Origin of the sequence: Rhodococcus erythropolis NBRC 15567 (assembly GCF_001552595.1) — a bacterium.
In the GTDB taxonomy this organism is placed as follows: Bacteria; Actinomycetota; Actinomycetes; order Mycobacteriales; family Mycobacteriaceae; genus Rhodococcus_F; species Rhodococcus_F erythropolis.
Genome location: NZ_BCRM01000024.1, coordinates 57385 through 114662, shown reverse-complemented (window position 1 = coordinate 114662; position 57278 = coordinate 57385). Strand labels below are relative to the sequence as shown.

At 63.4% G+C, this 57278-nt stretch carries 56 protein-coding genes and 1 tRNA gene (2 of these 57 only partly in view); 32 read left to right on the top strand and 25 right to left on the bottom strand.

Annotation, left to right across the window (positions count from 1 at the left end):
• The 3 genes in view from efeB to efeU are tightly spaced (at most 14 nt apart) and all read right to left on the bottom strand, a layout consistent with a single transcriptional unit that may run on beyond the window.
• Positions 1–3, bottom strand: the beginning of a protein-coding gene (gene efeB, locus RE4_RS24665) for an iron uptake transporter deferrochelatase/peroxidase subunit (protein WP_060939526.1). Its footprint begins 1278 nt before the window's first position; only the first 3 of its 1281 coding nucleotides appear in the window; its start codon is at positions 1–3; its stop codon lies beyond the left edge, outside the window.
• Positions 4–1134 carry an iron uptake system protein EfeO gene (gene efeO / locus RE4_RS24660; protein ID WP_019744631.1) on the bottom strand — a complete coding sequence of 377 codons (1131 nt, stop codon included), beginning with the start codon at positions 1132–1134 and terminating at the stop codon, positions 4–6.
• Between the two features lie 14 nt (positions 1135–1148).
• Positions 1149–2051: an iron uptake transporter permease EfeU gene (gene efeU, locus RE4_RS24655; RefSeq protein WP_021345071.1), complete on the bottom strand. Its 903-nt coding sequence runs from the start codon at positions 2049–2051 to the stop codon at positions 1149–1151.
• Positions 2052–2191: 140 nt separating this feature from the next.
• Here efeU and RE4_RS24650 point away from each other — a divergent pair, with 140 nt between their 5' ends.
• The 6 genes from RE4_RS24650 to RE4_RS24625 all read left to right on the top strand — a co-directional run bounded on the left by RE4_RS24650 (position 2192) and on the right by RE4_RS24625 (position 6869).
• Positions 2192–3004 (top strand): lytic transglycosylase domain-containing protein, encoded by an 813-nt coding sequence (locus RE4_RS24650; RefSeq protein ID WP_020908544.1) that lies wholly within the window; start codon positions 2192–2194, stop codon positions 3002–3004.
• Between the two features lie 214 nt (positions 3005–3218).
• Positions 3219–4505, top strand: a complete 1287-nt coding sequence (gene eno / locus RE4_RS24645) for a phosphopyruvate hydratase (protein ID WP_019744628.1) — start codon at positions 3219–3221, stop codon at positions 4503–4505.
• 20 nt (positions 4506–4525) lie between these two features.
• The gene (locus RE4_RS24640; protein ID WP_020908543.1) at positions 4526–5257 is read left to right on the top strand and encodes an FtsB family cell division protein; all 732 of its coding nucleotides are present in this window, start codon (positions 4526–4528) and stop codon (positions 5255–5257) included.
• Positions 5254–5799, top strand: coding sequence for a DUF501 domain-containing protein (locus tag RE4_RS24635; protein ID WP_020908542.1), 546 nt, complete (start codon positions 5254–5256; stop codon positions 5797–5799). The genes RE4_RS24640 and RE4_RS24635 overlap by 4 nt, the downstream gene beginning before the upstream one ends.
• Positions 5796–6761 (top strand): Ppx/GppA phosphatase family protein, encoded by a 966-nt coding sequence (locus RE4_RS24630; protein WP_060939525.1) that lies wholly within the window; start codon positions 5796–5798, stop codon positions 6759–6761. Before RE4_RS24635 ends, RE4_RS24630 begins: the two co-directional genes overlap by 4 nt.
• 34 nt (positions 6762–6795) lie before the next feature.
• Positions 6796–6869, top strand: a tRNA-Leu gene (locus tag RE4_RS24625).
• 97 nt (positions 6870–6966) lie between these two features.
• Here the strand turns inward: RE4_RS24625 and RE4_RS24620 are convergent.
• From RE4_RS24620 to RE4_RS24610, 3 genes are all read right to left on the bottom strand, one after another.
• Entirely contained in the window at positions 6967–7653 is a 687-nt protein-coding gene (locus RE4_RS24620; RefSeq protein ID WP_060939524.1) for a DUF8020 domain-containing protein, read from the bottom strand.
• Positions 7654–8201: 548 nt separating this feature from the next.
• Entirely contained in the window at positions 8202–8396 is a 195-nt protein-coding gene (locus RE4_RS24615) for a hypothetical protein (RefSeq protein ID WP_046378942.1), read from the bottom strand.
• Between the two features lie 290 nt (positions 8397–8686).
• A complete protein-coding gene (locus tag RE4_RS24610) occupies positions 8687–9364 on the bottom strand; it encodes a TerD family protein (RefSeq protein WP_007728823.1) in 678 nt (225 codons plus the stop codon).
• A 297-nt stretch (positions 9365–9661) separates the two neighbouring features.
• Here RE4_RS24610 and RE4_RS24605 point away from each other — a divergent pair, with 297 nt between their 5' ends.
• The 8 genes from RE4_RS24605 (at position 9662) to RE4_RS24570 (ending at position 20057) form a co-directional block, all read left to right on the top strand.
• Complete coding sequence (locus tag RE4_RS24605) at positions 9662–11965, top strand: putative bifunctional diguanylate cyclase/phosphodiesterase (RefSeq protein ID WP_238077110.1); 2304 nt, start codon at positions 9662–9664, stop codon at positions 11963–11965.
• On the top strand, positions 11958–14363 hold the full coding sequence (locus RE4_RS24600) for a putative bifunctional diguanylate cyclase/phosphodiesterase (RefSeq protein ID WP_127160007.1): 2406 nt from the start codon (positions 11958–11960) through the stop codon (positions 14361–14363). Before RE4_RS24605 ends, RE4_RS24600 begins: the two co-directional genes overlap by 8 nt.
• Before the next feature lie 46 nt (positions 14364–14409).
• Entirely contained in the window at positions 14410–15261 is an 852-nt protein-coding gene (locus tag RE4_RS24595) for an SDR family NAD(P)-dependent oxidoreductase (protein WP_020908536.1), read from the top strand.
• 3 nt (positions 15262–15264) lie between these two features.
• On the top strand, positions 15265–16170 hold the full coding sequence (locus tag RE4_RS24590; RefSeq protein ID WP_060939522.1) for a TIGR03619 family F420-dependent LLM class oxidoreductase: 906 nt from the start codon (positions 15265–15267) through the stop codon (positions 16168–16170).
• 68 nt (positions 16171–16238) lie between these two features.
• A complete protein-coding gene (locus RE4_RS24585; protein WP_020908534.1) occupies positions 16239–16925 on the top strand; it encodes a nitroreductase in 687 nt (228 codons plus the stop codon).
• Positions 16926–17015: 90 nt separating this feature from the next.
• Positions 17016–18152 (top strand): class I SAM-dependent methyltransferase, encoded by a 1137-nt coding sequence (locus tag RE4_RS24580; RefSeq protein ID WP_060939521.1) that lies wholly within the window; start codon positions 17016–17018, stop codon positions 18150–18152.
• A 177-nt stretch (positions 18153–18329) separates the two neighbouring features.
• Positions 18330–19181: a Bax inhibitor-1/YccA family protein gene (locus tag RE4_RS24575; RefSeq protein ID WP_174531785.1), complete on the top strand. Its 852-nt coding sequence runs from the start codon at positions 18330–18332 to the stop codon at positions 19179–19181.
• A gap of 120 nt (positions 19182–19301) precedes the next feature.
• Positions 19302–20057, top strand: a complete 756-nt coding sequence (locus RE4_RS24570) for an enoyl-CoA hydratase/isomerase family protein (protein ID WP_060939519.1) — start codon at positions 19302–19304, stop codon at positions 20055–20057.
• A 66-nt stretch (positions 20058–20123) separates the two neighbouring features.
• Here the strand turns inward: RE4_RS24570 and RE4_RS24565 are convergent, their stop codons facing one another.
• Entirely contained in the window at positions 20124–21341 is a 1218-nt protein-coding gene (locus tag RE4_RS24565) for an acetyl-CoA C-acetyltransferase (RefSeq protein WP_019744600.1), read from the bottom strand.
• 121 nt (positions 21342–21462) lie between these two features.
• Positions 21463–22434, bottom strand: coding sequence for an SGNH/GDSL hydrolase family protein (locus RE4_RS24560; protein ID WP_060939518.1), 972 nt, complete (start codon positions 22432–22434; stop codon positions 21463–21465).
• 71 nt (positions 22435–22505) lie between these two features.
• On the opposite strand from RE4_RS24560, the gene RE4_RS24555 reads away from it, so the two are divergent.
• The 3 genes from RE4_RS24555 to ilvA all read left to right on the top strand — a co-directional run bounded on the left by RE4_RS24555 (position 22506) and on the right by ilvA (position 26407).
• A complete protein-coding gene (locus RE4_RS24555) occupies positions 22506–23891 on the top strand; it encodes a cystathionine beta-synthase (protein WP_003943292.1) in 1386 nt (461 codons plus the stop codon).
• Positions 23892–23935: 44 nt separating this feature from the next.
• Positions 23936–25108, top strand: coding sequence for a cystathionine gamma-synthase (locus RE4_RS24550; protein WP_007728802.1), 1173 nt, complete (start codon positions 23936–23938; stop codon positions 25106–25108).
• Positions 25109–25243: 135 nt separating this feature from the next.
• Positions 25244–26407, top strand: coding sequence for a threonine ammonia-lyase (ilvA, locus tag RE4_RS24545; RefSeq protein ID WP_238077114.1), 1164 nt, complete (start codon positions 25244–25246; stop codon positions 26405–26407).
• Between the two features lie 6 nt (positions 26408–26413).
• Here the strand turns inward: ilvA and RE4_RS24540 are convergent, their stop codons facing one another.
• Positions 26414–27208 (bottom strand): FAD:protein FMN transferase, encoded by a 795-nt coding sequence (locus RE4_RS24540; protein WP_060939517.1) that lies wholly within the window; start codon positions 27206–27208, stop codon positions 26414–26416.
• Positions 27205–27450 carry a hypothetical protein gene (locus tag RE4_RS24535; protein WP_153211881.1) on the bottom strand — a complete coding sequence of 82 codons (246 nt, stop codon included), beginning with the start codon at positions 27448–27450 and terminating at the stop codon, positions 27205–27207. Before RE4_RS24535 ends, RE4_RS24540 begins: the two co-directional genes overlap by 4 nt.
• A 205-nt stretch (positions 27451–27655) precedes the next feature.
• Between RE4_RS24535 and RE4_RS24530 the strand changes: the two genes are divergently transcribed.
• Positions 27656–28756 carry a C40 family peptidase gene (locus RE4_RS24530; protein WP_019744596.1) on the top strand — a complete coding sequence of 367 codons (1101 nt, stop codon included), beginning with the start codon at positions 27656–27658 and terminating at the stop codon, positions 28754–28756.
• A gap of 86 nt (positions 28757–28842) precedes the next feature.
• On the opposite strand, the gene greA is transcribed toward RE4_RS24530, so the two are convergent.
• Positions 28843–29337: a transcription elongation factor GreA gene (gene greA / locus RE4_RS24525; RefSeq protein WP_007726385.1), complete on the bottom strand. Its 495-nt coding sequence runs from the start codon at positions 29335–29337 to the stop codon at positions 28843–28845.
• A gap of 227 nt (positions 29338–29564) precedes the next feature.
• Positions 29565–29990 carry a DUF4307 domain-containing protein gene (locus tag RE4_RS24520; RefSeq protein WP_020970262.1) on the bottom strand — a complete coding sequence of 142 codons (426 nt, stop codon included), beginning with the start codon at positions 29988–29990 and terminating at the stop codon, positions 29565–29567.
• Between the two features lie 303 nt (positions 29991–30293).
• Here RE4_RS24520 and mca point away from each other — a divergent pair, with 303 nt between their 5' ends.
• From mca to RE4_RS24505, 3 genes are read left to right on the top strand one after another with little or no spacing between them, the layout of a single operon-like run.
• A complete protein-coding gene (gene mca, locus RE4_RS24515; protein ID WP_020908526.1) occupies positions 30294–31172 on the top strand; it encodes a mycothiol conjugate amidase Mca in 879 nt (292 codons plus the stop codon).
• The gene (locus RE4_RS24510) at positions 31169–31483 is read left to right on the top strand and encodes a hypothetical protein (protein ID WP_007726381.1); all 315 of its coding nucleotides are present in this window, start codon (positions 31169–31171) and stop codon (positions 31481–31483) included. The genes mca and RE4_RS24510 overlap by 4 nt, the downstream gene beginning before the upstream one ends.
• Before the next feature lie 19 nt (positions 31484–31502).
• Positions 31503–33530: a thioredoxin domain-containing protein gene (locus RE4_RS24505; RefSeq protein ID WP_060939516.1), complete on the top strand. Its 2028-nt coding sequence runs from the start codon at positions 31503–31505 to the stop codon at positions 33528–33530.
• Here the strand turns inward: RE4_RS24505 and trhA are convergent.
• Positions 33497–34165 carry a PAQR family membrane homeostasis protein TrhA gene (gene trhA / locus RE4_RS24500; RefSeq protein ID WP_020970260.1) on the bottom strand — a complete coding sequence of 223 codons (669 nt, stop codon included), beginning with the start codon at positions 34163–34165 and terminating at the stop codon, positions 33497–33499. The genes RE4_RS24505 and trhA overlap by 34 nt on opposite strands.
• Positions 34166–34337: 172 nt before the next feature.
• On the opposite strand from trhA, the gene RE4_RS24495 reads away from it, so the two are divergent.
• Positions 34338–35105, top strand: coding sequence for an isoprenyl transferase (locus tag RE4_RS24495; protein WP_003945211.1), 768 nt, complete (start codon positions 34338–34340; stop codon positions 35103–35105).
• A gap of 6 nt (positions 35106–35111) precedes the next feature.
• Here RE4_RS24495 and coaA read toward each other — a convergent pair whose 3' ends face one another.
• Entirely contained in the window at positions 35112–36044 is a 933-nt protein-coding gene (gene coaA, locus RE4_RS24490; protein WP_060939515.1) for a type I pantothenate kinase, read from the bottom strand.
• A gap of 172 nt (positions 36045–36216) precedes the next feature.
• Between coaA and RE4_RS24485 the strand changes: the two genes are divergently transcribed.
• From RE4_RS24485 to phoH2, 5 genes are all read left to right on the top strand, one after another.
• Positions 36217–37413: a hypothetical protein gene (locus tag RE4_RS24485; protein ID WP_020970259.1), complete on the top strand. Its 1197-nt coding sequence runs from the start codon at positions 36217–36219 to the stop codon at positions 37411–37413.
• Between the two features lie 76 nt (positions 37414–37489).
• A complete protein-coding gene (gene glyA, locus RE4_RS24480) occupies positions 37490–38797 on the top strand; it encodes a serine hydroxymethyltransferase (protein ID WP_003945195.1) in 1308 nt (435 codons plus the stop codon).
• 152 nt (positions 38798–38949) lie between these two features.
• Positions 38950–40383, top strand: a complete 1434-nt coding sequence (locus tag RE4_RS24475) for an amidase (RefSeq protein ID WP_019744590.1) — start codon at positions 38950–38952, stop codon at positions 40381–40383.
• 26 nt (positions 40384–40409) lie between these two features.
• Complete coding sequence (locus tag RE4_RS24470) at positions 40410–41126, top strand: helix-turn-helix transcriptional regulator (RefSeq protein ID WP_081098424.1); 717 nt, start codon at positions 40410–40412, stop codon at positions 41124–41126.
• A 275-nt stretch (positions 41127–41401) separates the two neighbouring features.
• Positions 41402–42769, top strand: coding sequence for an RNA 5'-3' helicase PhoH2 (gene phoH2, locus RE4_RS24465; RefSeq protein WP_003945274.1), 1368 nt, complete (start codon positions 41402–41404; stop codon positions 42767–42769).
• Between the two features lie 60 nt (positions 42770–42829).
• Here phoH2 and RE4_RS24460 read toward each other — a convergent pair whose 3' ends face one another.
• The 5 genes from RE4_RS24460 to RE4_RS24440 all read right to left on the bottom strand — a co-directional run bounded on the left by RE4_RS24460 (position 42830) and on the right by RE4_RS24440 (position 47654).
• Entirely contained in the window at positions 42830–43234 is a 405-nt protein-coding gene (locus RE4_RS24460; protein WP_019744588.1) for a carboxymuconolactone decarboxylase family protein, read from the bottom strand.
• A 30-nt stretch (positions 43235–43264) separates the two neighbouring features.
• On the bottom strand, positions 43265–43690 hold the full coding sequence (locus RE4_RS24455; RefSeq protein WP_019744587.1) for a limonene-1,2-epoxide hydrolase family protein: 426 nt from the start codon (positions 43688–43690) through the stop codon (positions 43265–43267).
• A gap of 17 nt (positions 43691–43707) precedes the next feature.
• A complete protein-coding gene (locus RE4_RS24450; protein ID WP_060939513.1) occupies positions 43708–45321 on the bottom strand; it encodes a serine hydrolase domain-containing protein in 1614 nt (537 codons plus the stop codon).
• Positions 45322–45418: 97 nt separating this feature from the next.
• Positions 45419–46990 carry an MFS transporter gene (locus tag RE4_RS24445; RefSeq protein ID WP_060939512.1) on the bottom strand — a complete coding sequence of 524 codons (1572 nt, stop codon included), beginning with the start codon at positions 46988–46990 and terminating at the stop codon, positions 45419–45421.
• Positions 46991–47087: 97 nt separating this feature from the next.
• Entirely contained in the window at positions 47088–47654 is a 567-nt protein-coding gene (locus tag RE4_RS24440) for a TetR/AcrR family transcriptional regulator (protein WP_003945239.1), read from the bottom strand.
• 340 nt (positions 47655–47994) lie between these two features.
• Between RE4_RS24440 and RE4_RS24435 the strand changes: the two genes are divergently transcribed.
• Positions 47995–48450: a nitroreductase family deazaflavin-dependent oxidoreductase gene (locus RE4_RS24435; protein ID WP_020908518.1), complete on the top strand. Its 456-nt coding sequence runs from the start codon at positions 47995–47997 to the stop codon at positions 48448–48450.
• A 59-nt stretch (positions 48451–48509) separates the two neighbouring features.
• Positions 48510–49229 (top strand): NADPH-dependent F420 reductase, encoded by a 720-nt coding sequence (locus RE4_RS24430; RefSeq protein WP_081098423.1) that lies wholly within the window; start codon positions 48510–48512, stop codon positions 49227–49229.
• A gap of 49 nt (positions 49230–49278) precedes the next feature.
• Here the strand turns inward: RE4_RS24430 and RE4_RS24425 are convergent, their stop codons facing one another.
• Together RE4_RS24425 and glpX are read right to left on the bottom strand one after the other, a co-directional pair.
• On the bottom strand, positions 49279–50694 hold the full coding sequence (locus RE4_RS24425) for a class II fumarate hydratase (RefSeq protein WP_060939510.1): 1416 nt from the start codon (positions 50692–50694) through the stop codon (positions 49279–49281).
• Between the two features lie 101 nt (positions 50695–50795).
• A complete protein-coding gene (gene glpX, locus RE4_RS24420; RefSeq protein WP_019744581.1) occupies positions 50796–51830 on the bottom strand; it encodes a class II fructose-bisphosphatase in 1035 nt (344 codons plus the stop codon).
• A 180-nt stretch (positions 51831–52010) separates the two neighbouring features.
• On the opposite strand from glpX, the gene RE4_RS24415 reads away from it, so the two are divergent.
• On the top strand, positions 52011–52580 hold the full coding sequence (locus RE4_RS24415) for a DUF4245 domain-containing protein (protein ID WP_003945206.1): 570 nt from the start codon (positions 52011–52013) through the stop codon (positions 52578–52580).
• A gap of 21 nt (positions 52581–52601) precedes the next feature.
• On the opposite strand, the gene RE4_RS24410 is transcribed toward RE4_RS24415, so the two are convergent.
• The 3 genes from RE4_RS24410 to RE4_RS24400 are packed head-to-tail and all read right to left on the bottom strand — an operon-like array spanning position 52602 to position 54678.
• A complete protein-coding gene (locus tag RE4_RS24410) occupies positions 52602–52820 on the bottom strand; it encodes an exodeoxyribonuclease VII small subunit (protein ID WP_003945276.1) in 219 nt (72 codons plus the stop codon).
• Positions 52817–54082, bottom strand: coding sequence for an exodeoxyribonuclease VII large subunit (gene xseA, locus RE4_RS24405; protein ID WP_003945258.1), 1266 nt, complete (start codon positions 54080–54082; stop codon positions 52817–52819). Before xseA ends, RE4_RS24410 begins: the two co-directional genes overlap by 4 nt.
• Complete coding sequence (locus tag RE4_RS24400) at positions 54079–54678, bottom strand: lipid droplet-associated protein (protein ID WP_030244398.1); 600 nt, start codon at positions 54676–54678, stop codon at positions 54079–54081. The genes xseA and RE4_RS24400 overlap by 4 nt, the downstream gene beginning before the upstream one ends.
• Before the next feature lie 153 nt (positions 54679–54831).
• Between RE4_RS24400 and RE4_RS24395 the strand changes: the two genes are divergently transcribed.
• Positions 54832–55845 (top strand): 4-hydroxy-3-methylbut-2-enyl diphosphate reductase, encoded by a 1014-nt coding sequence (locus RE4_RS24395; RefSeq protein WP_003945273.1) that lies wholly within the window; start codon positions 54832–54834, stop codon positions 55843–55845.
• A 67-nt stretch (positions 55846–55912) separates the two neighbouring features.
• Here RE4_RS24395 and RE4_RS24390 read toward each other — a convergent pair whose 3' ends face one another.
• Positions 55913–56869, bottom strand: coding sequence for a DUF6542 domain-containing protein (locus tag RE4_RS24390; protein WP_020970252.1), 957 nt, complete (start codon positions 56867–56869; stop codon positions 55913–55915).
• 217 nt (positions 56870–57086) lie between these two features.
• On the opposite strand from RE4_RS24390, the gene RE4_RS24385 reads away from it, so the two are divergent.
• Positions 57087–57278, top strand: the 5' portion of a protein-coding gene (locus RE4_RS24385) for an exonuclease SbcCD subunit D (protein WP_060939533.1). Its footprint extends 984 nt past the window's final position; the window shows 192 of its 1176 coding nt (coding positions 1–192); the start codon lies at positions 57087–57089; its stop codon lies beyond the right edge, outside the window.

Sequence of the window (57278 nt, the reverse complement as noted above, 5' to 3'; positions counted from 1 at the left end):
CATCTACTGTCCCGCGACTACTTCCTGGACCTGGCTGACCTCGGCGGACAGAGCATCGATTTTACGCGAGAGTTCTTGACGCTGCGCTTCGGTGACGGTGTCGTAGTACACGAATCCGTCGCCGACGCGGAACTGCGCCAGAGCGGCGTCGAGGTCGGCGAAGCGGTCCGCGATGCGCTGGGCGAGCTCGGGATTACGTTCCTGCAGAATCGGGTTCAGTGCCGCGATCGCCGCTTGTGAGCCGTCGACGTTGGCCTGGAAGTCCCACAGGTCGGTGTGCGAGAAGATGTCTTCTTCTCCGGTGATCTTGGAGGTCGAGATCTCGTCGAGCAGTCCTTGGGCGTCGCCGGCGATCTTGGTTGGATCGATCGTGTAGTCCTCGGCGTTCACCTGATCGGCAAGATACTGAATGTCTTCGAGCAGTTGATCGGCGACTGCGTTGGTATCCGGCTGAAGTCCGGTAACCCACAAATCCTTCTCGAGGCGGTGGAATCCCGTCCAGACCTGACCGGGCTCCAGGTCCGCTTCGCGCAGGTCAAGCTTGGGATCGAGTTCGCCGAAGCTCTCGGCTTCGGGCTCGATGCGCTCGTAGTAGGTACGTGCGATCGGGAACAGTGCCTTCGCCTGGTCGACGTTGCCGGACTGGACGGCGGCGACGAACTGAGCTGCGGTGTCCTGCAGCGCGACGATCTGGCTGCGGATGTACCGCCGGTAGCCGTCGGCAGCTTCGGCGAGTTGTCCGCTCTCGTCGGTGGCCGCCTGCGAATCGCCCGTGACGACGAAGTCCTGGCGGATGCCGGTTCCGACCATGCCCGGCTTGCACGCGAGTTGATAGGTCGCAGCCTCGGGGAGAGAGACGATCAGCTGCCGGGTAAGGCCGGGGCCGATGTTCTCGACTTCGCCCATCGCTCGATCACCCTCGGCGAAGACGTAGAACTCGGTGACCTTCGAGCCGTTGTTCGTCACCTGGAACGTCGAACTGCCAGTGGTCCCGGTGGTGGCACTGACGTCACACGAATCGTCGGTGGCCGTGACGACGATGTCGCCGTCGCTCGCCGTCGTCTTCTCGGTGCACGCGGCGAGGGAGAAGGGAAGTACCGCAGCCGTGGCCAGTACGAGGGTGGATTTACGCATGTCGGCAATGCCTCTCAGGATTTTTCGGGAACGTGTGTGTCGTGCGCCGGCGGGGCCGTCGGCTCGGTTGGCTTCGACGGAAGGGGACGCAGGAAGAGCGCTAGGACGACTACGAGGTAGACGACCCACGCGACGGCTTGCAGGACCGTCGGATCCGGGCGGAAGTTGAAGATTCCGGCGAGGACGGTGCCGTACCAGGTCGACGGGTCGTAGCCGGGCGTCAGGTTGAACGCGAGATTCGAACCGCCCGGAAGCACATTTCCGGTCTGTAGAGCGCGAACACCGTACGAGAGGATTCCGGCGGCTACGACGATGAGGAAGATCGCCGTGTACCGGAAGAACGTCGTCAGGTTGAGCCGGAGGGCGCCGAAGTACATGGCGACGGTCAAGACGGCGGCCAGGAGAATTCCGAGGAGCAGTCCGACCAACGGCCAGGAGCTGCCTGCGGTGTTCTCGGCGTAACCGACCATGAGCAACGCTGTCTCGACGCCTTCACGACCGACCGCGAAGAACGACAGCGACAAGATGGCGACGGGGCCGGCGATCAACGCCTTCTCCATCCCCGCTTTCAGATCGCCGGAAATGTTCTTCGCAGCCGTGCGCATCCACAGGACCATGATCGTGACGATGACGACGGCGACCAGGGAGGCAACGCCCGCGATGATCTCTGCGGTCAGGCCGTCGACCGTCGACGTTCCGTAGTGGATCGCGAAAAAGATGATCGCCACCATTGCGACGGCGATCGCGACGCCGAGCCACACCCATTTGAGTGCATCCCTGCGCTGAGCTTTCACGAGGTAGGCAGCGAGAATCATCACCACGATGCCCGCTTCGAGGCCTTCGCGCAGACCGATCAGGCCACTGCCGAATAACTGGGTGGCAACTGATGGTGTGCTCGCGGCAGCGAGTACCGACACGGGCACGGGCGACTCCTGACTGAGTGAGTGCGACAGCTTCTGACGAACTTATGAGGCTAGGCCAGCCTTAACTCAGAAGAAGATACTCCACAATCGGTGGTGAACCACGCCCTGACCTGTACTTTTGCTGTTCTTTACCAATGGGTTCGGGAGTACTTCGCTCGCATGTGGATGATGGAAGGGTGTACCGAACTCCCGCAGCCCGCAGAAGTCCCCGGCGTCTCTCGAGAGTCGTAGCCGCAGTAGCTGCCGGAACAGCCTTGCTGGGCGCAGGCATCGTGGCGTGTGGATCGAACGAACCGAAAGTAGCCATTCCGGAGGGCATACCCCCAGGTACAGGCTCTCCGACGCCGCCGATCGACATCAATGCCCCCGGCCGCAGTGCTGATCAACTCGCCGACTGGGCCGCGGGATTGTCGGACGACATCGGGATCGGGACGACGGCACTCGAGGCATACGGGTACGCCGCTGCGGTCATGGCCGAGACGCTTCCCAGCTGCGGAATCGGGTGGACGACATTGGCCGGTATCGGCAGCGTCGAGAGCCGCCACGGGACCTACGACGGTTCGTCGGTCGATGCGTTCGGCCAGGTCGCCCCGGCCATTCGGGGAATCCCTCTGGACGGTGGCCCGGGAGTTGCCGAGATCCCCGACACCGACGGCGGGGCGATGGACGGCGATCCAGTGCACGACCGTGCGATGGGGCCTATGCAGTTCATCCCTGAGACGTGGCTCAAATGGGGAGTCGACGCCAACGGCGACGGCCGGGTGGACCCGGACAACATCGACGACGCTGCCCTCACCGCCGCTCGTTACCTGTGTGCACGCGGGGGAGACCTCACTGCCGCTGCCGGGTGGCAGCAGGCGCTCATGGCGTACAACCTCTCGGGCGACTATCTCGCGCTCGTTCGTGATCGTGCGTCGGCGTATTCAGTCGGGGTACGGCCGGACTGACGGCGATCGATCCGCAGGTCGGGACCGTGACCGCGCGTCGATAAAGAAGCCTTCGGCCCGTGCGGTTAGGCTGTGTGCTGGCACTACAGAGGTGCTGGCACTGCAGAGGCCCAGCCGCGATCGTGGTCCTCTTTCGACCGGAGGGGTCGGAGCCCAAGTGTCAAGCACGCAGAGCGTGCCCCAATGCGAAGCCCATTCGAAGGAGAACCACACAGTGGCCAGTATTGAGCAGGTCGGAGCTCGCGAGATCCTTGATTCACGTGGCAACCCCACGGTTGAGGTCGAGGTTCTGCTCGAAGACGGAAGTTTCGCCAGGGCTGCGGTGCCGTCCGGTGCTTCCACCGGTGAGCACGAAGCCGTCGAACTGCGCGACGGTGGCGCACGCTACGGCGGAAAGGGCGTCGAGAAGGCCGTGGAGGCTGTGCTCGGCGAGATCGCTCCGGCCATCATCGGCATCGACGCAACCGAGCAGCGCACGGTCGACCAGGCGCTGCTCGACGCAGACGGCACCCCGGACAAGTCGCGTCTGGGCGCAAACGCTCTGCTCGGTGCCTCGCTTGCCGTGGCTCGCGCCGCTGCCGAGTCCTCGGGCCTCGAGCTGTTCCGCTACGTCGGTGGCCCCAACGCTCACGTTCTCCCTGTCCCGATGATGAACATCCTCAACGGTGGCGCGCACGCAGACACCGGTGTCGACGTCCAGGAGTTCATGGTTGCTCCCATCGGCGCACCGAGCTTCAAGGAATCGCTGCGCTGGGGTGCCGAGGTCTACCACTCCCTGAAATCGGTCCTCAAGGAGAAGGGCCTCTCCACCGGTCTCGGTGACGAAGGCGGATTCGCTCCCGACGTCGCGGGTACCAAGGAAGCACTCGACCTCATCACGATCGCCGTGAACAAGACCGGCCTCAAGCTGGGCACCGACGTCGCGCTCGCTCTCGACGTCGCCGCCACCGAGTTCTACACCGACGGCACCGGCTACAAGTTCGAGGGCAAGAACCGCACCGCGGCCGAGATGGCGGCGTTCTACGCCGAGCTCATCGACGCCTACCCGCTCGTTTCCATCGAGGATCCGCTCGACGAAGACGACTGGGACGGCTGGGTCGCACTCACCGATCAGATCGGCAACAAGGTCCAGCTCGTCGGCGACGACCTCTTCGTCACCAACCCCGAGCGCCTCGAAGAAGGCATCGTCAAGGGTGCGGCAAACGCACTCCTGGTGAAGGTCAACCAGATCGGCACCCTGACCGAGACCCTCGACGCCGTCGATCTCGCTCACCGCAACGGCTACAAGACGATGATGAGCCACCGTTCCGGCGAGACCGAGGACACCACCATCGCCGACCTCGCAGTTGCCGTCGGCAGCGGTCAGATCAAGACCGGTGCTCCGGCCCGCAGCGAGCGCGTTGCCAAGTACAACCAGCTGCTGCGTATCGAGGAGAACCTCGGCGACGCAGCACGTTACGCCGGCGAGGTTGCGTTCCCGCGCTTCGCTTTCGAGGCCTGACGGAAATCTAAGATTCAGTAGTGTCTGCACAGCGCGGTAAGCCACGATCCCCCGGCGGAAGTCCGGGGGGTCGTGGTTCCCGTCGTGGGGACACACCGTCGCGTGCGCGTCGTGACAGCGCTCGACGCCCACGCGCGTCGGAACCGGCATCTTCGGTCGATCCGGCAGCAGTTGATTCCGCTGCGACAGACCCCGCGCAACCGGGGGTCTCCGCCGAGAAAGCGTCGGCGCGTGGGTCGAAGTCGGCCCGGGGGAAGAGCGGAACCAACAAGTTCTGGTCTCGGCTTCCGAAGTCGGACAACACCATTTTCGGCTTGTCCACCAGTCGGGCCGTTGTGCTCGCGATGGTTGTGCTCATGCTGGCGCTGACACTGGCAGTGCCGCTGCGTACGTACATCAGCCAGCGTTCGGATGCCGCGCAGGTGGCGGCCGAACGTCAGGTGCTCGAGGAAGAACTGCGAAAGCTGCAAGGCCAGAACGCGCGCTTCGACGACCCTGCGTACATCGAAGCTCTTGCACGAGAACGCCTTCGGTACGTCAAACCGGGCGAGACCCCGTTTCAGGTTCAGCTTCCCGGCGACTACAAGGAACCCGAGAAGAAGCAGGAAAAGGAAACACCGCTGACAGGTCCGTGGTATCGCGATCTGTGGCAAACGATTTCGGAACCGCCAGTGGTTCCCGAGACGACGACACCGGCCCCGATGCCGTTGGCGCCGATAGAGCCAGAAGAACAAGGAGTACCCACCGGGTGAGCAACACGTCCGAAAATTCCCCACAGGTTTCACAAGCGGATCTCGACGCCGTTGCCGCTCAATTGGGCCGTGAGCCACGCGGAGTGATCGAGATCGCGTACCGCAGCCCGGACGGTCAGCCCGGCGTCGTCAAGACTGCCCCCAAACTTCCGGACGGGACACCGTTCCCGACGTTGTACTACCTCACCGACCCGCGACTGACGGCCGAAGCGAGCCGTCAGGAATCCGCCGGCGTCATGCGTGAAATGACCGAACGCCTGACCCAGGATCCGGAACTTGCCGCGGCCTACCGACGGGCATACGAGTCGTACCTTGCCGAGCGGGACGCGATCGAATCTCTCGGAACCGACTTTGCCGGTGGCGGGATGCCGGATCGCGTCAAGTGCTTGCACGTGCTGATGGCGCATTCGCTTGCCAAGGGCCCCGGCGTCAATCCGCTCGGTGACGAGTCCGTTGCCTTGGCCGGCCACGGAAAGCTCCGCGGAACTGCAATTCCCGCGGACTGGCCTGGCATCGACGACGCCGACACCGCCGACCGGTGACTCGCCGTGTTGCCGCAGTCGATTGCGGTACCAACTCCATTCGACTGCTGATCGCCGACGTCGGCGCCGACGGTCGTCTGGTGGATGTCCGGCGCGAGATGCGCGTCGTGCGACTGGGTCAAGGTGTTGATGCGACAGGGACATTCGCGCCCGAGGCCATCGAGCGCACCCGGGTCGCGCTGGTCGAGTACGCGTCGATGATCGCCGATGCCGGAGCAACCGCCGTTCGAATGGTCGCGACGTCGGCTACTCGCGACGCTGCGAATCGGGAAGACTTCTTCACGATGACGCGGGACGTGCTCGGTGCGGTGATTCCCGGATCCGGAGCGGAGGTGATCACCGGCGACGAAGAGGCGCGACTCTCGTTCGGTGGTGCTGTGGGAGAACTTGATCCCTCCGAGGGCCCCTTCGTGGTAGTCGATCTCGGCGGCGGGTCCACCGAAGTTGTCCTCGGCGACGCGTCGGGCGTCCAGGCTGCGTACTCCACCGACATCGGCTGTGTGCGCGTCACTGAGCGATGCCTACCGTCGGATCCGCCTACGGCAGAGCAGGTTTCCGAGGCGACGGCTTTTGCGACCGCGAAATTGGCCGAGGCATTCGAGGCCGTGCCCGTCGAGAAGGCGCACACCTGGGTGGGTGTCGCTGGAACCATGACGACGCTGGCCGCGATTGCTCAGGAACTCCCGGAGTACGACGCCGAGAAGGTGCACCTGTCGAGGATTCCGTTCAAGCAACTTTTCGACGTGTGCGAGCGACTTACCGCCATGCCTCGGGTTGATCGCGCCGCCTTCGGACCGATGCATCCGGGGCGGGTGGACGTCATCGGCGGCGGAGCGATCATCACCACGGTGCTGGCTCAGACATTCGAAGCCAGAGCCGGGATCACCGAACTGGTTGTCAGCGAACACGACATCCTCGACGGCATCGCGATGTCGATAGCTCAGACCCACCCGATAGTCTGATTCCCGACGCACCCGACCAGTCGGGTGCGTCAAGGCCCCCATAGCCCAATTGGCAGAGGCAACGGACTTAAAATCCGTCAAGTGTCGGTTCGAGTCCGACTGGGGGCACCGCGTAGTCCAACATTCGGTGCGATATCGAAGAACCCCGCTCGTCCTCATACGGACGGGCGGGGTTTTCGTGGAGCAACGACTGCTCACCAAGTGGCTACTGGGCCCAGACGGTCGTTCCGGCAGGCGCATTCAGTGTGTTGACGAGATCGATGCCGGCTACGACAGCCGCGCCGCCGCCACCGAGGATGGTTCCGGCGACACCGCCGATTCCGGCTCCTGTTGCGAGGCCACCCAGGCACAGTGCCGCAGCGACGGGGAGTCCGACGATGGTCAAGCCCAGCGGAGCGCCGACAGCGCAACCGATTCCGGCGCCGACGATGGTGCCGAGCAGGCTGCCGACCTGAGTGCCGAGACCGAGTTGACTCTGGAAGTGCGCAATCGCCCGATCATTCTCCTCGGGCGAGGCTACCGGCGTCCATTCCTTTGCCGCAGGCGCACTCTCGGGTCGAGGTGTTGCCTTCGCCGAATCGGTGATCGGTGTCAGTGTGAGGGTCTTACCGTCTTCACTGATCGTGCGATCGAAGGGGAACTGCAGATCCCCGAGGTTGTATGCGAGAGGCAGCGAAACAAGGTCGGCTCCCTTGCTGTCCTGCAAGACGACGGAGTGGCCGTCGCCGGATACCTTGAACAGCCCGGCGTCGATAGTGGTGACGATCGACTTGTCGACGATCTTCGCTTCGTAGTTCACGTCGGTTGACGGATCAGCTGATGCGATCCCTGTTGATGCTCCGACTGCAGCGACCGCTAGAGCAGTCACAGCCGCCTTCTTGAAGAAACCCATAGTTCAACCCCGTGTTCGCCTGCGTGTGCTCGCAGAAACTCGACAACTTCGGACATTGGTAAACCCCCGACAAAGCCTTCGTATTAAAGCAGACCGAAGTGACAGAAGGGATGGTTGCGCTCGGGCTGACCGGAAGCGGCCGGTGCAATCGAATTTGCAGTGTGCAGTACCAAGGTATCGAACGTGTGTGCGAAAATGTGGAGATGCGGCTAACCGAGCGATCCCCGGACCGCTGCCCGAACGGACACCCGCTGACGGCCAATACGTGCCTCGTCGGCTGGGAGGTTTGCGGGTGTGCCTCGACCGAGAATGGCGGGCATCGGACCCATTACTGCAGGCGCTGCGGTGAAACTGTCCGGACGCCAGAGTGTGTCGGCGTGGATCCGCAGAAAAGTCGATGGAGTTGAAGGGGTGCCCTGCCTGCTTGGGTGGGGCAACCAGGCAGGGCAGTGGTTGGCCGTCCCTCTCAATACCGACCTACGGCGAACCATTGGCGTTGAAGGTACCCACACTTCGTGACGCGCGCCACTTACGTACCAGTACCTTCGTTAGCCGAGGTCAGTGGTGGCGACGACCGAAGTCGCCGACGTCCCCGCGGGGACGTGGTTCATGGAGAAATCGCGGTCCCGGTCAGGGTTGACGACGCTTGCCAGCAGGAGCATGGCGGCGACAAAGAGAACTCCCGCGGTGAGGTAGGCGATTCTCACGGGCAGGCGCGGGCGTCGATCTGAATTCGTGGACATTCACGTTCTCCATCGGTACATGTTGGACGAACGCCTAGTTTAACGATCAACTAATAAAAGGGGTCCGAACAGTGACGCAAGATACGAAAAGACCCTCGATCTCGGGGGAAATCGAGGGCCTTTCCGGTCGAACGTCGGTGTCGCCAAGCACATAGCGTCACCGACCCACTATCGGTGTCGAGCGTGACCCCTCATGTCCGACCCCACTTCTCGACACTATCCAGTAACTTGCGACATTGTGGACGATTCGGACATTGTCATTCGGATGGGGGACACCCCGCCCGCGACACCTACTTTCGTCCAGCCGCCCATTTCATTCCCCAGTTGTAGGCCCGATCGAGATCTGACTGACTGCCGTTGATGTACTGAACTTCGCGGGTCACCGTCACGCCCTGACCTGAACTCTGGATGAGAGCGATTGCGCACAACCGCTCCTGGTTGCTGGCCGAATCGAGCCGCACTTCCACCTCGGGGCCGTTGGTGGGATACAGGGTGACGACGCCGTCCACGGCCGCCCAGTTGGGGGCGCCGTCGTAAATCATCGCGAAGATCAGGATTCGCCGGAAAGCGCTTGGGTCACCAAGATTGACGTGCATGTTCTCGCCGCCGGTGTTCGCGCCACTGCGGTCATCGCCGTCGAGGGAGATGTAGGGCGGAGAAGTCAGTGAACCGAAACTGTTGCCCAAGGCCTGAACTACTCCCTTGGACCCGTCGGCAAGTTCGTAGAGGCATCCGAGGTCCAGGTCGACCGCGCCAGAACCTGCGCCGGCGAGTTTGGCGAGGAAACCGGTCTTCTTCGGTGGTGCTCCCTGCGACCAGTTGAGGTTCACCCGCATATTGCCTTGTCGTTCACCCGCCTTCGCGAGGTTGACCGTCGGTGCCGATTTGGTGAGCGTGATCTTGCTCAGGCTGACCGGTGCTTGCGACGGAGTGGACTCGCCGGAACGTCGGGTGTAGTCGATTGCCATCGTGATAGTCCTTGTCTGAACTCGAATGAGTCCGATCGTGTTACCCGTCGAGGAATCTCCACCGACGTGATCGGCGATCTCCGGCCATTGTCCCTCATGTCTGATTTCAACCCATCCGCATCAAACTTGCCGCACCAACTACCGGCAGACCAGTAGTTTGCTGATTACTGTGTCTGTGGGCAGACCTGACTCCGAAATAGGTCGGACGTACTGGTTGGCAGCGCAGTGCTTAATTACGAGAGAATTGCTGAGTCGGACGTCCGATTCGAATTGAGTCGTGGGAGCGGGAGGTAAGTGATGTCGGTCCTGTCTCGTCTGCAACCCCACCAGAGAGAAAGATTGACGCCCGCGCAGCGCGATGACGTCACTCGTGAGCAGATAGCCGTCACCTTCGGCGTGCTGCCGTGGGCCGCTGCTGTCCACCTCGTCGTCACACTCGGGCTGACGTTGTATGTGATTCCGCCGGACAGCGGACCGTTGCCGCGCCTGTGGCCATTCCTGTCCGGAGTGATCGGGTTGGTGGGGATGTGCGTCGGTCTCGCCATTCATTTCAACCTGATCGCACCCACGTACCGGATGTCCTACGCGTTTCTCATCGTCGAATTTGCTGTAGTCGGGATCCTGTATTCCTCGCTCGCCCTGGTCCTGTACCCGATCCTGGACGATTCCGGCGACCTGATCCTGATAGCGGTCACCACATCCATCACCGGTGCCGGAGCCGTGGCCACCGCGATGTTGCGGATGGTGGGGGTCACCTGGATCCTGTCCAATATGGTCATCCTCGGGGTGGCATTCTGGCTTCAACCGGGGCCCGAGTTCGAACGAATTCTCATTGGAATGATCGCCTACGGCGCAGCTCTGATCGGCGGCACGATAGTGGTCTCGGGCAACCTGGAATCTCGCTACCGAGCTGAATTGAGCGCCGCGTCGGAACGATCGGTTGTGCAGATGCTTCTCGAAGATTTCGAAGGCAACGCGGGAGACTTCGTGTGGGAGACGGACCAGAAAGGCAAGTTCAACCGAATCCCGACGCGGCTCGCGGTCGAAGCGGGGCTGGACTCCACCGAGTTGCAGGGAACGGCGTGGCAGGACCTGTTCATGGAGTTGGGCACCCTACGGATCCCCGGCGGAATCGATGCGCTCATGGAGTTGCAGAAAGCCCGCCACACGAAGACCGCATTCGTCGACGTGCTCGTTCCGGTCCGAGTGCACGGTGAAATCCGGTGGTGGCAGATCTCCGGACGCCCGCGCCCCGGCCGCACGCCTGACGAGTTCGTCTGGCGGGGAGTCGGTTCCGACGTCACGGAAGTGAAACTGCAGAGTGACGAGATCGTGCGGATGGGTCGGGTGGACGCACTCACCGGCATGCCGAACCGGCACAGCTTCTGGACCGAGCTCGAGCGACTGCTGCGTGATCCGTACACAATCGAAAGTGGTCTCGCGTTGGCGATGCTCGACCTCGACAACTTCAAATCGGTCAACGACACACTGGGGCACACCGTTGGCGACGCGGTTCTGCGAGAGGTCGCGGATCGCCTGTCCGAGGCCGGCGGGATGTCACAGCTGTTCGCACGTCTGGGTGGAGACGAGTTCGCGATTCTTTTCACCGATGTAGGTGACAGTTCGCAAGTTCGTACTCTGCTCGGCCGCTACATCGAAACTCTGCATGAGCCGATCACAGTGGCCGGCACGCGGTTGGAGATCGGATGCAGCATCGGGTACTACCTCCCCGCCGAACTGCCGTCCTCCGCCGACGAAATGATGGGCGCTGCGGACCTCGCGTTGTTCGCGGCAAAGGAATCCGGGCGCGGGGCCGTGCGTGAATATCGAGACTCGATGAAGTCCGTGGCCGATCGGCGGGCCCGCCTACTCGAAGATCTGGGAAACACCGTCGCGGAGAAGGACCTCGAACTCGTGCTGCTGCCCAGGATCGACGTGCTCTCGCGCGAGATCGTGGCCGTGGAGGTCCGCGTGGTCTGGCACAACGCCCGCCTCGGAGCTGTGACGTCCGCCGAATTCATGAGCGTCGCAGACGACACCGGTTTGGCTTATTCACTAGGAACGACCGTCTTCGAGCTGGCGTGCGAGGCGGCGTCGCGTCTTCCTGATCACCTGCGGGTAGCCGTCGCGGTATCGACGCGTCAGCTCGAATCGGATTCCTTTGTCGACTCGATAGGTGATTCGCTTCGACGATCGGACGCCAGCGCACATCAGCTCGAGCTCCAACTCAACGAATCCTCGGCGATCACCGACGAGTCCAAGTCTGCATTGCACGCGATCGCGGACATGGGAATCGCGCTGACCGTGGACGAGTTCGGTGCCGGATTCTCCTCGCTCGCATCACTGTCCGGCCTTCCGTTCACCAGAGTCCGGATAGAACGCTCCATTTCGGGTGCAGCGCCTGGTGGACGGCCGATTCTCGAAGCTGTCGTGGATCTGGTCGACGCGCTGGGAATGGAGGTCGTCGTCTCAGGAGTCGACGGTGAGGAGGACTTGAAGTCCGTGGCCGCTGCAGGGGTGAGGACTGTTCAGGGATACATCGCCGGCGGGGTCATGTCGGTCGACGCGGTCGCAGCGGCGGTAGCAGGCCGACGTGGATGACCCGGCGGTACTCCGTAGGCGTCGTGTCGAGACGTCTGTGCGCAAGCTCGGTCGCAGCGGCACGGAACAACACCTCTCGGATTACGATCGCCGCCGCTTACTCGATCGACGCCTGCGGTTCACCGCGCGCGTACTTCCGTGGTCGTTTCTGACTGCAGCGGTTGCGTTGTCAGCGATCGTGGTGCTCCTGCCGGTGGATGCCGGATGGTTCAGCTTCGCCTGGTCGAGTGTCATGCTGTTGTCGAGCGCTGGGTTCAGTGTCTATTGGCTCCGGCGCTCGCGTATGGGAGTCTCAGAGTCCCAGACCACCGAATTGGTGGTGCTCACAGTCGAAATCATTGTCTGGGGAGTGCTCCTGGCATGCTTGGCTCTCGTTCTCTTTCCGATGCTCGATCCTGGTGACGAATTGGTACTGAGCTCGACCTTGATCGGTGGGATCGCGGTCGGCGTGTTTCCCACCATGATGTTTCGCGGAATCACTGTCGTCTGGATCAGCCTGGTGGGAGTCGGGCTGGCCGGGGCGTTCTGGACGGAACCGGGCACATCGCGTTTCGTGCTGATCGGGGTGCTGGTCATCTTCGTGGGTTCGCTCTACAGCGGAACTTTGCTGTTGGCCAACCTCTTCGAGAGACGGCTACGCGCCGAACTCGTAGCCGAGGACGAACGAGATCTCGTCGAATTGTTGCTCAACGATCTCGAAGACGGAGCACAGGATTGGCTCTGGGAAACCGATTCGCGCGGTATCGCCAGTACCGTGTCGTACCGATTTGCCGAGCAGGTCGGTTTACCCGCAGCGCAGATTCGGGGCCGCACCATGCACGAGATCCTGATCGGGATCGGCGCATCTCGAACAGATGCGGGCAGGAAGTCCCTTGATCTTCTCACCGCGAATTTTCAAGCCGGGACGGCGTTTCGGGACCTCACCATGCAAGTTGTCGTACGGGGCGATACTCGCTGGTGGTCGATGTCAGGTCACCCCGCCAGCGGCGACGGGGCGGACTACGGGTGGCGCGGTGTCGGATCCGATATCACGCACTCTTATCACCAGCGTCAAAATATATTGCGACTGGCGGAAGTCGATTCTCTGACCGGGCTCAAGAATCGGTACAGCTTCAACTCTCAGCTCTCGTCGAGGCTTCGGGACGGACGCAGAGTGTGGTTGGCGATTCTGGACCTGGACAACTTCAAGTCGATCAACGACCGGTTGGGACACCACGTCGGAGACGACGTGCTTCGCGATGTTGCGAGCAGGCTGCACAGCGTTCTGCGATCGAACGAGATCTGTGGGCGACTGGGGGGTGACGAGTTTGCCATCGCCTTCGACGACTCCGCCTTCGACGACTCCGCCTTCGACGACATCGCGAGTGCAGATGAGGTTGAGGAACGATTCCAAACGATTCTCGACTCATTCGAACGACCATTTTCACTGGTCGGCAACCAGATTCGCATTCGTGCCAGTCTGGGGTACGGCTCGATGCCCGACGACGCCGACAGCCTCGAAGACCTGGTGATTGTTGCGGACCTCGCGCTTTACCACGCAAAGGAGAGCGGTCGGAACCAGATTCGCGCCTTCGATGCGACTTTGCGGGATCGTGCGACAGGTCGGGCCAGAGCACTGTTGGATCTTCGTCGTGCGTTGATCGACGAAGAGTTCGAGTTGGTCTATCAACCGCAGGTTTCAGCCGCGACGGGAGTTGTTGTCGGGTTCGAGGCTCTGCTGCGTTGGAACCATCCGACTTCAGGTCTCGTCTCGCCGGGAGACTTCATTTCGGTCGCCGAGGAAACTGGCTTGATCGTGCCGATCGGTGCAGGTGTTTTGCGGGCTGCCTGCACGGCAGCGACAACGTGGCCGGAGGACATTCGGGTTGCCGTCAATGTTTCTCAGGTGCAACTGCGTTCGAGTCGATACGTCGAATCGGTACGCCAGACACTGAACGAGGTGAACCTCCACCCCAGCCGACTCGAGATCGAGGTGACCGAATCGCTGGTCATCGACGACGCCGACCGAGATGTGTTGGTACAGCTCTCGGCGCTCGGAATCGCGATTGCGATGGACGACTTCGGTACAGGGTTCTCCTCGGTTGCCAGCTTGGCCCGGCTGCCGCTCGATCGGTTGAAGATCGATCGGGCGTTCGTCGCACCGCTGGACGCGGATCCCTCGAATTCGAGGTTCGCTGTCCTGCGAGCCGTCATCGCGATTGCCAAATCTCTCGGGCTGGACACCGTTGCCGAGGGCGTGGAGACGGAGAGGCAGCGCGCGATAGTGACGGAGTGCGGATGTGACGTGATCCAGGGGTACTTGGAGGGAATGCCGATACGGGCAGCCGAGATTCCGGACTATTTGAATGAGCGACCAGGCGGTCCGAGCAGGCTGGGTGTCGCGGCTACCACTGAGTGAGAACTTTGCGCCCGTTTTGGCGATCGATGTGTGACGGTACGCCGAAGTGATTCACATCGAACTGCAGAAGGGTGTCTTCGTGGTGGTCGGATCGGCGTACTTCCCAGGGCCGATGTTGGTGGGTAAGAAGGCAGTGGTCACAGGCGGTTCTCAGGGAATCGGCGCAGCGATCGTTCGAGCATTTGCCTCGCATGGCGCGTCAGTTCTGGTTGTGGACATGGCACCGCTGGGCGAGGTCGAATTCGACTCAGCTGCAGGTGGTTCGATCAACCATCTCGAGTACGACGTGCGTGCGCAGGAGGTCCCCGTCGCGTTGACCGAGTTCGCGCCGGACGTTCTGGTGAACAATGTGGGTCATTTCCTTAACCCGCCGACAGCGTTCGCCGGTACGGATCCAGGATTCTGGTCCGAGGCGGGCAACATCAATTTCGATCACGTCGTGCGCCTGACCCATGCCCTGCTTCCCGGCATGATCGATCGCGGAGCCGGTGGATCGATCGTGAACCTGACGACGGTGGAGGCGCATCGAGCGATCCCGGGCCACACCATGTACTCGGCATACAAGGCCGCGCTGACGCAGTTCACCAGAAGTCTTGGTGTGGAGATCGGTCGAACCGGAGTGCGCGTCAACGCCATTGCCCCGGATCTGATCGAGTCGGTACAGGTGCCGTATCGCAGGATTGTCCCTGCCGACGACTGGGACAAGTGGCCGGGGTGGGCGCCGCTGGGTGGACCGGGCCAGCCGGTCGACATTGCCGGCCCCGCGCTGTTCCTGGCTTCAGACCTGGCGAGATACATCACCGGAACCGTCATCCACGTCGACGGCGGCTCGCACGCTGCCGGCGGCTGGTTCCCCACCGAAGAAGGCGGCTGGACCAACCGGCCCCGAAAGGCTTGACACATGACAACTTTCAGTCTGAACGTTCCTAATTTCGGCACCACTCTCGCGGAGAACTCCTACGGGAAACTCGTGCAGGTCTGTCAGAGCGCGGAAGCGGCCGGCTTCGACCGGGTCCTCGTCACCGATCATGTGGTGATGGGCTCGGACAACTCGGCATATACGTGGTCGGCGTTCCCCACCGAGCCTGACGCCAACTGGCTCGAACCGCTGACCGTCCTGGCTTTTGTTGCCGGACAGACGAAGACAATTCGCTTGGGGACCGGAATCGTCATCGCGGCGCTTCGCGGGGGAGCGGTACTTGCCAAGACTGCCGCGACACTCGATCTGCTGTCCGGTGGCCGCCTCGACCTTGGCGTCGGAACCGGTTGGCAGCAACGCGAATACGACGCGGTCGGTATGGACTTCGGTAAACGAGGACCGTTGCTCGACGACGCTCTCGCTGTGTGCCGGGCCCTGTGGAGTTCGGCGCCGGCGAGCATCGACACTCCTCGTCTGAAGTTCGACGACGTGTATTGCGCGCCCCGTCCAGCCGCTGGAATCCCGATCTGGGTATCCGGTTCGCTCTCCAAAGCCGTCGTACGACGCGTCGCAACCTGGGGTGACGGGTGGATTCCGATCATGGGCGCCGCGGACGACGACCTACGTGAAGGGATCGATGTCATCGGGAAGGCCATGGCGGATCTCGGACGCGATCCAGCGGAATTGCAGGTCCGTGGGCGACTGACCGTTGTTCGCGGGGCTGACGGTTCGATCGATCTCCCGGCGACGATGATCGGTGCCGAACAGCTGCTCGAATCCGGTGCTACCGATGTGCTGGTCGCGCTGGCAGCTGTTGATCCGGATCCGGACACGGCGATATCGGAGTTCGGCGAGCTGGTGTCGGCCTTCGCAAAGGTGACCCGATGACTATTGCGTTGAAGCGATAGTTCTATCGTGCGAAGTGTTGTAGTGCAGCCTGATCGAGGAGAGAACACATGACCGAGAGCATCGTCGTGGATACGAGCCTGGAAGGGTTGCTCGATGCCCGGATCAGCTGCCGCGCCTACGAGGACCGTCAGGTGCCACGTGAGGTGATCGAGGAGATCCTTCGGCTGGCGCAGAAGACGCCGTCGTGGTGCAACACGCAACCGTGGCAGGTTGCGATCACCGAAGGGGAGGGCACAGAGCGATTCCGCGCCGGCCTCGGTGAGTACGTGATGGCCAACGCCCAGGAGTCGGACTTCGAGTTCCCTCGCGAGTACCAGGGCATCTACAAGTCGCGTCGGTTCGACTGTGCGATGGCGCTGTATTCGAGCGTCGGAATCGAGCACGGTGACCGCGCCGGTTCCGCGGCACAGACGATGAAAAACTTCGAGCTCTTCGGCGCTCCCCACGTCGCGATCATCACCACCGACGAGGCATTGGGCACCTACGGCGCTGTCGACTGTGGGTTGTACGTGAACAGCTTCCTGCTCGCGGCCCAGAGCCTGGGGGTGGCCACCATTCCGCAGGCGGCGCTCGCGGGTAGCTCCAAGTTCATTCACGAGCACTTCGGCATCGACGACACTCGCAAGGTCGTGTGCGCGATCTCGTTCGGATACCCCGATACCGACCACCCGGTGAACGGATTCCGCACCGAACGCGAAACCGTCGACAACGTCGTGCAGTGGATGTCGAACTGATGGGGATGTCGAACTGATGTGGATGTCGAACTGATCACCTGCACTTCCAGGGATTGAGTGTTGAGCTGATTCACCTGAAAGACTGGTGGCATGTCCGACACACCCGAACTGTTCGATCGTCTGCGCCGATTCCCCGATGTCGAGGCACCCAATCTCTTTGCCGTCGACGCGGCTGATCGTCTGATCCTCGACGAGGCCGCCGATGCTCTTGCCGCGACACCGGCGGGCACCGTCGTCGTGATCGGCGATCACTACGGTGCGCTGACCGCCGGTGTTGCGCTCGTTCACGGAATCGCCGGCGTGCGGGTTCACCAGGATCCGCTCACCGGAGAGATGGCCCTCGCGAACAATGCGCGCGAACTCGGTTTCAGTGACGCCTTCACCTCCCACGGACTGGACGAGGAGTTGCTCAGCGGCGCCCGCGTCGTGCTCATGCAATTGCCGCGCAGCCTCGCTGAACTTGCCGAGATCGCTCAGCTGATCGCGCTCCACGCCGACCCGGCGGTTCGTGTCTTCGCCGGTGGGCGTGACAAGCACATCACCCCGGCGATGAACAAGGTTCTCGGCGAATCGTTTTCCGACGTCAGCGCCTCGCGTGGGCGTCAGAAGTCCCGCGTACTCAAGGCATCGGAACCGAAGGCCGATGTTGCCATCACGTTCCCGATGACCGAACGCCTCGACGAGTTCGACCTCGACGTCGTTGCTCACGGCGCCGTGTTTGCCGGTGCGAGCCTGGACATCGGCACCCGGTTGCTCCTGGAGAACCTCGGAAAGATTGCGGTCGATCCGCTGAGCGACGTGATCGATCTGGGTTGTGGCAGCGGCATTCTCGCGGCGGCGATCGCGCGTAAGTTCCCGGATGTCCACGTGATCGCAACGGATCAGTCCTCGGCAGCCGTCGCTTCGGCTCTGGCGACCGCAACTGCAAACGGCGTCGGCGATCGGGTGAGCGGCCTGCGCGACGACGCCGTGAGTTCGTTGCCCAGTGCGAGTGCCGATCTGGTTCTGTTGAACCCGCCGTTCCACGTCGGCGCGGCGGTGCACACCGGCGGAGCACTCAAGATGTTCGAAGCTGCCGGCCGTGTCCTGCGTCCGGGTGGGGAGTTGTGGACTGTTCACAACGCGCATCTGGGGTATCGCGAACCGCTGAAAGCCGCGGTGGGTCCGAGCGAGGCGATGGCGAAGAACGCCAAGTTCATCGTGATGAAGTCGGTCAAACCGTCCTAGTATCGAAGAGTGTTGATCTTCCGGAAATGCGCCGGGAACTACAACCGACGCTTCGACGTTGTAAATTACGAGTGCTTTACTTTTAGTTAGGTACACGGACCGTGTCGGAAACTCGGATCCGTACGGCGAACCCGCGACGCACCCGTCGTAGGCCACCACGATGAAGGGATGATCACGGTGCGCACCACCAGCAACCCGGTGTTCCGCAATCTGCCCAAGCAAGAGGGCAACGGATACGCCTCGTTCGGATCTGCGACGGCGGGCGCCTCGCAGGCAACCCAGCAGTTCGGTCAGCCGCAGTACGCTCCGGCCGAGCCGTACCAGACCGGTCCCACCTCGCGGGCCATGACGATCGACGACGTCGTCACCAAGACGGGCATCACGCTCGGTGTGCTGACGATCTCGGCACTGGTGTCGTACTTCCTGGTCAACAACAACGTCGACCTCGCTACCCCGCTGGTCATCGGCGGCGGTCTCGTCGGCCTCGTTCTGGTTCTGGTCGCGACGTTCGGCCGCAAGATGGACAACCCGGCAATCGTGTTGGCGTACGCCGTCGCCGAGGGTCTGTTCCTCGGTGCGCTGTCGTTCATGTTCACCGATATTCAATTCGGTGGCGTCGGCGGATCGGCACTGATCGCTCAGGCGGTCCTCGGAACATTCGGCGTGTTCTTCGGCATGCTCGTGGTTTACAAGACCGGCGCGATTCGGGTGACACCGCGTCTGACGCGAATGATCATCGGCGCGTTGATCGGCGTTGTCGTTCTGGCGCTCGGCAACCTCGTCGCGAGCTTCTTCGTCGACGGCGGGCTGGGACTGCGTGACGGCGGAACGCTCGCCATCATCTTCAGCCTCGTTTGCATCGGCATCGCAGCCTTCAGCTTCCTGCTCGACTTCGATGCCGCTGATCAGCTGATCCGCGCACAGGCGCCCGAGAAGGCAGCCTGGGGCGTCGCATTCGGCCTCACCGTCACCTTGGTCTGGCTGTACGTCGAGATCCTGCGTCTACTGAGCTACTTCAACAACGACTAGTTCTCGAGTCGTTCCGTAACACGAAGAAGGGCCCCGCGAGGGGCCCTTCTTTTGTCGTCTGTGGGCGGTTACGGTGCTTGGATGCCTAGCAACTGCTTGGTTTGGAGCGAAGGGGAGCGAATGTCGACAAACACCACCGAACCCGTGCTGGTGGCGGATGCCGGAGCAGTGCGAACGCTGACCTTCAACAATCCGGGCCGCCTGAACGCTTTCGATGCGGCCGGCTTTCGAGCGTTGACCAAGGCGCTTGACGACGCGGCGTCGGACGAGGCCGTGGCCGTGGTGATCGTCGAGGGCGCAGGCAAGGCATTTTCCAGTGGCGTCGACCTACGCGCACTCGCCGAACCAGGCGCAGACAACGCCGACTTCGGCCACGCATTCGCGCCGCTGATCGTCGCGCTGGTGGATTTCCCGAAGCCCTTGATCGCCGCGGTACACGGCGCTGCCGTCGGTATCGGCCTGACCATGCTGCTTTACTGCGACGTCGTCTACGTTGCCGAGGACGCACGTCTGCGGGCACCGTTCACGTCGCTGGGTACAGCTCCCGAAGCTGCCAGTAGTTGGTTGCTGCCCAAGGTGATCGGAACACAGCGCGCCGCCGAGCTGATCCTGTTGGCCCGGTGGCTCAGCGGCGTCGAAGCTGCCGCCTACGGACTGGCGACGGCCGCCGTACCGGCCGACCAGGTACAGGCACGTGCCCGCGAGAGTGCCGAGCAGATTGCCGCCAACATCGGACCGGCAGTCCTTGCCGCCAAGCGACTGCTCCGCCACGGTTGGGCCGACGAAGCCCGCGCCGCTGTCCAGCGTGAGGACGACGCTGCACGAGCGTTGATTCGCGAGTTGGGGAGTTTTGCTCGGAAATTCACGACTACCTGAAAAACGACCATACGAAAGCGGCCGCCCGGCAGAAGCCGGGCGGCCGCTTTCTACGTGCTCAGGGGATCAGCTGAGGCGCTCGATCACCATTGCCATGCCCTGTCCGCCGCCGACACACATGGTCTCGACGCCGAAGGTCTTGTCCTGCTCCTGCAGGTTGTTGATCAGGGTGTTGGTGATGCGGGCACCGGTCATACCGAAGGGGTGACCCAGGGCGATCGCGCCACCGGAGATGTTGAGCTTGTCCTCTTCGATGCCCAGTTCGCGAGCGGATCCGAGGACCTGCACGGCGAATGCCTCGTTGATCTCGAACAGGTCGATGTCGGAGATCGACTTGCCGGCGATCTTCAGGGCGTTCTTGACGGCCTGGATCGGGCCGAGGCCCATGATCTCGGGGGACAGGCCCGAGACCCCGGTGGAGACGATGCGAGCGAGCGGGGTCAGGCCGAGTGCTTTCGCCTTGGTGTCGGACATGATCACCAGTGCGGCTGCGCCGTCGTTGAGCGGGCAGGCGTTGCCGGCGGTGACGGTGCCGTCGGGGCGGAAGACGGGCTTGAGGCCGCTGATGCCCTCGTAGGTGGTGCCGGCGCGGGGGCCGTCGTCCTTGGAGACGACGGTGCCGTCGGCGAGCGTGACGGGCGTGATCTCACGCTCGAAGAAGCCGCGAGCGATGGCTTCCTCGGCGCGGTTCTGACTGCGCACTGCCCAGCGGTCCTGGTCTTCGCGGGTGATGCCGGTGGCCGAAGCGACGTTCTCGGCGGTCTGGCCCATGCCCAGGTACACGTCGGGGATCAGGCCCTCTTCGCGAGGATCGGTCCAGGCGACTCCACCCTCGGCGAGCTTGGCGCTACGAGCCTGCGCTGCGTCGAAGAGCGGGTTCTTGGTGTTGGGTAGGCCGTCGGCGTTGCCCGTGATGAAACTGGAGACGGACTCGACGCCGGCGGAGATGAAGACGTCGCCCTCGCCTGCGCGGATGGCGTGCAATGCCATCCGGGTGGTCTGCAGCGAGGAGGAACAGTAACGGTTGACCGTCACACCGGGGAGGAAGTCGTAGCCGAGCTGAACGGCGACGACGCGGGCGATGTTGAAGCCCGACTGGCCGGCGGGCTGGCCGCAACCGAGCATGAGGTCGTCGATCTCGGTGGGGTCGAGCTCGGGGATCTTTGCCAACGCGGCGGCAACCATCTGAGTTGCGAGGTCATCCGGGCGGATGTCCTTGAGCGAACCCTTCATTGCGCGGCCGATGGGCGACCGTACTGCTGAGACGATTACTGCCTCGGGCATGAAAACTCCTTTTGTGTACTGCTCGTGGGCGGCTTGAAACGCCGTCGAGCAGGGCAAGTTGAATGCAGCTTCGACTTACAATTTACGTTGCCGCTCCCAGATGGTGGTCACGCAGTCTCACTCAGTTGACGTCGGGGCGCTGAACTGCGGGTTTGGTGCGTCTCGCGAAGGCTTTCCACTGAGTTGCCGCTGCCGTCAGTCGGGTCGCGACGGTGCGAGCTTGCGCCGCCTCCGAGACGTGGGGAAGTTCGGGTAGCGGGCCACCCTGCCACTCACCCAGAGCCGACGCGAGAACCGGGACGATCTGCTTCGCCGCGAGCTCGTAGCCGGCCGCCGACGGGTGGAAACGATCAGCCGAGAACATCGTGTCGGGCGAGGCCAGGAATTCCTTGGCCAGCAGGTCGGCTAGTGGAACGGGATGACCCCCGGCGTTTCTGGTCGCGGACGCCTGGGCGAGCGCGAGACGATGACCCCATTCACGCACCACGGAGCGCAGTGGTTGTGGGATAGCCGTGACCACCCCCAGATCCGGGCAGGTGCCGACAACAACGACGGCGCCACTCTCGCGTAGCCGTCGTACCGCGTCGCCGAGGCGTTTTGCCGAAGCATGAATTGCGTTCTTCGCCGTGACGTCGTTGGCGCCGATCAGGATCACGGCAGCGTCCGGGGGAGGGCCGGCGACGAACATGGCGTCGACCTGCCCACTCAACCCGCGTGAGGTGGCGCCGCCGATGGCCTTGGTGCTCAAACGGATTCGCTTCCCGGTTTCACTCGCAAGCAGCTTCGCGACCTGCACACCCGGAACTTCCGACGCCGTCAGCGCGCCGACGCCGGCCGCAGACGAATCGCCGAAGATCATCAAGTGGAGATCGAAGGGCACGGCCCGCCACCAGAGTTCCGGGTTGTCGGCGCCGGGTGCGTACACCCCGTCCGCCTCGGGTGGCTTGGCGATATTGCGACCGATCACCCCGCGGGCCGCCCCCGCCTGCGACATCAGATAGTTGTAGCCCAACCAGGAGAGCGTGCCTGCACTCGATCCGGCCACCACCGTGGCCACCGACGCTTTCAGTCCGGTTCGACTCACACTTGCCAATCTAGCCGGATTGCACCACCTTCGCCCGACGTCCGCGCGCACCGTTTTCTTTCATCTGGGAACATGGACGAATGCGCATCGCGGAACACGTCGTCGACCTCATCGGCAACACCCCACTCGTCAAGCTCACGTCCGTCACGGGCGAAAACTTCGGCACGGTGGCAGCCAAGGTCGAATACCTCAACCCTGGCGGTAGCTCCAAGGACCGCATCGCCGTCAAGATGATCGACGCAGCCGAGGCTTCGGGTGAACTGAAGCCCGGCGGCACCATCGTCGAGCCGACTTCGGGCAACACCGGAATCGGCTTGGCACTCGTGGCGCAAAAGCGTGGATACAAGTGCGTTTTCGTCTGCCCAGACAAGGTCAGCGAAGACAAGCGCAACGTCCTGCGTGCCTACGGCGCCGAGGTGGTCGTGTGCCCCACGGCCGTCGCACCGGACAACCCGAACAGCTACTACAGCGTCTCCGACCGCCTCACCCGTGAGATCCCCGGCGCCTGGAAGCCCAACCAGTACTCCAACCCGGGCGGACCGGAGAGCCACTACGAGACCACCGGTCCCGAGATCTGGGCCGACACCGACGGCAAGATCACGCACTTCGTCGCGGGCGTCGGCACCGGCGGCACCATCACCGGCACCGGCCGCTACCTCAAGGAAGTTTCGGGCGGCAAGGTCAAGGTCATCGGCGCAGACCCCGAAGGCTCCGTCTACTCCGGCGGCACCGGTCGCCCGTACCTGGTCGAAGGCGTCGGCGAAGACTTCTGGCCGTCGGCATACGACCCGTCCATCCCGGACGAGATCATCGCCGTCTCGGATGCCGATTCCTTCGAGATGACGCGTCGCCTCGCCCGCGAAGAGGGACTGCTGGTCGGCGGTTCCTGCGGTATGGCAGTCGTCGCTGCCCTCGAAGTAGCCAAGCGCGAAGGCCCCGACGCTCTGATCGTCGTCCTCCTCCCGGACGGTGGCCGCGGCTACCTGTCCAAGATCTTCAACGATCAGTGGATGGCGTCGTACGGATTCCTGCGCACCCCACTCGACGGCAAGACCAACGTCCCCACCGTCGGCGACGTCCTGCGTGGCAAGTCGGGCGAGCTGCCGGACCTCGTTCACACTCACCCGTCGGAGACTCTGCGCGACGCGATCGAGATCCTGCGCGAGTACGGCGTGTCCCAGATGCCCGTCGTCGGTGCGGAACCGCCGGTCATGGCAGGCGAGGTCGCCGGAAGCGTGTCCGAGCGAGATCTGCTGAGCGCGGTATTCGAAGGCCGTGCGCACCTTGCGGATTCCGTCGAGAAGCACATGAGCAAGCCGTTCCCGCTCATCGGTTCCGGCGAGCCGGTCTCGGCTGCCACGAAGGCGCTCGGTGACACCGACGCACTCATGGTCGTCGACGACGGCAAGCCGGTCGGTGTCATCACGCGCCACGATCTCCTGGGTTTCCTGAGTTCGGATTCCTGAGTACGGATTCCTGCGCCGGTGCCGGCGCCATTAGGCTGGGGACCATGAGTGAGCAACGCAGCAAGGCCGACAACATCAGCTGGCAGGGTTTCTCCACGAAAGCGGTGCATGCGGGTTACGAACCCGATCCGTTGACCGGCGCGGTCAACGTGCCGATCTACGCAAGTTCCACCTTCGCCCAAGACGGCGTCGGTGGAATGCGCAGTGGCTTCGAGTACGCGCGAACGGGCAACCCCACCCGTCGCCCGCTCGAGGCGAACCTTGCCGCGCTCGAATCCGGAACCTACGGCCGAGCGTTCAGTTCGGGAATGGCGGCCACCGACTGCCTGCTCCGTTCGGTACTTCGACCGGGCGATCACCTGGTCATCCCCGACGACGCGTACGGCGGAACCTTCCGTCTCATCGACAAGGTGTTCACGCAGTGGGGGATCGAGTACACCCCGGCTCCGGTGTCCGACGTCGATGCGGTGCGCGCGGCGATGAAGTCCAACACCAAGCTGGTCTGGGTCGAGACGCCCACGAACCCGCTGCTCAATATCGGTGACATCGAGCTCCTTGCCGAGGTCGCCCACGAGGGCAACGCAAAGATCGTGGTGGACAACACCTTCGCGTCGCCGTACCTGCAGCAGCCGCTGCAGCTCGGTGCCGACATCGCGCTGCACTCCACGACCAAGTACATCGGCGGACACTCCGATGTGGTCGGTGGCGCTCTCGTCTGCAACGACGAAGAACTGGATACCGCGTTTGCGTTCCTGCAGAACGGATCCGGCGGCGTTCCCGGCCCGTTCGACGCGTTCCTGACGTTGCGCGGAATCAAGACACTGGCGCTGCGCATGGAGCGTCACAGTGACAACGCGGAGAAGGTTGTCGAATTGCTCGACGGCCACCCCGCGGTTGCCAGCGTCATCTACCCGGGCCTGGCTTCGCATCCGTCACACAAGGTCGCGGCCAAGCAGATGCGACGCTTCGGCGGCATGATCTCCGTCCGCCTCAAGGGCGGCAAGGCGGCAGCTCTCGACCTGTGCTCGCGCACCGAGATCTTCACGCTGGCAGAATCTCTCGGCGGCGTCGAATCCCTCATCGAGTTCCCCGGCGCGATGACCCACGCCTCGACGGCCGGTTCCGCTCTCGAGGTTCCCGACGATCTGGTTCGCCTGTCGGTCGGCATCGAAGACGCTTCCGACCTGGTCGGCGACATCGAGCAAGCGCTGTCCTGATCGTCGCTCTACAGTAATTCGACTTCGAATCTGCAGTGCGCCTTCACACCTCACGAGGGTGTGGAGGCGCACTTTCTGGAGGCATGCGTGAATCTCGAACAGATAAAGGCTGCACAGCAACTGCTCGCCCCGGTCATGCGACGTACCCCGGTCGTGGCCTCGCGAGTGTTGTCCGAAACCACCGGCTTCGCCGTGAGCTTGAAATGTGAAAACCTGCAGCGCACCGGCTCTTTCAAACCGCGCGGTGCGTACAACCGCATTGCCAATCTTTCCGCAGAGGAACGGGCAGCGGGCGTGGTGGCGGCCAGTGCCGGTAACCATGCGCAGGGAGTTGCCTGGTCTGCAACAGAACTGGGAATCAAGTCGACCGTCTTCATGCCGACGGGTGCGCCGCTGCCGAAGTTGGTGGCCACCAAGGCATATGGAGCTCAGGTCCACCTGCACGGTTCGACTGTCGACGACGCGCTCGTGGCCGCTCGCGAATTCGCGGACCGGACCGGAGCGGTTCTGGTCCACCCGTTCGATCACGAGGACGTCGTGGCGGGGCAGGGGACTGTGGGGCTCGAAATCCTCGAGCAACTGCCTGAGGTCGGCACTATCCTCGTCCCCACCGGCGGCGGCGGGTTGATCGCCGGAGTGGCCGCAGCAGTCAAAGCTGTACGCCCGCAGGTCCGCATCGTCGGAGTGCAGGCCGAGACCGCGGCTGCCTGGCCGGCGTCGTTGGCAGCCGGGAAGCCGACCGCCTTGGCGTCGATGTCCACGATGGCAGACGGTATCGCCGTTGGCTGCCCGGGCGAGGTTCCGTTCGCCGAAGTTGCCGCCCATGTCGATGCCGTGGTGACGGTCAGCGAGGAAGCGCTGTCCAAAGCGCTCCTGCTGTGCCTCGAACGCGCCAAGCTCATCGTCGAACCGGCCGGCGTTGCGGCCGTTGCGGCCTTGATGACCTGCTCTCCGGAGGAGCTGGGACTGACAGGGCCGGTGTGCGCCGTGCTTTCCGGCGGCAACATCGATCCGCTACTTCTCACGCACGTCATCTCGCACGGTCTGCGAGCGGCCGGACGGTTCCTCGGCGTTCACATCACCATCGACGATCGGCCGGGCGCACTGGTCTCGTTGCTCGAAGTGGTTCGGGCGAACGGCGCCAGCGTGGTCGACGTCATCCATTCCCGTACCGGTGGCGAACTCGCGCTCGACGAAGTGGAAGTCTTCCTCACCGTCGAGACGCGGGGTCCGGACAACAAGGCGGAACTTCTCACCGCCTTCGACCGTGCCGGCTACGCCGTACGACTTCAGAACTGACGCGACTTACTCGTCAGGCCAGCCGCCCAGAACCGTTACGCGGTACTCCTGGTCGACCAGCCTGGCGGGTACGTCGAGTTGATGTAGCCAGTCGATGGCCGAACCGCCCATGCCGACCGCAACCCGACTGAATGCGGCGGCTTGGGCGCAGGAAGATGCAATCACCGACACCGTGCGCCACATCGGCGTCGCCGTCGATTCGCGGTGCAGTGGTTTGACGGTGCTGGCCGTGGCGATCCCGCAGTCGGAAGGAAGCGCTACCTGGCACGTCGGGTCGCCGGGCAGGTCTTGAACCTGAATCTGCCAGCCGTCTTCCGGCGCCGGGCCGGCAACCGCGATGTCCCCGCCGAGGCCGACCAGTACTCCGCACCCGAGAAGCGTGGCGGTGGATGCCGCGCAGTGGTCCGCTGAACTGGCGCGGGCCGTCGCGGACAGATCGAGAACGACGTCGTCCGGGCTGTACACGCGGTTGTTCTCGACGCGGATCTTCCACCAGGAGTGAGGGTCTGCCGACCCGGCCGTCGGCGTGAGTTTGCCGTCGGTCAGTCGTGCGACGGCCAACGCGTCTTCGAGGAAGTGCGCGAACATCGGAGTCACGGCGACGCCGTCGACGTTGCTCGCGGCGCTGACATAGGTACGAATCTCGGAGTCGGCACGATCTCGATTGGTGGCAGCGTCGGCAGCGGTGAGGTATCCGCGAACCAGGCTGGCCGCGGAGGGAAGGACATCAGGGTCGGTGACGACAACCCGGGCCTGCACACCCCACGTGAGCCACTCGGAGGCCGAGCGCGGAGTGCTCACGAACCGTTGGAGACGGCGTCCGGGGTTCCGAATCCGGCGACCACGACGGGCCGCTTCGCTACGGGATTCTTGGTGTGAGAAGCCGAGGTGTCCGGCGCGAGTGCCGTGGCAGTGGGAGAAGAAACGAGTGAAAGTCCGCCGCTTGCGAGCGCTCCCGCCACAGCCGTGGCTGCGAGGGCGAGGCGAACGGGTCGATACACCGTAGTGCGTCCCCGGGCGGGTCGTGGCCGATCGTCGCTCATGCACTCAGCTTGCACGCCGAACCTGAGAAAAGCCTTGGTGTCTGTAGTCATTTGCGTAACGCCCACCGAGATAAATGAGACATTGGTTACAGGAGTCGCGAGACTGAGCCGTGTCGAATGCATGTTCGAAAGGGTAGATGTTCGCACCGACAAGTTTCGGGTACGACCACGTACGTAGATTTTCAGAGGTTTATCGGAGGTTCGGATGGCAGTCGGTGTCCTGGCGATCGCTGTGTCGATCGGCACCGCACTGGGCGTGATGAGTGGAACTCTCGGAGCGCCCGCACAAGTCGAGAAGAACGAGTCTTCGAATGCTGCAGTCTCACTTGCAGCCTGGAACGGACCGGCACGAACTCAGGACACACCTGAGGGAATCGTGCCTTCCGTACCCTCCAACTTTCCGGGAGCGACATTGGCGCCCGTCGGAGCGGTGGCGGTGTTCGCGCCGTGGATCAAGAAGGCCGGTGCTCTGTGCTCGGAGATCACGCCCGCGGTGATCGCTTCGCTGTACTCGGTCGAGAACGGATTCAAGTACGGACCCGATACCGACATCTCACCGGAAGGTGGGCGCGGGCCTGGCCGCTTCACCACCGCAGCGTGGACGGCATACGGCAAGGACGGTGACGGCGACGGAAAGATGGACATCCTGGGCGTTGCCGATCCGGTGATGACAACCGGATACCGGTTGTGCGATCTCGTGAAGCAAGCGCAGTCCTGGCAGAAGTCCGGTGAGGTCGAGGGCGATACCGTCGACCTCGCGCTCGCTGCCTACGACGTCGGGCCGGACGCAGTTCGCGAAGCGGGCGGCGTCCCCGCCGACAAGGCGGGCGAGGTTCCCGCGGAGCAGGCGGTCGCCGCTCCGTTTGTCGCACAGATCAAATCGTTGCAGGACTCGTTCGCTCTGATGCTCGCACCCTTCGACTACAACAACCTCGCCGCTGCCGTTGGCGGCGTCGTCGAGGCCGGTCTGAAGTTTCTCGGATTGCCGTACGTGTGGGGCGGCGGAAACATCAACGGGCCCTCGATGGGCGGGTTCGACTGCTCGGGTCTGACGTCGTACGCAATCCACGCGGCCACCGGAGTGACTCTGCCCCGGACCTCGGAGACACAGTGGGGCGTCGGCGTCGAGATCCCGCTGGATCAGGCGCAGCCCGGTGACCTGTTGTTCGGCAACTGGCAGGCAGGCGGTCCCGGCCATGTGGCGATCTATGTCGGGAACGGACAGATGCTTCACGCACCCACATTCGGTGACGTGGTGAAGGTCGGCCCGATCTTCGCCGGCATGAAGGCTCGCCGCGTGGTGTGAGTGGGCCGGAACTGCAACGCCGACAGAGCAAGAAGCGCCACCCGACCGAGTCGGGTGGCGCTTCTTCTCAGAGCTGGTACAGCCGATCAGCTGTGGTAAGGCTCCGCGCTCAGCAGCGTGACCTTCATGGTGCTGCCGTTGGGCAGGTTGTACTCACGCGTGTCGCCGACCTTGGCTTCGAGCAGCGCGCCGCCCAGCGGTGAGTTCGGGGAGTAGACCTCGAGCTTGGCGTCACGTGCGCCTTCTTCGCGGGTAGCGATGAGGAACGTCTCGGTGTCACTCTCGTCGCCGTCGTAGTAGACCTTGACTACGGATCCGGGCAGTGCAACACCGGACTGAGTGGGGGCCTCGCCGACCTTTGCGCTGTTCAGCAGCTCCTGGAGCTGGCGAATGCGGGCTTCCTGCTGACCCTGCTCTTCGCGGGCAGCGTGGTAGCCGCCGTTCTCTTTCAGGTCACCCTCTTCGCGACGCTCGTTGATCTCGGCGGCGATGACCGGGCGATTGGCGATGAGCTGGTCGAGTTCGTTCTTGAGCCTGTCATGTGATTCCTGGGTAAGCCAGGTCACCTGGGTCTCGGTCATCTCGATCACTCCCTAGTAGTCGGAGCCGGGGGCTCCCTCGACGATCGCTGCAACAGCAGCGAACAACGACTCGGAAGCACCACCAGGGATGCAACCTTGCCGTCAAACCTTGCGTCAATGCAGCAATACACGGTTCCACCCGGAACCGTGTATCGGGCAATTCTATCACGCATGACTACCCGCCCTGTCCGGCGCCAAACGTCCGGCAGGGTGGATGCGTTCCGAGGTCAGCTCTTGGTCAGGTACTCCGGAACGTCGAAGCTACAGCCGTAGACGTCGGCCATGCCTGGCGGCTGGGACGTCTTGACCTCGGTGTTGAACTCGAGGGTCTGATGCTCGGAGGACGGGACGTAGACCTCACGTCGTCCGGTTTCGGATCCGTCCTTCGAGCGAGCGCGCACGATGCACATCGCGTCACGTGACGAGTCGTCGCGTGTGACGGTGAAGCGGATCTTCACCGTGGAGTCGTTGGCGATGTCGAACGAGATGGTCTCGGTCTCGATTTCCTTGACCGCAAATTTTCCGTACGCGTAGTACGCGATTCCGCCGCCTACGACGATGACGAGTGCGGTCAGAGCCCACACCATCCACTTGCGGGGACTGCCCGTGCGAGTTGTGCTCGGGTACCGATCTTGGGGAAGCGGTTTGCTCATCACTCTGCTCTCGAAGACTCGAGTTCACGTGTCGTGCAGCAACTGACTGTGTCCCGCCGAATTACCGAAGGGGTCACGGCTGCGCCAGGAACTCTCGGGTGGAACTATAGAGGACGTGTCCCGTCGCGCCGTCGGTAGGTTTGTCGGCAGTCGGTACGTTTGACGGCAACGACCCGGAGTAATCCGAGCGGTGCACAGCGTGTGACTCGAAGACTGCCGGTGACGGCTACAGGTGAACTGCCGGTGACGGCTACAAGTGAACTGCCGGCAACGGCTACAGGTGAAGTTGAGGTGAACGAACACGTGAGCGGATTCCGGCTCATGGCCGTCCATGCCCATCCCGACGACGAGTCGAGCAAGGGTGCGGCCACCACCGCCCGTTATGCAGCCGAAGGCCACGAAGTGATGGTCCTGACGCTCACCGGGGGTGAGCGTGGCGACATTCTCAACCCGGCCATGGACGTTCCCGGTGTCCGCGATCGAATCAGCGAAGTTCGCCAGGAGGAGATGGCCGAGGCCGCTCGCATCCTGGGCGTGAAGCAGCGCTGGCTCGGTTTCGTCGATTCCGGGCTCCCCGAGGGTGATCCTCTTCCGCCGCTGCCCGAAGGGTGCTTCGCCCTCGTTCCGCTCGAAGAGTCGACGCGCGCTCTGGTCAAGGTGATTCGCGAGTTCCGTCCCCACGTCGTCACGACGTACGACGAGAACGGCGGATACCCGCACCCGGACCACATCCGGTGCCACGAGGTGTCGATGGCTGCCTACGAGGCCGCTGCCGATCCCGAGTACTTCCCCGAGGACGGTCAGCCGTGGGAAATCAAGAAGGTCTACTACTCGCACGGATTCATCCGTAAGCGCCTCGAACTCTTCCAGGAGGAGTACGAGCGTCGCGGTGAGCCGTTCCCGATGGCGGACTGGCTCAAGAAGTGGAAGACCGAGCGCGGCGACATGATGGTCCGGGTGACCACTCAGGTCACGTGCGGCGACTACTTTCCCCAGCGTGACGACGCTCTGCGTGCGCACGCGACGCAGATCGATCCCAACGGTTCGTTCTTCGCTGTGCCGCTCGATATTCAGCAGAAGATCTGGCCCACCGAGGAATTCGAGCTCGCCAAGACGCGGGTCACCACGTCCATTCCGGAAACCGACCTGTTCGCAGGTCTCGAAGAGGACGCTCAGAAGTGAATGCTCTGTCCGCCGAGGTAGTTCTCGGCACCACACAATTTCTTGCTCAGACCCCGAGTAACCCATCCGGCCCGGAGTTCGGAAAGTCGTCTCCGGTCGGCCTGCTGGTGATTCTTGCGCTGCTCATCGGTGTGATCCTCTTGGTCCGGTCGATGAACCGCCAGCTCAAGAAGCTGCCGGAAACATTCGAACCGGATCATCCCGAACTCGATCAGCAGGCAGACGAAGGCACCGACCGGGGAGCGATCACAGCTCCGAGCCCGGCGGAACCGAACGTCTCTACCGAGAAGAAGCCGAAGCAAGAATCCTGAGACGAACGAGGTAGCGACGATGGACCCACGGCTGCGCAACAACCTGGGTGGGTCCTCGAGCCCTTACCTGCGTCAGCACGCCGACAATCCGGTCCACTGGCAACAGTGGGGTGAAGAGGCGATGGACTGGGCGCGCGAGCGCAACGTGCCGATCCTTCTCTCGATCGGATACTCGGCGTGCCACTGGTGCCACGTCATGGCGCACGAGTCGTTCGAGAACGACGAGATCGCGGCCGTCATGAACGCGAACTTCGTCTGTGTGAAGGTGGACCGCGAAGAACGTCCCGACATCGACGCCGTCTACATGAATGCGACGGTCGCGATGACCGGTCAGGGCGGCTGGCCCATGACCTGTTTTCTGACTCCCGACGGTTCACCGTTCTACTGCGGCACGTACTACCCGCCGACGCCTCGCGGCGGAATGCCGTCGTTCACACAGCTTCTCGAAGCGATAGCCGACACCTTCACGAATCGGCGCGACGAGGTCGACAACGCGGCACAGTCGATCGTCACGGAACTTCAGCGCGCGTCTGGCGGAATTCCGTACGGCGGAGCGCCTATCGACGCCGAGCTGCTGAACGCGGCGGGTCGATCGATCCTCGGTGACGAGGACATCCCGCGCGGGGGATTCGGTGGGGCACCGAAGTTTCCACCGTCGGCACTACTGGAGGGGCTGCTCCGACAGTTCGAGCGAACGGGTGCGGGCGAGATCCTCGGCGGCATCGAGCGCACCGCCGAAGCAATGGCACGCGGCGGTATCTACGACCAGTTGGGCGGGGGGTTCTCGCGCTACTCGGTCGATGCCGAGTGGGTGGTTCCGCACTTCGAGAAGATGCTCAACGACAATGCGTTGCTCCTGCGGTTCTACGCGCACTTGGCGCGGCGAACCGGATCGGACCTGGCCACCCGCGTCGCCAGTGAGACCGCAGGGTTTTTGCTCTCCGATTTGCTGACCGAGAACGGTTGCTTCGCTTCGGCTCTCGATGCCGACACCGACGGCGTCGAAGGCCTCACGTACGTATGGACGCCGACGCAGCTGGTCGAGGTACTCGGTGCGGAGGACGCGCAGTGGGCGGCGGACTTGTTCCGGGTCACCGATACCGGAACATTCGAAGAGGGTGCGTCGGTATTGCAATTGCTCCGTGACCCCGACGACTGGTCGCGCTGGCAGAAGGTCTCCGACGCTCTACGCGCCGCCCGGGCTCAGCGTCCACAGCCTGGCCGCGACGACAAAGTGGTGACGGCCTGGAACGGGTTGACCGTCACGGCTTTGACGGAAGCGGGACTTGCCCTGGATCGACCCGACTGGATCGCGGCGGCGGCCGAGTGCGCTGGCGCTCTTCTCGACCTTCACCTGGTGGACGGTCATTTGCGTCGGGCTTCCCTCGGCGGTGCTGTCGGCACCCCGACGGCAGTGCTCGAGGATTACGCAATGTTGGCCACCGGCCTCCTGGCTCTCTACCAGGCAACGGGATTCGCGCGGTGGCTCGATGCGGCGCAGCAGTTGCTCGACGTCACGCTCGACCACTTCGCCGATCCGGCCGAGCCGGGAAGCTGGTTCGACACGGCCGATTTCGCGGAGTCCCTCGTCACACGGCCCCGAGACCCGTTGGACGGCGCGACGCCGTCCGGTGCGTCGAGCGTCGCGGAGGCTCTGTTGACCGCGGCGGCGTTGACCGATGCCGGTCGATCCTCTCGTTACGCCCAGGCCGCGGCGGACGCGTTGGCGAGGGCCACGCTGCCGCTCGAGCGTGCGCCTCGGTCGGCGGGACACTGGCTCACAGTGGCGGAAGCGTCGTTGCGTGGTCCGATACAGGTTGCCGTCGTCGGGGAAGGTTCGCTGTTGGCCGATGCCCGGCGGCTTGCCCCGGGTGGTGCAGTGGTTGTCGGCGGAGCGCCGGATTCTTCACCGCTGCTTGCAGATCGCCCCCTTGTCGACGACGGTGAAGCCGCCTACATCTGTCGGGGATTCGTGTGTGATCGGCCGGTGACGACGGTGGTGGAACTGGCGAATCAGTTGAACACGACGAGCCATACCGCGATGTAGTGGCAGATCGCTGCGATGACAGTGGCAGCGTGGAAGAACTCGTGATGCCCGAACGTCGTCGGCCACGGGTTGGGCCATTTTGTCGCGTACAGAATTGCGCCGACGCTGTAGAAGATTCCGCCGACGAGCAGCAGCACCATCGGCGCCACACCGACCTGGTGTGTCAGTTCACCGACCACGGGAACGATCGCCCAGCCGAGGAGAAGGTAGAGCGGTACCCCCACCCATTTCGGCGCGGTGGGCCAGAGCATCTTGAGGGCAACGCCGGCCAGTGCACCTGCCCACACGATCGCAAGAATGATCTTGCCGGTGTGGGTGGGAAGGCCGAGCATGGCGAACGGTGTGTAGCTGCCGGCGATGAAGAGAAAGATCATCGAATGGTCCGCACGCTTCATCCAAGTACGGCCCTTGACGGTCTGCCACTGGATGCGGTGATAAGTCGCGCTGATGCCGAAGAGGCCGCAGATCGTGATGCTGTAGATCGCGGTTGCCCAAGCCGCCTTGGCGCCCACCTGAGCGCCGGCTACGGAGACGAGAACAATGCCCGCGACGACGGAGACACCGAGCGCCCACAGATGGATCCAACCGCGCATGCGTGGTTTGACCGGAAGCTCGTCGAGCCCGAATGCCGTCATGTGCAACCCCTCTCGTTCCATGCTGTTGCGAACTGCGTAACCTACGGTACCGTAGGTTACGCACCAGTAGCATAACCTACCTGCGGGTTTTCGACGCGTACAAAAAGCGTGACGGCGCTCGCATGTGGCTGTCACTGCCGGGCGTAGTCTTTGACACCATGGTGATGTCACGGTGAATCTGCGCGGACTGCTGTACAGCATCTACGAGCGACGGCTCCTCAGTCATCTCGACGGTCTCGCGCACCCACGGCACGTAGCCGTGATGTGTGACGGAAACCGGCGATGGGCTCGCGAGAACGGCTTCACCGATGTCAGTCACGGGCACCGCATGGGCGCGCTCAAAATTGCCGAATTGCTCGAGTGGTGCGACGCCGCCGGAATCGAGATGGCAACCATCTACCTGCTCTCGACCGAGAACCTGCGCCGCGAGCCGGAAGAGCTCGACACGCTCCTCGAGATCATCACCGACGTCGTCGAAGAGATCTCCGGGCCCGGCAAGAACTGGAGTGTGCAGATCGTCGGTGCTCTCGATCTTCTGCCCCCCGAGCAGTCCAGGCGCTTGCGGGAAGCGGCGGCGGGGACCAGTGGCCGAACCGGGACACATGTCAACGTCGCGATCGGATACGGCGGACGTCAGGAGATCGCCGACGCCGTCCAATCGCTCCTGCGTGACAAGATCGGTGCGGGTCTGAGCGGAGACGAACTGATCCAGGCTGTCACAGTCGACGGCATCGACGGTCATTTGTACACGTCGGGACAGCCCGATCCGGATCTGGTGATCCGCACCTCCGGCGAGCAGCGGCTCTCCGGATTCCTGTTGTGGCAGAGCGCTTATTCGGAGATCTGGTTCACCGAGGCGTACTGGCCCGAGTTCCGTCGAGTCGACTTTCTTCGAGCCTTGCGTGACTACGCGGCGCGCCACCGCCGGTTCGGCGCCTGAGCCGTCTCAGAGCTTGCGCAGGCGCAGCCGGTTGATCGTGTGATCGGCGTCCTTGCGCAGTACCAGGGTTGCGTGGGGGCGGGTGGGGAGAATGTTCTCCACCAGGTTCGGGTGATTGATCGAGTTCCAGATCTCCTTCGCCGCGATGGTCGCGTCACGGTCGGAGAGGCCGGAGTAGTGGTGAAAGTGAGCGTTCGGATCGGCGAACGACGTGTTGCGTAGCGCGAGGAACCGCTGGATGTACCAGGCTTCGATGTCCTCGATACGGGCGTCGACGTAGATCGAGAAGTCGAACAGATCGGAGACCATCAGACGCGGGCCGGTCTGCAGGACGTTGAGGCCCTCGATGATGAGGATGTCAGGCTGGCGGATCAGGTGGTACTGGCCCGGGATGATGTCGTACGACGTATGCGAATAGACCGGCGCCGCTACCTCTTCCGCCCCGGACTTGACTTCGGTGACGAAGCGCAACAGCTTGCGGCGATCGTAACTTTCGGGAAAACCCTTGCGGTGCATGATGCCCCGACGCTGGAGTTCCCTGGTCGGATAGAGGAATCCGTCCGTGGTGACGAGGTCGACGCGTGGATGGTGGTCCCAGCGGGCCAGGAGAGCTTGCAGCACACGAGCAGTCGTGGATTTTCCGACCGCGACCGAACCGGCGACACCGATGACGAAGGGCACCTGACGGTCGGGATGCTTCTCACCGAGGAACGTCGCGGTGGCCGCGAACAGCCGTTGGCGTGCCGCCACCTGCAGGTGGATCAGACGTGCGAGGGGGAGATAAACCTCGGCAACTTCTTCGAGATCGATCTGCTCGCCGAGACCACGCAGGCCGTACAACTCGTCCTCGGTCAACACCAGCGGCGTCGACTTACGCAGTGTCCGCCACTGCTTGCGGTCGAACTCGACGTAGGGACTCGATTCGTTGGTGCGCGCCATCAGCCCAGCTCACCGGCATGTAGTGAACCCGGGGCCCGGCGGACGAAACAGCTATGCGAGCAAGCCAGGCGCGTGTGCGCACGATCCGAGTGCATAGTCGGATTGTGCTCGGTGCCACGTCCGGGACTTTCGCCGGGTGGCATTCCGGAGCGAGCGGCTAGGCTCGGTCGTTATGGATCCAGACACACTTGTTCGCCAATATCTGCTGCTCGGACTGGGTTTCGACCGTCTCGAAGACGGGTTCGTCGACGCGTTCACCGGTGACCCCGCGCTGCGTAAGCAGATCGAGAGCGCCCCGAAGCCCGATCCGCGTGAACTTGCCCGCACGGCACGTGAATTGCGGGGCGAGCTGGCCGGAAGTGGTCTGAATGCCGAGCGCGCTCACTTCATCGACGTTCACCTTCGCGCCCTGGAATGCTCCGGGCGCAAGTTCGCGGGTGAGGACATCGGCTTCGTGGACGAGGTGGAGGCGTACTTCGACGTACGAATCGAAAAGGGAAACGAGGACGCCTACAGCGACGCGCACCGGTTGATGGGTGAAGTTCTGCCCGGTCCGGGACCGCTGGCACAGCGAGTGCAGGCGCATCGCAAGGCCGACGAGATCCCCGCGGCGAGACTGAACGAGTGCGTCGAGGCAATGTCGAGTGCGCTGCGCGATCTGGTCCGCGGCACGTTCGGGCTTCCGGCGTCGGAAACCGTCGAATACGAAGTGGTGGGGGACAAGCCGTGGTCCGGCTTCAACTACTACCTTGGTGACTACCGCTCCAAGGTTGCGATCAATTCGGATCTGCCGCAGTTCATGGCCAACCTGCCGCGGCTGATCGCGCACGAGTCCTACCCCGGCCATCACACCGAGCATTGCCGTAAGGAAGCCGGTCTGGTCGGTTCGGGTCAGCTCGAGCAGACACTGTTCCTGGTCAACACGCCGCAGTGCATCATGGCCGAAGGCCTCGCAGATCTGGCGCTGGAAGCGATCGTCGGTCCGGAGTGGGGCTTGTGGGCGCAGGACATCTACGCCGATCTCGGCTTGTCTTTCGACGGGGAAAAGGCGCAACGGCTCTCCGCCGCGTCGGGGCAACTGCTGAGTGTTCGTCAGGATGCCGCTCTGATGTTGCACGACGAGGGGCGCAGCCTCGACGACGTGGCACTGTTCCTCGAACGGTGGTCGCTGTCGACGCCGGAACGCGCTCGCCAATCGCTCAAGTTCCTGTCTTCACCGCTGTGGCGGGCGTACACCAGCACGTATGTCGAGGGATACCGGCTGCTCGGGGGCTGGCTGGACGAGGTGCCGGTGGGCGCAGAGCGCACCGAACGCTTCCGCAGGCTGCTCGACGAGCCGCTGGTCCCCAGCTCTCTGCGTGCTGCCTAGTGCCGGGTGGAGACGGCGGGAGCGAACTTCGTAGACTGGACGCATTCGTTTCCGCATCCAGCTTGGAGATTCCTCGATGACCGCTGTGCCCGGCTCCGACGTCAACTCTGCATCACTCGCCGAACTCGACCCCGAAGTCGCCGAGGCGATGGCTGGTGAATTGGCTCGTCAGCGCGACACGCTCGAGATGATCGCGTCGGAGAACTTCGTTCCCCGCTCGGTTCTGCAGGCTCAGGGCAGCGTCCTGACCAACAAGTACGCCGAGGGCTACCCGGGACGTCGTTACTACGGCGGTTGCGAGCACGTCGACGTCATCGAGGATCTGGCGCGCAACCGTGCGAAGGAACTCTTCGGTGCAGAGTTCGCGAATGTTCAGCCGCACTCGGGCGCACAGGCCAACGCTGCTGTTCTGATGGCACTGATGAACCCGGGTGAGAAGCTGCTCGGCCTCGACCTTGCACACGGTGGTCACCTCACGCACGGCATGAAGCTGAACTTCTCCGGCAAGTTGTACGACGTCGCGTCCTACGGCGTCAGCAAGGAAGATCACCGCATCGACATGGACGAGGTGCGCTCGATCGCCCTCGCCGAGAAGCCGAAGGTCATCGTTGCCGGTTGGTCCGCGTACCCGCGTCAGCAGGACTTCGCGGCGTTCCGTGCGATCGCCGACGAGGTCGGGGCGTACCTGTGGGTGGACATGGCTCACTTCGCCGGACTGGTTGCCGCAGGCCTGCACCCGTCGCCCGTCCCGTACGCGGATGTCGTCTCCTCGACCGTCCACAAGACACTCGGTGGACCGCGTTCCGGCCTGATCCTGGCGAAGAAGGAGTGGGCCAAGAAGCTCAACTCCGCTGTCTTCCCGGGTCAGCAGGGTGGACCGCTCATGCACGCCATCGCGGCCAAGGCAGTCACCTTCAAGATCGCTGCCGGTGAAGAGTTCAAGGATCGTCAGGCACGCACCCTTTCCGGTGCGCGCATCCTTGCCGAGCGTCTGGGCAACAAGGACGTCGCAGACCAGGGCATCAGTGTCCTGACCGGCGGCACAGACGTCCACCTCGTTCTCGTGGACCTGCGTAACTCGCAGCTCGACGGCCAGCAGGGTGAGGACCTTCTGCACGAAATCGGCATCACGGTCAACCGCAACGCTGTTCCGTTCGATCCCCGCCCGCCGATGACCACCTCCGGTCTGCGTATCGGTACCGCAGCGTTGGCCACCCGCGGATTCGGCGATGCCGAGTTCACCGAGGTCGCCGACATCATCGGTACCGCTCTGGCCGGCAACGCGGATCTGCCGGCGCTGCGTGCGCGCGTCGCCAAGCTCGCCCTCGACCTTCCGCTGTACGACGGTCTCGAGAACTGGGGCCTGCTCAGCAAGAACGTCTAGGTATTCCTTCACCGACGGCCCGGTCCCTTTCGAGGGGCCGGGCCGCTGGTTTTTTGCCAGTCGCGGATTGTGGCATCGGTCACATGACCGATGGTGGCCGAGTTCGGCGCTTCCTAGCCTGAGAGCATCACCCCTCCGGCGAAGGAAACCCCATGACCGAACAGAATCTGCATTGGCTCTCCGCTACCGAGATGGCGGCGTCGGTCGCGTCGAACAGTCTCTCGCCCAACGAGATTGCCGAAGCGATGATCCAGCGCGTCGACGCCGTCAATCCGTCGATCAACGCGATAGTGCAGTTCGATCGCGAGCAGGTCACGCGCGACGCGGCCGAACTCTCACGGCAACAGGAATCGGGCGAGAAACTCGGCCCGCTGCACGGCGTTCCGTTCACGATCAAAGATCTGACGGCAGTCGACGGGCTGCCGACCACGTTCGGGATGAAGCCGATGGCCGACAACATCGCGACGGGAAATGCCGTCGTCGTGGACAGGCTGCGCGGCGCCGGCGGACTGTTCCTGGGAAAGACGAACACTCCCGAAAGCGGTTACTACGGTGGAACGGACAACCATCTGTACGGGCCGACGCACAACCCGTGGAAGCTCGGCAACAGCGCGGGCGGGTCCAGTGGCGGTGCGTCGGCTGCCGTGGCTGCAGGCCTCGGGCCACTTGCCGAGGGCAGTGACGGCGCCGGATCGGTGCGTATCCCGTCGGCGCTCTGCGGGGTCGTCGGGCTCAAACCGACCACCGGCGTCATTCCGCAGACCATCCTGGCCGGGCGGTTCTACAACTGGGCGTACCACGGTCCGATCACCAGGACCGTCGCCGACAACGCGCTGATGCTCGACATCATGGCCGGGCCGGACAATGCGGATCCGCTCTCGATCGAGCGTGCGGAGACCTCGTACGTCGAAGCGGCGAAGGGTGACGTGAAGGGGCTTCGCGTCGCGTGGTCGACGAATCTCGGCCTCGGCCATGTTGATCCGGAGGTGCTGGCGGTGTGCCTTGACGCGCTGGCGGCATTCGAGGAATTGGGTGCCCAGATCACCGAGGCGACCCCGCAGTGGGGAAATCCGTCGGAGTCGATGTGGAACGGCATCTGGGTTCCCGGTTTCGCTTCCGAATACGACTTGCTCGACTGGGAGAACCAGCGCGGCGAGGTCGACGACAACCTGATCGAGATCATGCACGAGGCCGAGCGGCTCACCGGTGTCGACGTCGGGCGGGCCGACGCATTCCGCGGCGTCATGTGGGACACGTGGACCACGTTCATGAACGACTACGACGTGTTGGTCTCGCCGACCTTGGCTTCGGCCACGTTCCCGCTCAGTCAGTTCGCGCCGTCGTGGCTCGAAGGCGCGTCGCTGCGTGAGCAGTTGCTCGATTGGCTCTTCACCTACCCGTACAACATGCTCAACAACCCCGCGATCACCGTGCCAGCCGGATTCACCGCCGACGGTCGACCGGTGGGGCTGCAGATCGCCGCACGCCACCGCCAGGACGCACTGGTTCTGCGGACTGCCGCGAACTTCGAAGCGGTGCGTCCGTGGGCGGACAGGAAGCCGGCCGATTCACTGGTGGTGGCCTAGCTCACACGATTGGCTAGATTGGTGTGATGACGTCTGTACTGCCTGATCGCGGCGCTGGACCTGACATGTTCGCGCCGCGATCATCGGCGGCCGGGGCGTACGGCATTCTCGGCCTGTGCGCCGAAGAACTCCGCACACGTGGACTCGCGTACTCGGCTGCGGCGGTCACGTACCGGGACCCGTCGAGCGGACGGCATCGGGCTCTGGCGAGTTCCGGATACGACGCCAGGGTGCTCGAGTTCCTGCTCGACGACTTCGTCGCCGATCGCAATCTCTTCGGCATCATTCGCGAGGCTTCGGGTGTGCCAGTGTTCTGGCAGGACGTGCCACGATTCGAGCAGGTCGAGATGGTTACCGATGTGCTGCGGCCGTCCGGGTACGCCGAGGGCGCGTCGGTCGCGTTGGGGTTCTCCGGCCGTGAGGTGACCGGATTGCTGCACATGAGCTTCGCGGATTCCGGCGTCGTCGATCGCGTGCGCGAGGTGGTGGCGGCGTCCAGCGCGGCCTGCTCGCGCGTCGTGGGGGACCAGGTGGCGCTCGATCGTGTCCATCTGAGCCCACGGGAGATCCAAGTACTGCAATTGGTGGCCAGGGGCGCGGGCAATGTCGAGATCGCCGAGGAGTTGTTCGTCAGCCGTCGCACCGTCGCCACCCACCTCGAGAACATCTTCGTCAAGACCGGAACCAATTCGCGGGTTCAGGCAGCGGTGCGCGCCGCGAAGTGGGGTCTGATCGAGTCCTGAGTGACGCTGAATCACACGAGTGGCATTTTGTTACCTGGCGTTCACCAGATGTGCGGCTCGTTCCGTGGCGCGAGTGTCCGATCCGCAGTACCGTCGGCAGTAACGAGTAACCAGAAGTTACTTGTGCGGGAGGTTCTGATCGTGACTGAAACACTCAGTACGAGAGGGCCGGCGCCCGGCCCTTGTTTCAGCTGACACAGCGTCACCTGACACCAGAGCCGTCCGGCCCAGCGAGCTGAGTTTGCGCGGGTGCCGCGCAGACCTAGGAGCCCAACGTGACTGCATCACGCTCCGTCTCTGCCCACTCGGCCCGGGCTGACCTATCAGCCGGGAATCATTCGGGAGATGCACTTCGCACGTACGTCTTGGATACCTCGGTACTACTGTCCGATCCATGGGCTGTCACTCGATTCGCCGAACACCACGTGGTACTGCCACTGGTCGTGATCAGCGAACTCGAAGGCAAACGGCACCACCACGAACTGGGATGGTTCGCCCGAGAATCGCTCCGCATGCTCGACGATCTCCGGATCGAATACAGCCGCCTCGACCGTCCGGTACCGATCGGCACCGAGAACGGGACACTGCAGGTCGAACTCAATCACACCGACCCTGCGGTCCTACCCGTCGGATTCCGCACGGACAGTAACGATTCGAGGATTCTGGCGTGCGCGCTGAACCTTGCGGCGGAGGGCAAGGACGTAGTCCTCGTCAGTAAGGACATACCGCTTCGTGTGAAGGCAGGCGCGGTGGGACTACCTGCCGACGAGTACCACGCTCACGACGTCGTGCCATCGGGATGGACGGGCATGACCGAGCTGGACGTCGCCTCGACGGACATCGACGAGCTGTTCAACGAGGGTTTCCTGGACCTTGACGAAGCACGAGATCTGCCGTGTCACACGGGTCTTCGTCTGCTCGGTGGCTCGTCGAGCGCCCTCGGTCGGGTGACTCCCGACAAGCGCATTCAGTTGGTGCGCGGTGAGCGTGAGGCGTTCGGGCTGCACGGCCGCTCCGCCGAGCAGCGCATTGCGCTCGATCTCCTCATGGACGAGAGCATCGGCATCATCTCTCTCGGCGGCAAGGCAGGCACCGGTAAGTCGGCCTTGGCTCTGACAGCAGGTTTGGAAGCCGTTCTCGAGCGCCGCACCCAGCGCAAGGTCGTCGTCTTCCGTCCGCTGTATGCCGTTGGCGGACAAGAACTCGGCTACCTTCCCGGTAGTGAGAGCGAGAAGATGGGCCCGTGGGCTCAGGCCGTTTTCGACACTCTCGACGGGTTGGCTTCGCCAGAGGTTCTCGAAGAGGTTCTCGCCCGCGGAATGCTGGAAGTGCTGCCGCTGACGCACATTCGCGGTCGGTCGCTGCACGATTCGTTCGTGATCGTCGACGAAGCGCAGTCACTCGAACGAAATGTTCTGCTGACAGTGCTTTCTCGTCTGGGAACCGGCTCGCGAGTGGTCCTTACGCACGACGTCGCGCAGCGTGACAACCTGCGAGTGGGCAGGCACGACGGAGTTGCGGCCGTCATCGAGAAGCTCAAGGGGCACCCGCTCTTTGCGCACATCACACTCACGCGCAGTGAGCGGTCGCCGATCGCCGAGTTGGTGACCGACATGCTCGAGGAGTTCGGCCCCACTTCCTGAGAAGCGATCTCCCCGTGCGGACTTCGGTCTGCACGGGGAGATTCTTGGGTTTTCAGTAGTTCAGTTTTGCAGCGGTCCGAGTTCGTTGTCGAGAACCTCTTGCACGACACGCATCGCCGCCAGTCCCGCCGGAGCACCGCAGTACGCGCTCGCGTGGATCACGGTTTCGACGATCTCGGTGCGCGTCAAGCCGTTTCGTAGTGCTCCGCGTACGTGGCCTTTGAGTTCGTTCTCCGCGCGCAGCGCGATCAGCATCCCCAGATTGATCAGACTGCGGCTGCGGCGATCGAGTCCGGGACGCGTCCATACCGAACCCCAGACATTGGCCGTCACGAAGTTCTGCAGTTCTTCGCTGTCGGTGCCGCGGGTGCGCTCGAAGGCGGCGTCGACAAAATCGGCCCCCATGACTTCGGTGCGCACAGCCAAGCCGGCGTCGAAGGAGTCAGGCGTGGTGTTCTCGGGCATGGCAGGTTCGCTCGCTTTCGGCAGGTGATTTCAGGCCGGAGCAAGCCTACTTCGTGTCCCGCTCCCGACGACTGCACGGCCGACCGCGGTCACCACACCCCACGCGACGTCTCGCAGACTGAAGTAGTCACGCCAGACGGAGACCTTGCCGTCGCGCAGTTCGAAAGTTCCGCACACCCAGAATTCGATGCGCAGCGGCCCGACGGTCAGGATGTCGGTGCGTTCGGTGAGCACCGTGGACTCGTCGCCGACGATGTGGTGCATCTCGGCCTCGAATTTCAGTGAAGGCTTGGTGACCAGACGAAGCGCTCGCACGACGGTCTTCTTGCCTCGCAGAGTGGGGAGCGAGACGTTCTGCCAGACGATGTCGTCTGTCATCAATTCGGCTGCTGCGTCCACGTCGAAATCGGTGAGGGCCGCGAACATTGCGTTCACCGTGGCTGTCGAACTACTCATGGGGTGTCCTTGGCTGATTATTCGGCCGGTGTTGCCCGGATGAAGGTACCGAGATGATCGTGATCGAAGTACTCCAAGGTTAGCGAGTTTCCGTCGAAGGTGGCCTTCGAGACCGTCCCGGCCGGTGCGTTCTCGCCGCTGAGCGGAAACGTGAAGGTGTTTCCGTCCCAGTGGGTCAGCGGATACGTCACCGCCGCGGGACCCATGGTCAAGGTCAGCGCACCGTTCTGCTGCGTCACGAGTGCGGGACCCCAGTACGGGTTGCCGTAGTCGCCGGTCAATTGGTTTGTCGGTGGGGCAGGCGCGGGGGAGGTCGGCGGTGTCTTCCCGGCAAGTTCGCCCTCGGGATCGGCTTGTGAGGCAAACGCCGCTTCGTACAGCGGGCGCCACTCGCGGGTGATCTTCCCGAACTGCACCAGATCGGCGAACTCGGCGGTCAAGGTCTCCGCGACGCCGGTAGGCGTGCCGTTGGTCAGAACGACGATGCCGACGTCAGCGGAGGGAATCGTCACGAAATTTGTCCCGGCTCCGACCAGGAAAGCGCCGGAGTGGCTGGCGGTGACACGGCCAGCGGCGCTGTCGGAAACGTTGAACCCGTAGCCGTAGAAGCCGGAGCGTTCCCCGATCTGCTGCGCGTGGCGCGAGACGATCTCCGGGTTCACTGCGGGCACGAGCGCATCCGTCTGAACGACCTGCTGCCCCTGATACTGACCGCCGGACAGCACCATGTCCAACCACTTGGCCATGTCGTTCGCCGAGGAGCTGACTCCACCGGCGGGGGATTGGGCGTCGGCGTCCCGAACCGGGCCTATCTTGTACTTTCCGTCTTCGAGGATGTGGCCCACTGTTCGATTTTCTCGGGCTTGGTAATCGGCGAACCGCGAAGACGTCGACGTCATACCGAGCGGGCCGTAGATCGTGTTCTGCGACAGCGTTTCCCAATCGGTGCCCGCCGCAGCTGCAACGGCCTCAGCGCCGGCTGTGACGCCGAAGTTCGTGTACTCGTATGTGATTCGAAATGGATTGAGCGGTAGTTGGCGTAGCTTCTCGAGCACCTGGGCCCGGTTGTAGCCCAGGTCCTCCAGCCCGTCGCCGGCGTGGTCCGGTAATCCCGACCGATGCGTGTAGAGATCGGAGATCGTGAGGTGGTCGGTCACCCACGGATCGGCAAGCGCAAACCCCGGCAGTTTCGAGATCACCGGAGTGTCCCAGTCGACGGTCCCGATTCCGACTTCGTGGGCGACCACCGTGGCTCCTACCGATTTCGACACCGACGCCAGTTGGAACACGGTGTCGGCATCGACGGTGGCGCTCTTACCCAACTCGCGAACCCCGAATCCCTTTGCATACACAGTCTTACCACCGTGCACCACGGCCACAGCCATGCCGGGGACGCCCGAACTTGCCATGAGATCGTTCGCGAGGCCGTCGAGCTCCCCGACCGCGTCGTCGATTTGCCCGTCCGGGATCGGCACCCCGGCGTCGAAACCGGGGCTGGCGTCGCTGACGACCGGCCCGGGCGCTGAGGTGGTGTCTGAATCGGACGAGCATCCGGCGAGCAGGGCGACCGTCAGTACTACCGGAACCGCCGCAGCCGACAGGCGCGAGCTGTTTCTACTGGTGATGGACACGAGATTCTCCCTAGCAGGGCTGTCGTCGGTACCACTCGGTCAATCCAGTATCGGGGAACGGCGGGCTGAGATACGGACAAATCGGGAAACCTTGTAGCTACTTCGGGGTCTTGGTCGCCAGACTGCCGAGAATGGAGCCTTCTGTGACGGGCTTCCAGGGGAGCAACAACGCGACCAGCAGCGCGGTGATCAGTGCTGCGCCGACCGTGAAGTACGACGCGATGGCGAAGCCTTCCAGGCATGCGGCCTTCATCGTGTAGATCAGACTGTCCTTCTGCTGCTCGAAGAGCGGACTGATGTCGCGCGAGCGGATCTCGATGACGCTGAGCACCGACTCACGAGCGAAGCCCTTCTCCTGTGCCGACATCACGGCGTCGGGAATGGCGTCGACGATCGGAGCCACCTTGGACGTGTAATACGAGGCGACGATCGAGCCGATGACGGCGACGCCCAGGGTCCCACCGAGTTCACGCGTCGTGTCGTTGACTGCCGAGCCTGCGCCGGCTTCGTCGAGGGGCACCGAGGACATGATGGAGTCGGTAGCCGGTCCCTGGACAATTGCGAGGCCCAGACCCATGAGAACCATCGAGATCACGACGGGTCCGAGGTAGGGCGTCTCGACGGTCGTCTGGCCGGCCAGGAACATGCCGCCGCTGAGGACGAGGAGGCCGAACACCATCACTGCGGTCGTGCCGAGTTTCTGTGCAGCCAAGGTGGCAACTGGGGCGCCCACCGCAACAGCGGCGGCGAAAGGCAAAGAGTGGATGCCGAATTCGAGTGGCGAATATTCGCGAACGCCCTGGAAGTACTGCGTGATCAGGAACAAGAACCCGAACATGCTGAAGTAGCTGACCGCAATAGCCAAGGCGGGGAATGAAAACCGCCGGATTCGGAAGAGATTCATGTTCAGGATCGGCGCATCGGTGCGCAGTTCCCATGCGACGAATGCCGCCAACAACACTGTTGCAGAGAGGTATCCCGTGATGCTGAATGTCGACACCCATCCGCGATGTGGTGCGTCGATGATGGTCCACACCAGAATGACGATGCCGAGGAGCGACAAGATTGTTCCGACGAAATCGAATCGGCCGACGTGAAGCGCCTTCGATTCCGGAACAACCAGCAGCACACCGACGATGACCAGCAACGCAGCCGGAACGTTCATCCAGAACACCGAGTGCCAGGAGAAGTGCTCGAGAAGCCAACCGCCTGCCGTCGGGCCGATGGCAATCGCGAAGCCGGCCATTGCGGTCCAGGCAGCGATGGCGATGGCTCGTTCTCTGGCGTCGGTGAAGATGTTCGTGATCATGGCCAGGGTGGCAGGAAAGACCGCTGCGGCAAAGACACCCATGGCAGCGCGCGCCATGATCACCTGTTCGAGGTTGGAAGCCAAAGCACCGACGAGCGACATCGCGCCGACGCCGATCAGACCGATGATCATCACTCGGCGGCGTCCGAAGCGGTCACCCAGGTGGCCGAAAGTGAGTAGGAACCCTGCGAAGGTCAACGTGTACGCGTCGACGATCCATTGCAGGTCACTGACGCTGGCGAACAGGTCGACGCTCATCGTCGGCAGTGCGACGTTGACCACTGTGTTGTCCAGCACGACAAGGAGTTCGGCGAGGCAGATGAAGATCAGCGCAGTGAATCGACGGGACTTGGTCATCATGGGCGCCGAGGGCGCCGGTGCAAGTGTGTGAGACATGTTTGTACGCCATCTCTGCTCCTGCGCGGACGGCAGCAGCGGTTGGAAGTAGAGGGGTTGGTCAGCTCGGGGCCGAGACCAGAGCCTTGAGGTGCGCGCCGATCCGATCGAGAGGCGCGGTGGTGTGCTGAGCTTTTGCCATCAGAGTCGCGCCTTCGATCGACGCGATCACGACGGTTGCCCACTGTGCTGCAGTCTCGGACGGCTGTCCCTGCTGCCAGAAGAACGATGTGAGAAGCGATTCCCACGAGGTGAAAGATTCGCCCGCAGCAGTTAATGCCGCCGGCGTCGACGCGCCCTCCACCGCCGCGGCTGCGACCGGACAGGAGGAGGTGAAATCGCTCTCTACCAAGCTGTTTCGAAATATTGTGACAACCGCGTCGATGATCTCCGGTGGGGAAGACTGAGCGATCATCGAACTGATGGCGGCGCTGACGCCTCGGCCGAAGTAGGCAACTGCTTCGCCGGCCAGCTGTCCTTTGCCTTCGGGAAAGTAGTGGTACACCGACCCGCGGGGAGCTCCCGAGCGTTCGACGATCTCGGTGAGCGAGGTCGTCGCGATCCCGTGTTCACGGAAGGCATTGATGGCGCCGACCAGCATCAGAGTGCGGGAATCGGAGTCGGCCATCCCGCCATCGTATGCAATCGCAGAGCTGTTCGATTCATCTGGTGCCGCTGATTCTCTTGGTACTCCCCACTTGCGACGCGCTGCGGCGATCGGACAACGCGTCTGCGGGCCGGTCATGGCAACGAGGTGTCTCGAGGTGTGTTCATCACTGCCTCCCAGTATGTCGATCGGTATAGGAACGAATCTGAGACTAGATGTAACCGACAGACACAGTCAAGTGTTGTGTGCAGGTAGTGGGTATTGATCGATATTCATGGTGGCAAAACTCCCGGATCAGTGGTTATATCGTGCGGTATAGAGCTGTTGCTTCGAGCGCCAGCTCCGGAGGAGAGGAAACGGCATGCCGGTACCGACGTCAGTTGCACGAAAACGAAGAATCGAAGTCGCAGTCGGGAAGTATTTCGCCAATCCGCTGGTCACCGGATTGAATCGGATCGGTTTGATGCCGTCGTTGATGACCGAGATCGAGACGGTTGGACGCCGAACCGGTCTGACCCGCCGAGTGCCCGTTGCGATCACCTACGACGGCGACGAGGCGTGGGTCATCGCGCAGCATGGCATCGACAGGGGTTGGGGCGCCAATATCTCTGCGACGCCGAAGGTTCGGATCCGTCGCCGCGGCGAGTGGGTGGACGGACAGGCCCAGATCATGCCAGACGACGACGTCCCGGCGCGGGTGAAGACATTCACGTCGGGGAAGTTCAGATCGGCGCTGACGGCCTCTGCCTTTCGCGGATTGCAGACCGATCCGGTCAGTGTTCGCATCAGGCTCGAACTCGATCCGTCAACCGATTGAATCAATGGGAGTTGAAGTAGTCGGTACGGAATGACCCGGTGCGTTCTCGTCGTTGACGAATGCAGCGGTGGCGCGATCGCCACTGCACACGACGAAGGAGCAGGGTCATGCGCATCGGAATCATCGGAGCCGGTCAGATCGGTGGCACGCTCACACGTAGGCTCGCTGCGCTCGGTCACGACGTGCGCGTCTCGAATTCGCGGACACCGGACACCCTTGCAGAACTGGAAGCGGAGACGGGCGCGAAGGCAGTCCGCAGCACCGAGGCCGCCGAGGGCGCCGAGCTGGTCATCGTGAGCATTCCGCAGAAGAACGTGGTCGATCTACCGGCGGGGATCCTCAGCGGTGCGGTCGCCGGTGCCCCGGTCATCGAGACCAACAACTACTACCCGCAACAGCGTGACGGTCTGATCTCGGCCATCGAGGACGGACAGACCGAAAGCGGATGGGTGCAGGAGCGCCTGGGTGTACCGGTATTCAAGGCGTTCAACGGAATCTGGTGGAAGCATCTCCTCGAGAAGGGGCTTCCCGAAGGTGCAGAGGGGCGCATTGCGCTACCCATCGCCGGCGACGACGACGCGAACAAGCAGGTCGTGTTCGATCTGATCAATCAGTTGGGCTTCGATCCTGTCGATGCGGGAACGATCGACGATTCCTGGCGTCAGCAGCCGGGAACTCCGGTGTACGGCAAGGACTTCGATCGAGAATCGACGTTGAAGGCATTGGCCGAGGCGAGCCCCGATCGCACCGACGAGTGGCGCGCAACCACCACGGTGTAGGGAAAAGAGTGGCGGTTTCCGAAGTGGAAACCGCCACTCTGTTGTTTGTTCAGTCCTTGACCTTGACCTTGACCTTCGCCATCGCCAGAACGTCGAGACGCTTGTCGAGTTCCTCCTCGCTCAGCTTGTCCGGGACGAGTCCGCGCTCGATGACGACCTGGCGGATCGTCTTCTTCTCTTTGAGTGCCTGCTTCGCGACGGCCGCGGCTTCCTCGTAACCGATCGCCGAGTTGAGGGGCGTCACGATCGACGGTGACGATTCGGCGAGTGTCTTGAGGTGCTCCTCGTGCGCGACCAGTCCGCTGACACACTTGTCGGCGAACAGTCGAGAGACGTTGGCCAGCAAGGTGAACGACTCCAGCAGGTTGCGAGCCATGACCGGGATGTAGACGTTGAGTTCGAACGCTCCGGCAGCGCCACCCCACGCGATGGCGGCGTCGTTTCCGATCACCTGAGCCGCAACCTGAGTGGTTGCCTCGGGCAGGACCGGGTTCACCTTGCCGGGCATGATCGAGCTACCCGGCTGCAGATCGGGGAGTGCGATCTCGCCGAGTCCGGTCAGCGGACCCGATCCCATCCACCGAATGTCGTTGGCAATCTTCGTCAGTGAGACGGCGATGGTCCGCAACGCGCCCGATGCTTCGACCAGTCCGTCGCGCGCGGCTTGCGCTTCGAAGCTGTTCTTCGCCGGAGTCAGCGCGTCGACGCCTGTCGACTTGACCAGCTCGGCAACAACTTTGGGGCCGAATCCATCCGGAGCATTGAGACCGGTGCCGACTGCTGTTCCGCCGATCGGCAACTCGCCGAGGCGGGGGAGTGTTGCGTTGACGCGCTCGATGCCGGCCTCGATCTGACGTGCGTAGCCACCGAACTCCTGACCGAGCGTGACCGGCACAGCGTCCATCAGGTGGGTGCGTCCGGATTTGACGACGGTCTTCCACTCGGACGCCTTCGTGGCAAGCGCAGCATGCAGATGTTCCAGTGCCGGAACAAGATCGGTGACCGCTGCTTCGGTAGCTGCGACGTGCGTGGCGGTGGGGAAGGTGTCGTTGGAGGACTGCGACATGTTGACGTGATCATTGGGGTGTACGTCCACGCCCGCGGCCTTCGCGATGGACGCGATGACCTCGTTGGCGTTCATGTTCGAGCTGGTTCCCGAGCCGGTCTGGAAGACGTCGATGGGGAACTGATCGTCGTGCTTGCCTTCGGCGATCTCGTTCGCTGCGGCGATGATTGCGTCGGCCTTGTCCGCGTCGAGCAGTCCGAGGTCCTTGTTGACCTGCGCACACGCTGCTTTCAGCAAGCCCATTGCGCGGATCTGGGTGCGCTCGAGTGGGCGCCCGCTGATCGGGAAGTTCTCGACTGCACGCTGCGTCTGTGCCCGCCACAGTGCGTCGATGGGCACCCGAACTTCGCCCATGGTGTCGTGTTCGATTCGGAACTGTTGATCGTTGCTCTCCGTCATGGCTCCACATTGCCACTTTTGGAGGGCGGGTAGGGGACTACGTCCCCCGTGAGCGGTTAAGGAGTGCAGGGACTCCCTAACCGCTCACGGGGCGGAGCCGATCAGAACGTCGGGGGAACCGCGCCCTCTTCGCCGTCGAAGTCGACGGAGCTGTACTCACGCAGCTTCTCGAGACGGTGGTACGCGTCGATCATGCGAACGGTGCCGGACTTGCTACGCATCACGATGGACTGCGTGCTGGCGCCGCCGCCGTAGTAGCGGACACCGCGCAGCAGGTCACCATCGGTGACGCCCGTGGCGCAGAAGAATACGTTCTCGCCGGAGACGAGATCTTCGGTGGTCAGGATCCGATCGAGATCATGACCGGCGTCGATGGCCTTCTGGCGCTCTTCGTCGTCGGTGGGTGCGAGCTTGCCCTGCAGCGATCCACCCATGCAGCGCATGGCTGCTGCGGCGATGATGCCCTCAGGCGTTCCGCCGATGCCGACGAGCATGTCGGTGCCGGACTCGGGACGCGCTGCGGCGATGGCGCCGGCAACGTCACCGTCGGAGATCAGACGGATACGAGCGCCGGTGTCGCGCACGTCCTGGATCAGCTGGTTGTGACGCGGGCGGTCCAGGATGCAGATCGTGATGTCGGAGACCGACGCCTTCTTGACCTTGGCGACGCGCTTGATGTTCTCGGCGATCGGTGCGCTGATGTCGATGACATCTGCAGCATCCGGTCCGACAGCGATCTTCTCCATGTAGAACACGGCCGACGGATCGAACATCGCGCCGCGCTCGGCAACAGCCAGAACGGAGATCGCGTTGGGCATGCCCTTGGACATCAAGGTGGTGCCGTCGACCGGGTCGACGGCGAAGTCACAGTCGGGACCGTCGCCGTTTCCGACCTCTTCGCCGTTGAACAGCATCGGCGCTTCGTCCTTCTCGCCCTCACCGATGACGACGATGCCGCGCATCGAGACGGAGGAGACGAGCTGACGCATAGCGTCGACGGCTGCTCCGTCGCCGCCTTCCTTGTCGCCGCGGCCTACCCAGCGGCCGGCAGCCATAGCACCGGCTTCGGTGACTCGGACCAATTCGAGTGCGAGGTTACGGTCCGGGGTCTCACGATGAGTGCTGCTGGCCGTCATGTGCGGTGCCTCCTGGCGCGGTCGCGGTCGACGGGGTGTGTCGACGCAGTGGTTTCTTCAGGCGTCATTGTCCCAGATGGGAGCGGCTACGTGCGCTGTCGGGTCGCTGCTGCGACGTTTTGTCTCGCTCGAAGGGGACCGGGAATCGTATCTACTGCGCAGTACCTGGATACTGGGGGTGTGGCATCGAAGAAACCCCGCATTCTCGAAGACAACAAAGACATGGTCTGGTCTCTCGTACCGTTGGTGCTGTTCTGCATCATCATTGCGGGCATCGCCAGCCAGTGCACGTTCAGTCCTGGCGGCCCGACGCAGGGGCCTATCCCGAGCGTCGACGTGGACGCAGCTCTGAACTACGACGCGAAGGAACTCGGATTTCCCATCCGTAATCCCGGTGTTCCGGACGGGTGGACCCCGAACTCCGGCAGTCGCAAAATCATCTCCGGCGACGGCGGCGGAGATTCGAGCACTGTGGGATTCATCACGACCAGCGGTCGCTACATTCAGCTGACACAGAGCAACGCCGAGGAATTCCCGTTGGTGTCACACGTTGCCGGTGGACAGCGATTCGCGACGGGAGTCGAGACCGTCGGTGCCGACACGTGGAACGTCTTCGGCGGCGAAGGTGTCGAGTCGATCTGGGTCACGGACGTCGGGGATGTTCGCCTGTTGCTCACGGGCGCGGCGACGCCGGAAGAGTTCCGGATTCTTGCCGAGAAGGTCGGCGCAGCGCAGCCGATCACGCCATAGGATTTCCGGTCGGAGCGGACGTTACTCGTCCGCTTCGGCCAGAGCCTTTTCGACGCGAGCCCTGGCGCCGGCCAAATGCTCTTCACAGCGCTTGGCCAACGCTTCGCCTCGCTCCCACAGTGAGAGTGACGCGTCGAGGTCCAGGCCGCCCTGTTCGAGAATCTTCACGACGCTCACCAATTCGTCGCGGGCTGCTTCGTAGCCGAGTTCGTTGATGTCGGTGTCGGTGGCGTTGCTCATTTTTCTCTTCCCATCACTGCGGCGCGAACGGCGCCGTCTGCAAGTCGAACTCGAATCTGGGTTCCGGGTGGCGCGTCCTCGACCGAGCGCAGAACCTCCGGATCGCCGTCGGCGACAACACGTTGCACGACTGCGTACCCGCGGGCCAGCGTCGCAGCGGGGCCCAGCGTGGTGAGCCGGGCGCGCAGATGCTCGATCGTTCGGGACTCGGAGTCGATCAACCGAGTCACATCGCGTCGCCCGGCGGCCTGGAGCCTTTCGACCTCTTCGGCGCGACGGTCCACCGCGAGCAGTGGTGATGCCATGACCGGTCGAGTGCGCAACTGTTCGATCAGGTGAGACTCACGCTTGACCCAGCTGCGCAGTGCCGCAGCGCTGCGGTCACGAAGATCCGCAACCAGAGCAGCTTCCGCAACCGCATCGGGTACGACGCGCTTGGCCGCGTCGGTGGGTGTGGCTGCGCGCAGGTCGGCGACGTGGTCACTGAGCGGGCTGTCCGGCTCGTGGCCGATGGCACTGACGATCGGCGTCGTGCAGGCCACGATGGCGCGGCACAGCGCTTCGTCGGAGAACGGCAGGAGATCCTCGACGCTACCGCCGCCGCGAGCGAGGATGATGACGTCGACTACCGGGTTGGCGTCGAGTTCCTTCAGCGCTTCGATGATCTGGGGAACAGCAGTGGGGCCCTGCACCGCGGTGTTACGAACCGCGATAGCCACTGCGGGCCAGCGACGGTGGGCGACCGAGACGACGTCCTTTTCGGCCGCGCTGGCTCGGCCCGTGATCAGGCCGATCGTGCCGGGCAGAAACGGAAGAGGCCGTTTGAGTCTCGGATCGAACAAGCCCTCCGCGGCGAGCAAGGCGCGCAGTCTCTCGATGCGGGCCAGCAGCTCACCGATACCCACGGCGCGAATCTCGGTGACACGCAACGACACCGTTCCGCGTCCGGTGTAGAACGAGAGCTTGCCGAACATCACCACACGCGAGCCCTCGGTCAACGGCACCGGAGAGTTGTGCAACAACTGTGGTGAGCATGTGATCGACAGCGACATGTCTGCCGACGGATCACGCAGAACGAGAAAGGCCGTCCGGGTACCGGGGCGTGCATTGATCTGTGTGATCTGACCTTCGACCCAGATGCTGCCGAGTCGATCGATCCAGCCGGCGACCTTGGCGGAAACCGTGCGGACCGGCCACGGCTGCTCAGCGCTGCTGGCGCCGGACGATCGCTGCGATGAAGCGGGGGGCGTTGCGGAAGTCACTTTGCCTTGGCTGTGGTGATGCGGTTGGTGAGCATGGTCTGGAACGGTGCGCGGGCGAGCGTCGCATTCTCGTAGTCCAGGACGGCGGTCAGCTCGTCGATGCTGAGCGTCCGGATACGCGCACGGAGCTGTGCGAGTGTGAGGTTGGGGTAGTCGAGTTCGGTGACGATCTCGGGCTCTTCGGCAGGTCCGTCCGTCGTAGCTGCCGCGGATTCGGACTCGGCGCCGGGTGCGGGCTCCTCGATGGGGGCAGTCGGCTCGAGCGAGTAGAGCGCGAAGCGTCCGGCGTTGGTCGGGGTGTCAGCGGTGGTCGCGCCGGTGGTCGACGCCGAGTCCGCGGGAGCGTCGGCGTCCTCGTCGAAGACCGCCCACTCGGGCTGTTCGTCCTCGGAAGACCAGTTGATCAGTGCGAATGCCTGATCGCCCTTGATCGCCAACGAGGTGATCGACTGCTGCACGCGCATGCTTGTCTGCAGCATCTGGCTCACGGCGGTCATCGGCAGGGCGACAGCGGTGGTGGGCAACTTCTTTGCCTCTTCCATCGCGGTGACGGCGAGTCCCGCGGCAACGCGCGCCACGAACGGTGGTCGGATCATTCCCACAGCTTGCCGCAAAGCTCCGACAATCGGTAGCCGACTTGCCTGTGACGGCCGTACTCGTTTACTTCGGAACCTTCGATCGGAGCCCGAAACCGAGGTGTTCACGTTTGCCGGAGTGTCTCACGTTCGAGGTGCCAGTAGGCTGGTCACATGTCTTCGGCTGTTCCTCTCAATCTCGGTATCGCGCACTCGGCTGATTCGCCGTCCACCCGCAAGGGCAGCGCCAAGCGCGTGCTCCTCGCCGAGCCTCGCGGCTACTGCGCCGGCGTCGACCGCGCGGTCGAGACCGTCGAGAAGGCGCTCGAGAAGCACGGCGCACCCATCTACGTGCGTAAGGAGATCGTCCACAATCGCCACGTCGTCGAGACGCTCGAAGATCAAGGCGTGATCTTCGTCGACGAAACCGACGAGGTTCCGGAAGGATCACTCCTCGTGTTCTCGGCGCACGGTGTGTCTCCGGCCGTCCACGACTCGGCTGCCGAGCGGAACCTGCGCACGATCGACGCTACGTGCCCCCTGGTCACGAAGGTGCACCAGGAAGCAAAGCGATTCGCTCGCGACGATTACGACATTCTCCTCATCGGCCACGAAGGCCACGAGGAGGTCGAGGGCACCGCAGGTGAGGCTCCCGATCACGTCACCATCGTCGACGGCCCGGATTCGGTCGACGCGGTCACGGTTCGTGACGAGTCGAAGGTCATCTGGCTTTCCCAGACCACACTGAGCGTCGACGAGACGATGCAGACTGTCGCGCGCCTGCGTGAGCGCTTCCCCAATCTGCAGGACCCGCCGTCCGACGACATCTGCTACGCCACGCAGAACCGTCAGGTCGCGGTCAAGGCGATGGCTCCCGAGTGCGATCTCGTGATCGTGGTGGGTTCACGGAACTCGTCCAACTCGGTTCGCCTGGTCGAGGTCGCGCTCGGGGCGGGCGCTGCCGCGTCGTACCTGGTCGACTACGCCCGTGAGGTCGATCTCGCGTGGCTCGAGGGTGTCCAGACCGTCGGCATCACGTCGGGCGCATCAGTGCCCGAGGTGCTCGTGCGCGGCGTGATCGAACTTCTCGCCGAGCACGGATACAACGACGTTCAGCCCGTCACCACAGCCAACGAGACTCTGGTGTTCGCCCTTCCCCGTGAATTGCGAGCAGCGCGCACGTCCTAGAACAAGAAAATGCGGGGCACCTTCCATCTGGAAGGTGCCCCGCATTTTTTGCTACTGGGCTCGTCTGTCAGGGCTCTTCGCGATCGCGGTACCGAACTCGCGGCGGCGGATACGCGGGAAGATCGACTCCGGGTGGGCGGCGGCGAGGGGGCAGCGGCGGCGATACGTCGTCACCCGAAGCGAAGAAGGGCTCCATCCGCTCCTCACGCCTGGGCGACGGACTGGGCTCGGGCGCCCGGCGGCGACCGTACGACGGGTAGTCGTCGTCTGCTGTCGGTCTGCTGTCCGGCTGAGGGCGACGCGTAGGCGGTTGGTGCGTGCGATCGACCCTGGGTGGCAGTGGGCTTCTCCGGGGCGGCAGCGGGCGATCGTCTTCGATCGGTTCGCGCCGGGGAGCGCTTCGGTAAGCGGGCTGTTCGTCCACCTCGGGGGCGCGGCGACGCGGGGGCCCGGGGACGGGCGCGTCCGAGACTCTGCGGCGACGCCCGGTCTCGGGTGCGGATTGTTCTCGCGTGGCAGCCGCAGAGGAGTCTCGGGTGGCGGTCGCCGAGCGGCGGGAGCGGGTCGAGCGCGCAGGCCCGGTGGGACGCTGATTGAGCAGGAAGTACCGGAAACCGCCGATTATCAGCACGACGACGGTTGCGGCCAACATGATCGGAAAGCGGTTGACCAACGGGTACGCGATGTTGATCGCGATGTCGCGCAGTGCGGTGCTGTTGTCCTTGCCGATGAGCGTGTGCCCGATCGGCACCGCAGCGAAGAGCAGCAACGGAGGTTGGGCCATCGCGGTGAAAAGAGCCTTGTTCGAAGCGGCAACCACAGCGAAGAGACAGCCCAGGAAGTAGAACGTCGAGAACACCGCGGTGAGCTCGCCGCCGCCTCCGGTTGCATCGATCAGTACGCCGACGGCGGTGACACCGGCAGCAAGCAGGATCACTCCCCACCAGGGCAGGCCGGGGACGGTCACGATGAGCGATCGCTTGTCCAGCGGTACCCCGGAGCGAGCACGTTGGGTTGCAGACACATAACGACATTAGCGGTTCTTGCGTTGTCGGCCGTGTTTGTGCGGGTCGTGGCTGGCGCATTTATCGGCGCGATGGCGCGATGGTTTCGGGTTCTTCGCCAAACGAACCGGACGGATTGTGTGCAGGGTCACCGGACGTTCGTGGGTTGGGGCACACCGTCGAAGCCGTCAGCGTGGGAGATCGGCAGTGTCGGTGGGCTGCTCTACCGTCGGATTCATGAAGATTCTGCACACCTCCGATTGGCACATAGGTCGCACGTTTCACGGCGTCGATCTGTTGGCCGATCAGGCTAGTGTGCTCGGTTCCATCGCGGATTCCGTCCGCGAACACGGTGTTGACGTCGTGGTCGTGCCCGGTGACATCTACGACCGCTCAATTCCCAGTTCCGACGCGGTCACGGTGTGCAAT

Excerpts from the sequence above, each read along its gene's own strand:
- RE4_RS24475 (WP_019744590.1), top strand. The coding sequence starts at position 38,950 with ATGACCGAACAGAATCTGCATTGGCTCTCCGCTACCGAGATGGCGGCG.
- RE4_RS24555 (WP_003943292.1), top strand. The coding sequence starts at position 22,506 with ATGCGCATCGCGGAACACGTCGTCGACCTCATCGGCAACACCCCACTC.
- glyA (WP_003945195.1), top strand. The coding sequence starts at position 37,490 with ATGACCGCTGTGCCCGGCTCCGACGTCAACTCTGCATCACTCGCCGAA.
- RE4_RS24615 (WP_046378942.1), bottom strand. The coding sequence starts at position 8,396 with ATGTCCACGAATTCAGATCGACGCCCGCGCCTGCCCGTGAGAATCGCC.
- RE4_RS24470 (WP_081098424.1), top strand. The coding sequence starts at position 40,410 with ATGACGTCTGTACTGCCTGATCGCGGCGCTGGACCTGACATGTTCGCG.
- RE4_RS24410 (WP_003945276.1), bottom strand. The coding sequence starts at position 52,820 with ATGAGCAACGCCACCGACACCGACATCAACGAACTCGGCTACGAAGCA.
- RE4_RS24605 (WP_238077110.1), top strand. The coding sequence starts at position 9,662 with ATGTCGGTCCTGTCTCGTCTGCAACCCCACCAGAGAGAAAGATTGACG.
- ilvA (WP_238077114.1), top strand. The coding sequence starts at position 25,244 with ATGCGACGTACCCCGGTCGTGGCCTCGCGAGTGTTGTCCGAAACCACC.
- RE4_RS24585 (WP_020908534.1), top strand. The coding sequence starts at position 16,239 with ATGACCGAGAGCATCGTCGTGGATACGAGCCTGGAAGGGTTGCTCGAT.
- RE4_RS24400 (WP_030244398.1), bottom strand. The coding sequence starts at position 54,678 with ATGATCCGACCACCGTTCGTGGCGCGCGTTGCCGCGGGACTCGCCGTC.
- RE4_RS24570 (WP_060939519.1), top strand. The coding sequence starts at position 19,302 with ATGTCGACAAACACCACCGAACCCGTGCTGGTGGCGGATGCCGGAGCA.
- RE4_RS24425 (WP_060939510.1), bottom strand. The coding sequence starts at position 50,694 with ATGACGGAGAGCAACGATCAACAGTTCCGAATCGAACACGACACCATG.
- RE4_RS24610 (WP_007728823.1), bottom strand. The coding sequence starts at position 9,364 with ATGGCAATCGACTACACCCGACGTTCCGGCGAGTCCACTCCGTCGCAA.
- RE4_RS24430 (WP_081098423.1), top strand. The coding sequence starts at position 48,510 with ATGCAGCGGTGGCGCGATCGCCACTGCACACGACGAAGGAGCAGGGTC.
- RE4_RS24455 (WP_019744587.1), bottom strand. The coding sequence starts at position 43,690 with ATGAGTAGTTCGACAGCCACGGTGAACGCAATGTTCGCGGCCCTCACC.
- RE4_RS24440 (WP_003945239.1), bottom strand. The coding sequence starts at position 47,654 with ATGGCCGACTCCGATTCCCGCACTCTGATGCTGGTCGGCGCCATCAAT.
- RE4_RS24550 (WP_007728802.1), top strand. The coding sequence starts at position 23,936 with ATGAGTGAGCAACGCAGCAAGGCCGACAACATCAGCTGGCAGGGTTTC.
- RE4_RS24535 (WP_153211881.1), bottom strand. The coding sequence starts at position 27,450 with ATGAGCGACGATCGGCCACGACCCGCCCGGGGACGCACTACGGTGTAT.
- RE4_RS24650 (WP_020908544.1), top strand. The coding sequence starts at position 2,192 with ATGGGTTCGGGAGTACTTCGCTCGCATGTGGATGATGGAAGGGTGTAC.
- RE4_RS24580 (WP_060939521.1), top strand. The coding sequence starts at position 17,016 with ATGTCCGACACACCCGAACTGTTCGATCGTCTGCGCCGATTCCCCGAT.
- glpX (WP_019744581.1), bottom strand. The coding sequence starts at position 51,830 with ATGACGGCCAGCAGCACTCATCGTGAGACCCCGGACCGTAACCTCGCA.
- RE4_RS24460 (WP_019744588.1), bottom strand. The coding sequence starts at position 43,234 with ATGCCCGAGAACACCACGCCTGACTCCTTCGACGCCGGCTTGGCTGTG.
- efeO (WP_019744631.1), bottom strand. The coding sequence starts at position 1,134 with ATGCGTAAATCCACCCTCGTACTGGCCACGGCTGCGGTACTTCCCTTC.
- trhA (WP_020970260.1), bottom strand. The coding sequence starts at position 34,165 with ATGACGGCATTCGGGCTCGACGAGCTTCCGGTCAAACCACGCATGCGC.
- RE4_RS24505 (WP_060939516.1), top strand. The coding sequence starts at position 31,503 with ATGGACCCACGGCTGCGCAACAACCTGGGTGGGTCCTCGAGCCCTTAC.
- coaA (WP_060939515.1), bottom strand. The coding sequence starts at position 36,044 with ATGGCGCGCACCAACGAATCGAGTCCCTACGTCGAGTTCGACCGCAAG.
- RE4_RS24445 (WP_060939512.1), bottom strand. The coding sequence starts at position 46,990 with ATGATGACCAAGTCCCGTCGATTCACTGCGCTGATCTTCATCTGCCTC.
- RE4_RS24620 (WP_060939524.1), bottom strand. The coding sequence starts at position 7,653 with ATGGGTTTCTTCAAGAAGGCGGCTGTGACTGCTCTAGCGGTCGCTGCA.
- greA (WP_007726385.1), bottom strand. The coding sequence starts at position 29,337 with ATGACCGAGACCCAGGTGACCTGGCTTACCCAGGAATCACATGACAGG.
- RE4_RS24395 (WP_003945273.1), top strand. The coding sequence starts at position 54,832 with ATGTCTTCGGCTGTTCCTCTCAATCTCGGTATCGCGCACTCGGCTGAT.
- RE4_RS24565 (WP_019744600.1), bottom strand. The coding sequence starts at position 21,341 with ATGCCCGAGGCAGTAATCGTCTCAGCAGTACGGTCGCCCATCGGCCGC.
- RE4_RS24590 (WP_060939522.1), top strand. The coding sequence starts at position 15,265 with ATGACAACTTTCAGTCTGAACGTTCCTAATTTCGGCACCACTCTCGCG.
- RE4_RS24485 (WP_020970259.1), top strand. The coding sequence starts at position 36,217 with ATGGATCCAGACACACTTGTTCGCCAATATCTGCTGCTCGGACTGGGT.
- RE4_RS24435 (WP_020908518.1), top strand. The coding sequence starts at position 47,995 with ATGCCGGTACCGACGTCAGTTGCACGAAAACGAAGAATCGAAGTCGCA.
- RE4_RS24520 (WP_020970262.1), bottom strand. The coding sequence starts at position 29,990 with ATGAGCAAACCGCTTCCCCAAGATCGGTACCCGAGCACAACTCGCACG.
- RE4_RS24530 (WP_019744596.1), top strand. The coding sequence starts at position 27,656 with ATGGCAGTCGGTGTCCTGGCGATCGCTGTGTCGATCGGCACCGCACTG.